Source organism: Sarcina sp. DSM 11001 (assembly GCF_900101015.1).
Taxonomy (GTDB): Bacteria; Bacillota; Clostridia; order Lachnospirales; family Lachnospiraceae; genus CAG-791.
In genome coordinates, this window is sequence record NZ_FNFZ01000009.1 from 1 (window position 1) to 57,671 (window position 57,671).

At 51.1% G+C, this 57,671-nt stretch carries 52 protein-coding genes (1 of these 52 running past the window's edge); 20 read left to right on the top strand and 32 right to left on the bottom strand.

What is annotated here, in order from left to right; all coding sequences use genetic code 11:
• Both tnpA and BLT02_RS05990 read right to left on the bottom strand, forming a co-directional pair.
• On the bottom strand, nucleotides 1–252 hold a 252-nt coding region (tnpA, locus tag BLT02_RS05985), incomplete at its 3' end, for an IS200/IS605 family transposase (protein ID WP_139187447.1).
• 137 nt (nucleotides 253–389) lie between these two features.
• A complete protein-coding gene (locus BLT02_RS05990) occupies nucleotides 390–935 on the bottom strand; it encodes a phosphatase PAP2 family protein (protein ID WP_347474910.1) in 546 nt (181 codons plus the stop codon).
• A 451-nt stretch (nucleotides 936–1,386) separates the two neighbouring features.
• On the opposite strand from BLT02_RS05990, the gene BLT02_RS05995 reads away from it, so the two are divergent.
• Nucleotides 1,387–2,322, top strand: coding sequence for an AEC family transporter (locus BLT02_RS05995; RefSeq protein WP_175453715.1), 936 nt, complete (start codon nucleotides 1,387–1,389; stop codon nucleotides 2,320–2,322).
• A 326-nt stretch (nucleotides 2,323–2,648) separates the two neighbouring features.
• Here BLT02_RS05995 and BLT02_RS06000 read toward each other — a convergent pair whose 3' ends face one another.
• The 3 genes from BLT02_RS06000 to trxA are packed head-to-tail and all read right to left on the bottom strand — an operon-like array spanning nucleotide 2,649 to nucleotide 4,602.
• Nucleotides 2,649–3,266, bottom strand: a complete 618-nt coding sequence (locus tag BLT02_RS06000) for a cytidylate kinase-like family protein (RefSeq protein ID WP_175453716.1) — start codon at nucleotides 3,264–3,266, stop codon at nucleotides 2,649–2,651.
• A 45-nt stretch (nucleotides 3,267–3,311) separates the two neighbouring features.
• Nucleotides 3,312–4,247, bottom strand: coding sequence for a thioredoxin-disulfide reductase (gene trxB / locus BLT02_RS06005; protein WP_092992565.1), 936 nt, complete (start codon nucleotides 4,245–4,247; stop codon nucleotides 3,312–3,314).
• Between the two features lie 37 nt (nucleotides 4,248–4,284).
• On the bottom strand, nucleotides 4,285–4,602 hold the full coding sequence (gene trxA, locus BLT02_RS06010; RefSeq protein WP_092992567.1) for a thioredoxin: 318 nt from the start codon (nucleotides 4,600–4,602) through the stop codon (nucleotides 4,285–4,287).
• A gap of 653 nt (nucleotides 4,603–5,255) precedes the next feature.
• Between trxA and BLT02_RS06015 the strand changes: the two genes are divergently transcribed.
• The 3 genes from BLT02_RS06015 to BLT02_RS06025 all read left to right on the top strand — a co-directional run bounded on the left by BLT02_RS06015 (nucleotide 5,256) and on the right by BLT02_RS06025 (nucleotide 9,297).
• Nucleotides 5,256–7,088, top strand: coding sequence for a Na/Pi cotransporter family protein (locus tag BLT02_RS06015; protein ID WP_139187449.1), 1,833 nt, complete (start codon nucleotides 5,256–5,258; stop codon nucleotides 7,086–7,088).
• Between the two features lie 197 nt (nucleotides 7,089–7,285).
• Entirely contained in the window at nucleotides 7,286–8,869 is a 1,584-nt protein-coding gene (locus BLT02_RS18200; RefSeq protein WP_092992571.1) for a segregation and condensation protein A, read from the top strand.
• 128 nt (nucleotides 8,870–8,997) lie between these two features.
• On the top strand, nucleotides 8,998–9,297 hold the full coding sequence (locus BLT02_RS06025; protein ID WP_092992573.1) for a glyoxalase: 300 nt from the start codon (nucleotides 8,998–9,000) through the stop codon (nucleotides 9,295–9,297).
• Here BLT02_RS06025 and udp read toward each other — a convergent pair whose 3' ends face one another.
• Nucleotides 9,298–10,083, bottom strand: coding sequence for a uridine phosphorylase (gene udp, locus BLT02_RS06030; protein ID WP_092992575.1), 786 nt, complete (start codon nucleotides 10,081–10,083; stop codon nucleotides 9,298–9,300).
• A 236-nt stretch (nucleotides 10,084–10,319) separates the two neighbouring features.
• On the opposite strand from udp, the gene BLT02_RS06035 reads away from it, so the two are divergent.
• Nucleotides 10,320–11,534: an ABC transporter substrate-binding protein gene (locus tag BLT02_RS06035; RefSeq protein ID WP_092992577.1), complete on the top strand. Its 1,215-nt coding sequence runs from the start codon at nucleotides 10,320–10,322 to the stop codon at nucleotides 11,532–11,534.
• 270 nt (nucleotides 11,535–11,804) lie between these two features.
• Here the strand turns inward: BLT02_RS06035 and BLT02_RS06040 are convergent, their stop codons facing one another.
• Together BLT02_RS06040 and BLT02_RS06045 are read right to left on the bottom strand one after the other, a co-directional pair.
• Nucleotides 11,805–13,646, bottom strand: a complete 1,842-nt coding sequence (locus BLT02_RS06040; protein ID WP_092992579.1) for an IS66 family transposase — start codon at nucleotides 13,644–13,646, stop codon at nucleotides 11,805–11,807.
• A gap of 25 nt (nucleotides 13,647–13,671) precedes the next feature.
• Nucleotides 13,672–14,055, bottom strand: a complete 384-nt coding sequence (locus BLT02_RS06045) for a hypothetical protein (RefSeq protein ID WP_092992581.1) — start codon at nucleotides 14,053–14,055, stop codon at nucleotides 13,672–13,674.
• A gap of 457 nt (nucleotides 14,056–14,512) precedes the next feature.
• Here BLT02_RS06045 and BLT02_RS06055 point away from each other — a divergent pair, with 457 nt between their 5' ends.
• Genes BLT02_RS06055 through BLT02_RS06065 form a run of 3 tightly spaced genes read left to right on the top strand, consistent with a single transcriptional unit; the run spans nucleotide 14,513 to nucleotide 17,745 of the window.
• Nucleotides 14,513–15,769, top strand: a complete 1,257-nt coding sequence (locus BLT02_RS06055; RefSeq protein ID WP_092992583.1) for a tyrosine-type recombinase/integrase — start codon at nucleotides 14,513–14,515, stop codon at nucleotides 15,767–15,769.
• Entirely contained in the window at nucleotides 15,750–16,721 is a 972-nt protein-coding gene (locus tag BLT02_RS06060; protein ID WP_092992585.1) for a tyrosine-type recombinase/integrase, read from the top strand. Before BLT02_RS06055 ends, BLT02_RS06060 begins: the two co-directional genes overlap by 20 nt.
• A complete protein-coding gene (locus BLT02_RS06065) occupies nucleotides 16,714–17,745 on the top strand; it encodes a tyrosine-type recombinase/integrase (protein ID WP_092992587.1) in 1,032 nt (343 codons plus the stop codon). Before BLT02_RS06060 ends, BLT02_RS06065 begins: the two co-directional genes overlap by 8 nt.
• Nucleotides 17,746–17,855: 110 nt before the next feature.
• Here BLT02_RS06065 and tnpB read toward each other — a convergent pair whose 3' ends face one another.
• Both tnpB and BLT02_RS06075 read right to left on the bottom strand, forming a co-directional pair.
• Nucleotides 17,856–18,038 carry an IS66 family insertion sequence element accessory protein TnpB gene (tnpB, locus tag BLT02_RS06070; protein ID WP_092992589.1) on the bottom strand — a complete coding sequence of 61 codons (183 nt, stop codon included), beginning with the start codon at nucleotides 18,036–18,038 and terminating at the stop codon, nucleotides 17,856–17,858.
• A complete protein-coding gene (locus tag BLT02_RS06075; protein WP_092992591.1) occupies nucleotides 18,031–18,426 on the bottom strand; it encodes an IS66 family insertion sequence element accessory protein TnpA in 396 nt (131 codons plus the stop codon). The genes tnpB and BLT02_RS06075 overlap by 8 nt, the downstream gene beginning before the upstream one ends.
• A gap of 469 nt (nucleotides 18,427–18,895) precedes the next feature.
• On the opposite strand from BLT02_RS06075, the gene BLT02_RS06080 reads away from it, so the two are divergent.
• From BLT02_RS06080 to BLT02_RS06100, 5 genes are all read left to right on the top strand, one after another.
• Complete coding sequence (locus tag BLT02_RS06080; protein ID WP_092992593.1) at nucleotides 18,896–19,771, top strand: branched-chain amino acid ABC transporter permease; 876 nt, start codon at nucleotides 18,896–18,898, stop codon at nucleotides 19,769–19,771.
• Between the two features lie 33 nt (nucleotides 19,772–19,804).
• Nucleotides 19,805–20,854 (top strand): branched-chain amino acid ABC transporter permease, encoded by a 1,050-nt coding sequence (locus BLT02_RS06085; RefSeq protein ID WP_092992595.1) that lies wholly within the window; start codon nucleotides 19,805–19,807, stop codon nucleotides 20,852–20,854.
• A 158-nt stretch (nucleotides 20,855–21,012) separates the two neighbouring features.
• Nucleotides 21,013–21,786 (top strand): ABC transporter ATP-binding protein, encoded by a 774-nt coding sequence (locus tag BLT02_RS06090; RefSeq protein WP_092992597.1) that lies wholly within the window; start codon nucleotides 21,013–21,015, stop codon nucleotides 21,784–21,786.
• A gap of 109 nt (nucleotides 21,787–21,895) precedes the next feature.
• On the top strand, nucleotides 21,896–22,606 hold the full coding sequence (locus BLT02_RS06095) for an ABC transporter ATP-binding protein (RefSeq protein ID WP_092992599.1): 711 nt from the start codon (nucleotides 21,896–21,898) through the stop codon (nucleotides 22,604–22,606).
• Between the two features lie 179 nt (nucleotides 22,607–22,785).
• Entirely contained in the window at nucleotides 22,786–23,466 is a 681-nt protein-coding gene (locus BLT02_RS06100; protein ID WP_092992601.1) for a CBS domain-containing protein, read from the top strand.
• Nucleotides 23,467–23,617: 151 nt separating this feature from the next.
• On the opposite strand, the gene BLT02_RS06105 is transcribed toward BLT02_RS06100, so the two are convergent.
• Nucleotides 23,618–25,021 carry a hypothetical protein gene (locus BLT02_RS06105; protein WP_092992603.1) on the bottom strand — a complete coding sequence of 468 codons (1,404 nt, stop codon included), beginning with the start codon at nucleotides 25,019–25,021 and terminating at the stop codon, nucleotides 23,618–23,620.
• Between the two features lie 521 nt (nucleotides 25,022–25,542).
• Between BLT02_RS06105 and BLT02_RS06110 the strand changes: the two genes are divergently transcribed.
• Together BLT02_RS06110 and BLT02_RS06115 are read left to right on the top strand one after the other, a co-directional pair.
• Nucleotides 25,543–26,739 (top strand): right-handed parallel beta-helix repeat-containing protein, encoded by a 1,197-nt coding sequence (locus tag BLT02_RS06110; RefSeq protein ID WP_175453717.1) that lies wholly within the window; start codon nucleotides 25,543–25,545, stop codon nucleotides 26,737–26,739.
• A gap of 217 nt (nucleotides 26,740–26,956) precedes the next feature.
• Entirely contained in the window at nucleotides 26,957–27,727 is a 771-nt protein-coding gene (locus BLT02_RS06115) for an alpha/beta hydrolase (RefSeq protein WP_092992607.1), read from the top strand.
• A gap of 333 nt (nucleotides 27,728–28,060) precedes the next feature.
• On the opposite strand, the gene BLT02_RS06120 is transcribed toward BLT02_RS06115, so the two are convergent.
• From BLT02_RS06120 to BLT02_RS06180, 13 genes are all read right to left on the bottom strand, one after another.
• Nucleotides 28,061–29,599, bottom strand: coding sequence for an asparagine synthetase B family protein (locus BLT02_RS06120; protein ID WP_092992609.1), 1,539 nt, complete (start codon nucleotides 29,597–29,599; stop codon nucleotides 28,061–28,063).
• A 66-nt stretch (nucleotides 29,600–29,665) separates the two neighbouring features.
• Nucleotides 29,666–30,073 carry an HIT family protein gene (locus BLT02_RS06125; protein WP_092992610.1) on the bottom strand — a complete coding sequence of 136 codons (408 nt, stop codon included), beginning with the start codon at nucleotides 30,071–30,073 and terminating at the stop codon, nucleotides 29,666–29,668.
• Between the two features lie 368 nt (nucleotides 30,074–30,441).
• Nucleotides 30,442–32,103: a DUF6382 domain-containing protein gene (locus BLT02_RS06130; RefSeq protein WP_092992612.1), complete on the bottom strand. Its 1,662-nt coding sequence runs from the start codon at nucleotides 32,101–32,103 to the stop codon at nucleotides 30,442–30,444.
• Nucleotides 32,104–32,308: 205 nt separating this feature from the next.
• Nucleotides 32,309–32,824 (bottom strand): TadE family protein, encoded by a 516-nt coding sequence (locus tag BLT02_RS06135; protein ID WP_092992614.1) that lies wholly within the window; start codon nucleotides 32,822–32,824, stop codon nucleotides 32,309–32,311.
• A gap of 57 nt (nucleotides 32,825–32,881) precedes the next feature.
• A complete protein-coding gene (locus BLT02_RS06140) occupies nucleotides 32,882–33,406 on the bottom strand; it encodes a hypothetical protein (protein ID WP_092992616.1) in 525 nt (174 codons plus the stop codon).
• A gap of 167 nt (nucleotides 33,407–33,573) precedes the next feature.
• Nucleotides 33,574–34,386, bottom strand: coding sequence for a TadE family protein (locus BLT02_RS06145; protein WP_139187453.1), 813 nt, complete (start codon nucleotides 34,384–34,386; stop codon nucleotides 33,574–33,576).
• 463 nt (nucleotides 34,387–34,849) lie between these two features.
• Entirely contained in the window at nucleotides 34,850–36,304 is a 1,455-nt protein-coding gene (locus tag BLT02_RS06150) for a DUF5702 domain-containing protein (protein ID WP_092992620.1), read from the bottom strand.
• A 241-nt stretch (nucleotides 36,305–36,545) separates the two neighbouring features.
• Nucleotides 36,546–36,749 (bottom strand): Flp1 family type IVb pilin, encoded by a 204-nt coding sequence (locus BLT02_RS06155; protein ID WP_092992622.1) that lies wholly within the window; start codon nucleotides 36,747–36,749, stop codon nucleotides 36,546–36,548.
• A gap of 18 nt (nucleotides 36,750–36,767) precedes the next feature.
• Nucleotides 36,768–38,396: an immunoglobulin-like domain-containing protein gene (locus BLT02_RS06160; RefSeq protein ID WP_092992624.1), complete on the bottom strand. Its 1,629-nt coding sequence runs from the start codon at nucleotides 38,394–38,396 to the stop codon at nucleotides 36,768–36,770.
• A gap of 192 nt (nucleotides 38,397–38,588) precedes the next feature.
• Entirely contained in the window at nucleotides 38,589–39,422 is an 834-nt protein-coding gene (locus BLT02_RS06165; protein ID WP_092992626.1) for a type II secretion system F family protein, read from the bottom strand.
• A gap of 64 nt (nucleotides 39,423–39,486) precedes the next feature.
• Nucleotides 39,487–40,602, bottom strand: a complete 1,116-nt coding sequence (locus tag BLT02_RS06170; protein WP_347474914.1) for a CpaF family protein — start codon at nucleotides 40,600–40,602, stop codon at nucleotides 39,487–39,489.
• A gap of 287 nt (nucleotides 40,603–40,889) precedes the next feature.
• Entirely contained in the window at nucleotides 40,890–41,936 is a 1,047-nt protein-coding gene (locus BLT02_RS06175; protein WP_092992628.1) for a P-loop NTPase family protein, read from the bottom strand.
• 35 nt (nucleotides 41,937–41,971) lie between these two features.
• Entirely contained in the window at nucleotides 41,972–42,400 is a 429-nt protein-coding gene (locus BLT02_RS06180; RefSeq protein WP_175453718.1) for a prepilin peptidase, read from the bottom strand.
• A 442-nt stretch (nucleotides 42,401–42,842) separates the two neighbouring features.
• Here BLT02_RS06180 and BLT02_RS06185 point away from each other — a divergent pair, with 442 nt between their 5' ends.
• Nucleotides 42,843–43,451: a DUF6553 family protein gene (locus BLT02_RS06185; protein ID WP_092992632.1), complete on the top strand. Its 609-nt coding sequence runs from the start codon at nucleotides 42,843–42,845 to the stop codon at nucleotides 43,449–43,451.
• Nucleotides 43,452–43,561: 110 nt separating this feature from the next.
• Here the strand turns inward: BLT02_RS06185 and BLT02_RS06190 are convergent, their stop codons facing one another.
• Nucleotides 43,562–44,905 (bottom strand): MATE family efflux transporter, encoded by a 1,344-nt coding sequence (locus BLT02_RS06190; RefSeq protein ID WP_092992634.1) that lies wholly within the window; start codon nucleotides 44,903–44,905, stop codon nucleotides 43,562–43,564.
• A 131-nt stretch (nucleotides 44,906–45,036) separates the two neighbouring features.
• On the opposite strand from BLT02_RS06190, the gene rd reads away from it, so the two are divergent.
• On the top strand, nucleotides 45,037–45,201 hold the full coding sequence (gene rd, locus BLT02_RS06195; RefSeq protein WP_092992636.1) for a rubredoxin: 165 nt from the start codon (nucleotides 45,037–45,039) through the stop codon (nucleotides 45,199–45,201).
• Nucleotides 45,202–45,439: 238 nt separating this feature from the next.
• On the opposite strand, the gene BLT02_RS06200 is transcribed toward rd, so the two are convergent.
• A complete protein-coding gene (locus BLT02_RS06200) occupies nucleotides 45,440–46,330 on the bottom strand; it encodes a DMT family transporter (RefSeq protein ID WP_092992638.1) in 891 nt (296 codons plus the stop codon).
• A gap of 581 nt (nucleotides 46,331–46,911) precedes the next feature.
• Here BLT02_RS06200 and BLT02_RS06205 point away from each other — a divergent pair.
• Nucleotides 46,912–48,279, top strand: a complete 1,368-nt coding sequence (locus BLT02_RS06205) for a hypothetical protein (RefSeq protein WP_092992640.1) — start codon at nucleotides 46,912–46,914, stop codon at nucleotides 48,277–48,279.
• A 338-nt stretch (nucleotides 48,280–48,617) separates the two neighbouring features.
• On the opposite strand, the gene deoC is transcribed toward BLT02_RS06205, so the two are convergent.
• From deoC to BLT02_RS06235, 5 genes are all read right to left on the bottom strand, one after another.
• A complete protein-coding gene (gene deoC / locus BLT02_RS06210; protein ID WP_092992642.1) occupies nucleotides 48,618–49,286 on the bottom strand; it encodes a deoxyribose-phosphate aldolase in 669 nt (222 codons plus the stop codon).
• A 171-nt stretch (nucleotides 49,287–49,457) separates the two neighbouring features.
• Nucleotides 49,458–49,976 (bottom strand): macro domain-containing protein, encoded by a 519-nt coding sequence (locus BLT02_RS06220; RefSeq protein WP_242869715.1) that lies wholly within the window; start codon nucleotides 49,974–49,976, stop codon nucleotides 49,458–49,460.
• Nucleotides 49,977–50,133: 157 nt separating this feature from the next.
• Nucleotides 50,134–50,556, bottom strand: a complete 423-nt coding sequence (locus tag BLT02_RS06225; protein ID WP_092992646.1) for a DUF6465 family protein — start codon at nucleotides 50,554–50,556, stop codon at nucleotides 50,134–50,136.
• Between the two features lie 313 nt (nucleotides 50,557–50,869).
• Nucleotides 50,870–51,652, bottom strand: coding sequence for a hypothetical protein (locus BLT02_RS06230; RefSeq protein WP_092992648.1), 783 nt, complete (start codon nucleotides 51,650–51,652; stop codon nucleotides 50,870–50,872).
• A gap of 131 nt (nucleotides 51,653–51,783) precedes the next feature.
• On the bottom strand, nucleotides 51,784–52,092 hold the full coding sequence (locus BLT02_RS06235; protein WP_092992650.1) for a DUF1292 domain-containing protein: 309 nt from the start codon (nucleotides 52,090–52,092) through the stop codon (nucleotides 51,784–51,786).
• 493 nt (nucleotides 52,093–52,585) lie between these two features.
• On the opposite strand from BLT02_RS06235, the gene BLT02_RS06240 reads away from it, so the two are divergent.
• Together BLT02_RS06240 and BLT02_RS06245 are read left to right on the top strand one after the other, a co-directional pair.
• Nucleotides 52,586–55,234 (top strand): hypothetical protein, encoded by a 2,649-nt coding sequence (locus BLT02_RS06240; RefSeq protein ID WP_139187455.1) that lies wholly within the window; start codon nucleotides 52,586–52,588, stop codon nucleotides 55,232–55,234.
• A 283-nt stretch (nucleotides 55,235–55,517) separates the two neighbouring features.
• Entirely contained in the window at nucleotides 55,518–56,654 is a 1,137-nt protein-coding gene (locus BLT02_RS06245; protein ID WP_175453719.1) for a Gfo/Idh/MocA family protein, read from the top strand.
• Between the two features lie 112 nt (nucleotides 56,655–56,766).
• Here BLT02_RS06245 and BLT02_RS06250 read toward each other — a convergent pair whose 3' ends face one another.
• Nucleotides 56,767–57,671: the 3' portion of an MATE family efflux transporter gene (locus BLT02_RS06250; protein ID WP_139187459.1), read on the bottom strand. Its footprint extends 526 nt past the window's final position; only the last 905 of its 1,431 coding nucleotides appear in the window; the start codon falls outside the window, past its right edge; it ends in the stop codon at nucleotides 56,767–56,769.

The window sequence follows — 57,671 nt, forward strand, 5'->3', positions numbered from 1 at the left end:
ACTCTTGCCTTTGAGGTAACCCATAAAGCTGGAGATACTGTATTTGGGTGGCAACTCGATGCAAAGGTGTACATGGTCAACGCAAACAGCCCCAGCGGTAATCTTGACCTTCTTGTATTCACACAGTGTCTTGATTATCTCCCGGACGTCTTGCTTGACTTTCCCATACATAACCTTTCTACGATATTTTGGAATAAAGACCACATGGTATTGGCATTTCCACCTCGTATGTGATAGACTTTGGTTGTCCATTTGGACCGCCTCCTTTGCTATATGATGTGGCTTGCGAGACCATCATCATTATAGCAAAGGAGGCTTTCTGCTGATCGTCACAACGCTACTGCTTATTCCATTCTCCCCAGCATAGCTGGGGGATTAGGACAGTTCATTTATGATGATTTTCTATTTATAATGAAACGATCGATCAGTACATCCGCAGCGATTCCGGTCAGAATCCCGATGAGTATTCCTGCGAGGACATCCGTCGGGAAGTGGACATACAAATACAGTCTTGAAAAAGCGATCAGGGCAGCCAGGATCAGGGCCGGAATCCCCCAGCGCCGGTTGTGGCGGAAAATGATGACGGCTGCAGTGAATCCCGCAACGGAATGTCCGGACGGGAATGAAAAGTCCCTGGGAATCCTGATCAGCATTTCCATCCCCTCGTTGATCCAGCAGGGCCGGGGCCGGGCAATTAACTTTTTCAACCCCACTGACCAGAGAAGAAATCCGCCTGCAAGCCCCGCAAGCATTTTCATCCCGCAGCGCCGCCGGGGTTTCCACAAAAGGAACAGAATTGCAAGCAGAATCCAGAACAAGCCGGCCTCGCCAAGAAAGGTGATCTTTGGCATGAGCCAGTCCAACCATGGTGTCCGCATATTCTGCTGTATCCAGTCAAGAATCTGAAAGTCGATCTGTTGTATAGCTTCAAACATAATACCCTTTTTTTCTCCTGTTCATCACATTAAGATATTCATTCCATGTCGAATGTTCTTTCGCGAGCGAAAAAATTCTGTTATCAGACAAACATAAGCATCATAAAAGACTTTGCCGGATTAATCAACATCTTTTTCTTTCCGATGCATGCAAGGTCTCTCCCCACGTCTTTCCTTGTCTGCAGACTCTCCTGACATGCACTCCTTTTGAAACCATAGCAGGCAAAACTTGAATCTACATTGAAAAGCGCAGAAAAACAGATCTTTTTCAGCAGATTCTATACGGCCTGGTCTGTACGTCTGGTATATATCCACTATTTTAATTGAAAACACACTGTTTCCTGTTGTATATTTACCCTGTTATATTTTTCCCCCTTATATTCACCCTGTAAGGTATCAATTGATGTGGCCTGCTGAAAATCCGGGGCCGCATTGTGAAAGGATCTGCTTAATGAATACAAGTCTGCTCCTGATGAATAAGCTGTTCTCCATGATGCTTATCGCGGCAGTCGGCTTTACAACAGTCCGCACCGGCCTTCTGGATGCAGAGGACAGCAAGCGGGTAGCGAAGCTTTCGCTTTACGCTCTGGGTCCCTGCCTGATCATCTCGGCTCTGCAGGTGGAGCTCACTCCGGAGCGGCTGCATGGCTACATCGCCGCCCTGGTCTTTTCCCTCCTGGTGCAGACTGGCTTTATCGGCCTGGGAAGCCTCCTCCGCAGGCTGGGTTTTATCAATGTCGTTGAGGAAATGTCCGTCATTTACACCAACTGCGGAAACCTCATTCTCCCGATCATCAGTATGACAATGGGACCGGAAATGGTATTTTACGGCAGTGCCTACCAGCTCACCTTCAACCTGCTGTTCTGGACACATTGTAACACACAGATGAGGGGCGACAGCAGAATCATCTGGAAAGATGTCCTCCGCAATCCCAATGTGATCGCCTTTCTGATCGGGATCTTCCTCCTGCTGACCGGGATCCCTCTTCCGGGCCCGGTCGGGACGGCCGTGGATATGATGGCAAGCGCGATCGGTGCCGTCTCCATGCTTGTGATCGGCATGTCGCTGGCCGGAGGAAGCCTGAAAGAGATCATGACTTTCCGGAGGGCTTATCCCATCCTATTGATCCGCCTGATCATCTTCCCGCTTCTCGCTTTAGGTGTCCTGTACGTCAGCGGTTTTCTACCGCGCCATCCGGAATTTATCCCTGTCCTGCGCATCTCTTTTCTGGCCATTGCCGCGCCTCCCGCGGCCAATGTGCCCCAGCTTGCCGCTCTCTATGACAGAGATCCGGTTCCTGCAGGCATTTACAATATGCTTGGCAATTTGTTCTGTATCCTCACCATACCGCTGATCGACCTGGCTTTTTCCACTTTGTTCCTGTAACGCCGGTCTAAAGTCAAGGATACTGCGCGATGCAGATCCAAGACTCGCTCGCAAGTCTTACACCCCGCGTGAGGTTTTCCCTTTTACGCGTGTATTCCATGTATGAAAACATGGGGATTTTTCTCGATGAAGAATATAATATTCCTCGATGAAGGATATAAATGAAGAATATAAATAGAAAGAGGCCTCTTTTTCCGCCGAGATCAGCGTTAAAGAGGTCTCTTTCGTTATGCTGTTGAATAGTCACATTATGCTATTGAATAATCACTGCCGTAAACCAGCTGCCCTGAACTCATCGGCGCCTGTCTCTGTTATGCAGGAGTCCGTCACCCGTTGCAGAGTTCCTTGTATTTCTTGATGATGTCTACAATGATGTAGGCAATATCGTTCTCAGATGTATCGTAATACAGGTCGTAGGATTCGGGCACCCCCCACTTTCTTCCGGTGTGCTTCTCATAATATGCCTTCCGGGAGCTGTCCTTGCGTTCTGTCAGCTCGGCACATTCTTCTTTTGAAAACCCCTGGAGGCGGCAGGTTCTGGCGATCCGTTGGGACAGAGGGGCAGCGATAAAAATGCTCAGCACTTTGTAGCCTGCTTTGCGCAGCGCTTCGTCCGCGCACCGCCCGACAAAAAGCGCCCCCTCTTTTTCCGCCAGCTGGCAGATCACTTCCTGCTGAAGCTGGAACACAGTTTCCTCCAGTGTATCCTCGACCTCCGCGTTCTTGTCAAAGGAAAAGGGATTCTGGATCATCTCGTCCATTTCGCGGATGTGCTCCACATGGAGATCGCCTCTCTGGGCAGCAAGCAGAATCAGTTCATTATCATAATAAGACAAGCCGAGACGGTTTGCGAGATACTCGCCGATTTTGTGTCCTCCGCTGCCAAACTGTCTGCCGATCGTAATCATGACCTTCTCCATCTTGTCCTCCTTTTCAGCTGTCATAAGGCGCATTTTTCTTTACTGAGGTTTCGGGTCTGGCTCACTGCTTTAATCATTTTCCAGCAGATAGCGCTGCACACTTGTCACGGCATTGGCCCCGTCCGCGACGGCGGTGACTACCTGACGGAGCTGTTTGGCGCGCACATCCCCCGCGGCAAATACGCCGGGGATACTGGTCTCGCAGTCTTCGCCGGCTACAATATAACCGCCGGCATTGGTCTTGATCCCGGTCCCGACAAAGCCGGAGCGGGGTGTGATCCCGACTGCAATGAAGACACCGTCAGTGTCGATCACGCGCTCGGAGCCATCGTTTTTATTGACTGCAGTGACAGAAGAAACCTTACCTTTGTTCCCGGACTCCGGACTGCCCTCATTGATGGACTTGAGGTTGGAATCCCAGACCATTTCAACGTTGGGCAGGGCAAACAGAGCCGTCTGCAGCGTCTTCACGGCGCGGAGCTCGTCACGGCGGTGCACCACATAGACTTTCTCACAGCCCCGGGCAAGGAAAATGGCATCTTCAACGGCAACATCTCCGCCGCCTACGACAACTGTGGTCTTTCCCCGGTAAAAAGCGCCGTCACAAGTGGCGCAGTAGGACACGCCCCGGCCCGCCAGGGCTTCTTCTCCCGGGACCCCCAGATGACTGTGGGCGGCGCCGGAGGCGATGATGACCGCTCTGGCTTCAAAGGTACCCTCGTCCGTTATGACCTTTTTGATCTTTCCTTCGAGATCCAGACCTTCCACAGAGGCATTGATCACCTCCGCGCCGAGCTTCTCCGCGTGATCCGCCATTCTCTGGGCGAGATCCATCCCCGACAGTCCCGGCAGTCCCGGATAATTATCGATCTCGTAGGTATCGATGATCTGTCCCCCGTTGACAAAATTCTCCTCGATCAGGATATAATCGAGTTCAGCCCGGGAAGCATAGATCGCGGCAGAAAGACCTGCAGGTCCCGCGCCGATAATGATCAGATCATGCATAATACACTCCTCTCAGATATGTTTCGGAACTGTTTCGTCACGCATTAGCCTCAAACTTCTGCTTCATAGCAGGCTTCGGCACTGCCCCGATCACTTCGTCGACGACCTGTCCGCCCTTGAAAAACTTCATGTTCGGGATGCTCATGACGCCATACTTCATAGCCAGCTCTGAATTCTCATCCACATTGATCTTGCCGACCTTGATCTTTCCCTCATATTCGTCCGCCAGCTTGTCGATCACAGGGGACATCATCTTGCAGGGACCGCACCAGTCCGCATAAAAATCAACAAATACAGGGATAGAACTGTTCAGAACCTCTGCCTCAAAATTTTCAGCTGTAAATGTGTAAACCATTTTTCACCAATCCTTTCTTGAATCGTAATCATTACATCTTAGTTGTGAATCATAATTGTTGAATCATAATTGTTGGATCGTAACCACTGCATCGTAATTGTGAATCGCAATTATTGGATTGAAATTGTTGCATCGTAAATGTTGAATCGTAACCGCTGCATCGTAACTATTGAATCGCGATTGTTGATAACATAAAACAGAGAGCATAAAACAAAAGCCAGATAATTCAACCGCCAATACTGTTGTCATTGTCTCTGACAGCGGGCCCCCTGCCGGTCTTTTGCAGACCGGACACAAAATCCCGCCGGTTATCTTAAACGCAATTAAATTGTTTACAATTTAATTATACATATCCGCCTCTGTTTGTCAACAACCGTTTTCCGGTCAGAGGCTTCCCTCCTGCACCGCTGTTATATTTCTTTATATATATTGTATCTTTTTTCTCTTCTGCGGTAAACAGGAAGTAGTCCGGAAAAATAACATGCGGGAATACCGGTTACTTTTATGACCGGCAAAGGCAGTTTAAAGTTTTTTATATAAATCGTTCCATATGGTTTACAAACCTGTTACAATATGGATATGTGTGAAAATTTCGCACGCGCCAAATCACTGTAAGATCGGAACTGTCGGTCATATATTCAGGAGGGAGAATTGTGGGAATATCAGACGTAATTGCTCTTTTATGCGGAGTTGCCATGTTTCTGTTCGGCATGTCTCTGATGGGAGACGGCCTCAAGAAGCTCTCCGGCGATAAGCTGGAACCTATCCTCTACAAGCTTTCCGGTACGCCCCTTCGCGGAGTGCTGCTGGGCACCGGGGTCACGGCAGTGATCCAGTCCTCGTCAGCCACCGCCGTCATGATCGTCGGCTTTGTCAGTGCAGGCATGATGAAAGTGGCACAGGGAATCAGTGTCATTCTGGGAGCGATCCTGGGAACAAGTATCACCGGCTGGGTGATCTGCCTTAGCTATCTCGATTCCGGGAGCGGACTCGCGGAGCTCCTTTCCACCGCAACACTGACAGGAATCGTTGCAGTGATCGGAATCCTGATGCGCATGACAGCAAAGAAGCCGTCCGGCCGCCATGTTGGGGACATCCTGATGGGATTCGTTGTCCTGATGAGAGGCATGAGCATGATGAGCGGCTCTGTGAGCGGCCTTGGCAGCGACCCCCGTTTTGTCTCCGCCCTCACTACCATGTCCAACCCTGTACTGGGTATTCTCATCGGAGCACTGTTCACAGCCGTCCTGCAGTCCGCCTCCGCAGGTGTTGGTATTTTGCAGGCCCTGTCCGTTACAGGCGCCATCCAGCTTGAACAGGCCGTTCCCATTCTCCTGGGAATTTCTATCGGTGCCGCAGCGCCTGTCATGCTCACAGCACTCGGCGCCAATACGAACGGCAAACGTGTGGCAGCCGTTTATCCGATCGCGACCATACTGGGTACCATCGTCGTCTCCGCTGTGTTTTACACCGCGAATGCGATCCTGCACTTCCCGTTTATGACCAACGTCATGAATCCTTTTTCCATAGCAGGTGTCAATTCCATCATACGTCTTTTCATGGTCATCCTGCTCTTTCCCTTCGTGAACCTCATTCACACTCTTGTCCAGAATCTGGTCAAAGAGAAAAAGGACGAAAATGAGATCCCCGCTGTCCATCTGGAAGAGATGCTGCTCAAACATCCTGCCATGGCTTTGGAGCAGTGCCGTATCACCATCAATGAAATGGCCACTCACACGCGGAGAAGCGTAATGCTTGCCCTGGAAATGGTCCGGCATCCTGAAATCGATCATATAGAAGAGATCAGGAAGCTGGAACAGGCGATGGACGATTATCAGGACGCACTCGGGACCTATCTCGTCAAGCTGACAGGACAGGAAATGACGATCGAACAGCAGGAATACGTCTCAAAATACCTGCACACCATCTCGGACCTTGAGCTCATTTCGGACCAGGCTCTGGTCATCGCCATCGGATGTGAGAAGGCCCGCGAAAAATTCGGAAGCTTTTCCGGCGACGCAGGCCACGAGCTGGAAGTCATGGCCTCCGCTGTGGAAAAGGCTGTCGATCTTGCCACACAGGCCTTTACAGACAACGATCTGAGTATTGCCGAGCGGATCGAGCCTCTTGAGGAGCTCATCGACAACCTCTGCGATACCATGAAGCTCAATCATGTGGACCGCCTGCAGAAAAAGGTCTGCACGATCGCCCAGGGCTTTGTCTTTAACGATATCATCAGCGGCTGTGAGCGTATATCCGACCACTGCTCCAATATCGCCATTGCCATGATCGTCCTGGGACATGATTCCTATGATATGCACGAATACCTCACAAACCTGCACGAGGAACGCAGCTCTGTCTATGAGCATTATTATGAGGAATACAAGAAGGAATTCGATATCAGCGTCGTGTCCTCCATAGACAGATCCGCCGCTCCTTTCGTCGAAGCATCCTCCACGGGATTCGGATACGCCCCCGTCGAATAAAGCGGATAAGATTTCGACACCGACAGGTTATTTCAGTCAATAGTTCAGTTTATAAAGGCCATGCTCACCGGAAACATGATCCGGCCGGCATGGCCTTTTGCAGCCCTGCCGGATTCATGCTATAATGCAGATTACTGTGTTGCACTCTGTACAAACTCTCTGCCCTCCCATGCACGGGAACGGCGCTGAACACTGTTATGCCCATATCTGTGAAGCTTCCGGTGTTTGAAGGCCCGCTGGACCTTCTCCTTCACCTGATTGAAAAAAACAAAATAGACATCTACGATATTCCGATCACAAAGATCACCGACCAGTACCTCGAGTATGTGCACCAGATGGACCGCGAGGACATGGACGTGACCAGCGAGTTCCTGGTCATGGCCGCGACCCTTCTGGATATCAAGAGCCGCATGCTTCTTCCCCGGGAAGTAGACAGTGAGACCGGCGAGGAAGAAGCCGATCCCCGTGAAGAGCTGGTCCAGCGGCTGCTGGAATACAAGATGTATAAATATCTCTCCGAAGAGCTTTCTGTCTGCCGGGAACAGGCCGGTGTGCGCTACTTCCGCTCGCGGAACCTGCCGCGGGAGGTTCGCACCTACCAGCCGCCCATTGACTACGGCCAGCTTTTGAAAGGAACCGATCTGAACAGCCTGCAGAAGGTATTCGGAGAGGTCCTGCGCAGAAAAAAAAGCAGGCGGGATCCAATCCGGGGCGGTTTCGGAAAGATCCGGCCCGAAGAGGTCAATATCGAATCCAAATCTCTCTATATCCGTGCTTACCTGAAAGTACATCCCCGCACGGATTTCAGAGCCCTTCTTGAGTCCCAGGAGAGCCGGGAAGAAGTCATTGTGACCTTTCTCATACTTCTGGAACTGATGAAAACGCAGAAAGTGCAGATCGTACAGGATTCCATCGGAGGAAAGATCCTGATCGAGACCGTCCCGTCCGACCGTACACCCGCCTCCGCTGAGGCTGCACCGGAGGAAACTGCGGATGTTGTCTTAACCGGGAGCCCTGAACAAGCTTCCCAGACAGACGAAGATGAAGACAGGCTGACGGCAGACAGCCCGCAGGCAGATGAAGATCGTCCGCTGAAAGAAGCTGCGCCAGAGGGCGGAGAGTTGTCTAAAGATGCTCCTGTTCAGGCAGATGAAGAACCGCTGCCGGAAGGTCCTGCTCAGGCAGACGAAGGAATAGAAAAGGAAAACCCTCCCCGTAATTCCAGCATGCCTCTCCTCGCGTTTCGTGATGCAAAAGTCATTGAAACCGCTGTTCCAATGCCCCTTCCGCCTTTAACACTGCCTGAGGAGATTAAAACACCTCTCTTCCAGGATGAAACCGTTTCTGACCTTCAGGAGACGGACTTCTCTGTCCTCCGGGATGAGGATTTCCTTCCCAACCTTCAGGAATCAGACCCGTCTGATCTTCAGGAAGAAGAGGCTCCTGTCCCTGCGGGGACAGATACTTCCCTTTTCCAGGATCAGAACACCTCCGGTCTTCAGGAAGGAGACGCTCCTGTCCCTGCGGGGGCAGAGGATTCCAGCCCTCAGGAGGCAGAAAACTGCCCGGATGACTGTTCCCCCGCCGCTTTCCTGCACTTTTCCGATCGTCTGTGGCACGGAAAGCTTCCGCGGTACAGTGGACTCGGCGGCCGCAGAGGCAGCGTTCCGGGAACCGCCCCCTCGTCTTCTTTCCGCGGCTTTGCGGGTTCCCGCCGGATGCGGTGTGAAGATCCTGCCTGGGAAGAAAAACGTCTTATGCGCAGATGGGGTCATCCGTGATGACCAGGATGGGCAAAAAACGACGCCCCGCGACAGGCAGGGCGTCGTACCTATAATAATCATTCAAGACTTGCTCGCGAGTCTTGCTCGCCGGATGCGGCAGCGAACGCAAGAGAAAGGATCTGTTCATGACACAGAAGAAAGACTCTCCAAAGGCCTCAAAAGGCTTCTCCCATCCCGATTATGACAGCAAAGTCCTGCAGTGCTTTCTGGATAAGCAGCTCCAGCTTTTTCCGGAAAAGGTAGCTTCCACTCCGGAGGAAGCGGCAGATTTTCTGGAAATGTGCTTCGCTGTTGTCGTCAGATCCAAAAGAGAAGTCCGGGCTTATTTTGAAGAAGCCGGCACAGATATAGAAGGAGAAGACCTCTTCTCCGCGGCGGAAGTCTTTGCTGTCGGCGACGGCAGATATCTGATCGTGGAAGGCTGATCATGTGGTCTTCTCTTTATCCCGGCGGATCAGGGAGCGCACGGCTTCAATGGCGACGCGGACAGCCAGATCCGTATCATGGACGACAGGGTTAGGGAGCCCCAGCTTCTCCCTCTCCTGATTGGCTACGACCAGCAGGCAGGTTCCCGCCCGGGCGTGGAGCTTTGCGGCGACTATATACATGGCGGCGGATTCCATCTCCGATGCCAGGCATCCCAGCATTTTCCAGGCTTCCCATTTGCGGGTCAGTTCATAACCAACGGGCATTTTTTCCGGCTCGTGCTGTCCAAAAAAAGAATCCTTGCACTGGACAACACCCGTGTGGCAGGGCGCTTCCAGCTTTTCCGCTGCCTGAACCAATGCATTGACCACTTCCAGCGAAGGGACCGAAGGGTATTCGATCGGGGCATATTCCCGGCTCGTCCCTTCCATACGAACGGCGCCGGTCGCGATGACGATATCCCCGCTCCTGACCTCCGTCTGCATTCCTCCGCATGTCCCGACTCTGACAAAAGTATCTGCTCCGCAGAGGCTCAGTTCCTCCATCGCGATAGATGTTGAAGGACCCCCGATCCCGGTCGAAGTGACACTGACCTTTTCCCCGTCCAGAAATCCCGTATAGGTCACATACTCCCTGCTGTCGGCGATCAATTGCGCATCCTGAAAATACTTTGCGATCTTTATGCACCGCTTGGGGTCTCCCGGCATGAGGACATACCGTCCGACATCCCCTTTTCCCACCTGAGTGTGGTACTGCTTTGACTGATCTTCCGAATAATTCTTCATTTTCTACCCCCTTTTTTATCTGACTGCCCGTGATATCACTTTTGACCTTAGTATCATTATATCAGATATCCGCGTATTCAAACTCAAAATACTGCAGATCAGTAACGTCTTAACAGCCCGTTACAGTCCAGACCGTCCCCTCCTTTGTCTTTTTAATATTGTAAAGTATAAAAATTAGCATTATAATATGCGATGATATTTTACAAGCCTATTTATCATACAGGAGGTAACATGTTATGAAAAAGTTCTGGAAAACCACTCTGGCAGTTGCCATGTCTGCATTCATGGCAGCTTCCCTGGCAGCCTGCGGCGGCAGCAGCAGTTCCAGCAGCGCACCGGCGAATACCGAATCTGAAGCTCCCTCCGGAGCCATCAAAATCGGCGGATCCGGTCCTCTGACAGGTCCCGCAGCAGTTTACGGCAACGCTGTAAAGACAGCAGCCGAGATGGCTGTTGAGGAAGTCAACGCCAAGGGCGGTGTACAGTTCGAGCTTCAGTTTGAAGATGACAAGCACGATGCTGAAGAGGCAGCGACAGCATTCGGTACCCTGATGGACGGCAAGATGCAGATCTCCCTCGCGACGGTCACCTCCGCCCCCGGCGCTGCAGTTGCTCCTCTTTATCAGGAAAATCAGATCTTTGCCATCACTCCTTCCGGATCCAGCCCTTCCGTTATCTATGCGGACGGCGAGGGACAGACAGGCGCATACGGAAACGTTTTCCAGATGTGCTTCTCCGATCCTAACCAGGGTTCCGGAAGCGCGACCTACATCGCAGCCCATCCCGACCTCGGCACCAAGGTCGCTGTCATCTATAAGAACGATGATCCCTATTCCAAGGGCATCTTCGACACCTTCAAAGCCCAGTCCGCAACAGAAGGCCTCGAGATCGTTTATGAAGGCACCTTCAAGGGTGAAGAGAGCGACTTCAACGTACAGCTGAAGGATGCACAGTCTGCAGGGGCTGATCTCCTCTTCCTGCCCATCTACTACACCCCTGCTTCCCAGATCCTGACCCAGGCCAATACAATGGGTTACAAGCCCACTATCTTCGGTGTGGACGGCATGGATGGAATCCTCGGCGTGGAAGGCTTTGACACTTCCCTTGCAGAAGGTGTCTACCTGCTCACTCCCTTCGTTGCCAATGCAGAGGATGAGCTGACCAAGACTTTCGTGGAAAATTACAAGGCAAAAGCAGGCGAAGTCCCGAACCAGTTCGCGGCAGATGCTTATGACTGCGTCTATGCCATGGCACAGGCCTGCGAGGCTGCCGGCATCACCGCTGACATGAGCAACGACGAGATCTGCACAAAGATGGTCGAGCAGTTCACTTCAATGACTTTCAACGGCCTCACCGGCTCAGACATGACCTGGAATGAGAACGGCGAAGTCACCAAGGCCCCCAAGGCTATGATCATCGAAAACGGCGAGTATGTCCCTGCTGCAGAATAATCAAGAATAATCAATCAGAAACAGAAATAGAACCTTTGCTGCAAAACCGCAGCTCCCGAAAAACTCCCGGATCGTTCACGGTCCGGGAGTTTTATCCTTGTGTTTCACCATTGCGTTCCATTAGTAAGCGTCAAATAGTTAGTGTCTAGATTTTCCTGTCAGAGATGATCTTGTAGATCATTTCTGACAGATTGTATCGCCACATTCAATATCTACAAAAAATGTCATCATTTTTTGTAGACTCCGCAAAAGCCTTCACTTGATGGCGGATCAGGATGCCCGTCTTTTTCTACGTTTTGGCGTAAGCGGCTTCTCCTGATCCTCACCAACTGATCTGGCGGCGATCAGACGGATCTGTGCCTCTTCGTATTTCCGGTACCTATCACACCAGGGCACCATGTCCTCCAGAAAGCTGCGGCCTTCCTCCTCCATGTGCTTAGGCATTTCTTCCAGAAGGTACTTCAGGTAGTAGTAAGGATTGGCGCCATTGGCTTTTGCTGTCTCGATAAGGGAATACACGATGACCGTGGCTTCGGCTCCGTCCGGTGTGTTGCAGAACAGCCAGTTGCGGCGCCCCACGCACAGATTTTTGAAGCTGCGTTCACAGAATCCGTTATCGATGGGGATATGCGGGTCTTCAAGAAACTGCCGGAGATAAGGCTCCTGGTTGACCGAGTAGCTGACAGCGTCCCTGAATGTGGCGGAGAGTGCGGGATCCTTGAGATCGAAACTGTGTATAAAGTCGAAGTATGCGTCCACTTTCGGGCGTACGTCAGACTGGCGGCGCAGATGCCGTTCATCCGGAGACTGTTCTTTCAGCGGGTTTTCCTGCATATAGATCTCTGCGATCAGCTGTATCGCCTTAGTTTCAGGAAGGCTGTTCACAGCCTCTTCAGTCATCCCGCTGATATCGACGACCTGAAGGGCATTTGCAAACCGCCGTCTCGCATGCATGAAGCAGCCACTGATGATGACCGATCCATCCATCTCCTTTTCATAGGTATGATACGAAGTATACGCATCGCATGAGATGAAGCGTTTCCCCTGGTCCTTGGAATAGTAGGAACGGAGATGGTCCGTGTGGCGGGTCATCTCATAGCAGTAGATGAAGATCTTCCTTTCTTCCGACAGCTCGCTTGTGACATGTGCCCAGATGTAGCTTACAGTCCCTGCGCTCCGGCCGTCCCGGATGACGGTAAGGGTCGTTTCATCGCACTGATGGTATGGCTGGTTTTTATTCAAGGCTGACAGAAAGTCATATACCGGTGCCAGAAGGTCCAGGCTGAGATTTACGCACCAGTTGGACATGGTCTGCCTGGATATGATCACCCCTTCTCTGGCCATGTCCTGTGACTGCCGGTAGAAAGGGAGAGAGAGGCAGAACTTATTATAGAAGATCTCAGCGAGCAGGGACGGGGACACATAGCTGTTCCAGAGCAGCACGTTCCGGTGGGGGACAGACTTCATCATGTGTTCCAGCCCGATGGAAATGACCGGGGCATAGGCTTCCCTGACATAACGAACGGTCCTCTGGCTCTCTATGGTCCGGCGGCACCGCCAGAACGCAATGCGCCAATTTCCCTCGCCATAGGTCTCATTGAGTTCCTCAATGTTCAGTTCAAACTCTTTCACGTGCGGAAGACTGGAAAAGTTTGCAGAACGGGTGCCCTTCTTTTTACCGGTCCCATGCTTTCTGCCAGTACAGGAAGGGCCGTCATGTGCATCCTCTTTCCCATCTCCTCCGGATCCGTCCTTTTTCTCGTCGGATGCGTCTTCATCCAGCGGGTCATCCGGACTGCCCTGGAGACATGATCTCAGGATATCATCTGCCTTCTCAGTGCTGCGTCCGAAGACATCCTTTGTCCTGAGTGTGGACTTTGCAGTCAGGCGCTCGTTTTCCTCCTTCAGGAAACGGTTTTCTGATTCCAGCCCCCGGACGGTATCCTGCATCTGGCTGAACTGGAGCGACATCTCCGTGATCCCGCGCGATGTTTCGTCCAGACGGATCTGCGCAGCGCGCAGTTCCCCCATGAGGCGGCAGGCAGTCTCTATGAGCTCTTCGCGGCTTTTTGTCTGCAGTTCCTCACGGAACAGGATCTCATCAGCAGTCACGGCGGCACCCTCCCTTACAGCACGATCAGTCCTGTGCCGGGCTCTCGTCCGCACAGAGCATCTGTACTTTGTGGATGATCCTCTGGAGCCTGCCGTTCTGTTCCCTTAGGGAACGGATCTCGGCATTCTGGCTGCTGATAACGGCTTCCTTTTCCAGGATGCGCTGCTGCAGGTCGCTGATCTGTGCTGTCAGGGCAGACAGGGCCTGGTCCTGCCGGACATCCTGGTCCGGATCCTTTTTCTTCCTTCCGCGCTTTCCGGTCGGGATGATCTCCCCGGTCTCCGGATCGAGTTTCCCGATCACCCGGCGCTTTGAGCGGGACTGCCCCTTTTCCGCGTCCCAGTAACTCGTTGACTCATAAACATAAGTAGTATCTGTATCCTTGTGGTACTGTTTGATGATCGCCATAATTCACCTCCATGTGACATTTTAACTATCTCTATTATATCACTTATTGGAGAATTATGCAATAACAAAGTGACATTTATTTTAAAAAATATGTCACACCCCGGGGAAATGGTCCCGGAGATCCGCGCCCTTGTCACTTGCGTTTTCTGCCGGACTTTCCCGTTTTGGGACCGCGTCTTACAGTTCCTTCCAATGTAAACCCGCTCATCAGGAGGCGGTACTGCTCCGGCGTTATGTCACGTGCTTCAGCGGAATCCCTTGGCCACTGGAAACGGCCGTCAAAGGAAAGGCGTTTATAAATGAGTACAAAACCGTCACCTTCCCATAAAAGTTATTCCGATGTTTTAGTTATTCCGACCTATTGGCTGTAAATACAAGATATTTTAGAGAATCGGTTGAAAAATATCGGAATAAGTAATTCCCTATCTGTATCAATTAAATACAGGAGGGACAACCTATGAAAGCAACAAACAACTATCCTGAGTGGGATACAATCGCAGAAAACTTGAAGGCAGGGCTTGGTTATTCAGAAGCCACACTAAAAAGGACAAGATATACTTATCAAGTTTTCAAACGGGATTTCTGTGATGATTATAACGGAGGTGATGCAGAAAACATAATAAGACATGGAATCGAGCGGACAGGCAATGCTTTTGAAACAGGAAGCATTTCAAAGGACAAACTCCTTCGGATCAGGAGATTGGCATTCCGTATGCTTCAGTTTATTGAAAACGGACATATCACCTGGGAACGTGCGCCATTATTCGGACAACCGCACGGAAGCACTGAAAATGAAGCTTTACTGGCTGCCTATGTTTCAACTGAAAAAAGTGAGAGCAGGCATGCGGAGTCTATAATTAAGCGTGATGAGAACATCATAAGACAATATATCCTTTATGCGGAAGAGAACGGGATCAGCATCCTTAAGGCTGATGCATGTAACCTCATTGCTTTTTTATCACACATGAAAAAACTCCGGCCGGCTGGAATAAAAAGCACAGCGTCAGCGCTAAAGCATTTTTATCTGTACCTGATCGAAAGCGGAAAAGTACAGCCCGGCATACTTGCTGCAATAAAAGCATGGGATACGCCACATAAAAGAATATACGGGATCTTTTCAGACGCTGATAAGCGAAAACTGGCGGCGGCTCCAGACAGAAGTTCAGATGTCGGAAAACGTGACAAGGCTGTCATAATGCTGGCAATTGACTGCGGTTTAAGAAGTTCTGATATATGCAACCTGAAGCTGACGGATATTGACTGGCGTACGGCTTCACTGAATATCATTCAGAAAAAAACAGGCACCCAGATATCAGTTCCATTCTCATATGAGAGCGGAGACGCCCTGGCTGATTATATCCTGAACGCCAGGGGGCCTTCACCGTTGCCCTATGTGTTTTTAAAAAAGTCATATTTTGACAGTGCTATGACATCTGCCCTTCTGTGCCAGCGGCTTAAAAAGCTTATGGAAAAAGCCGGAATAACCCGTCCTGCATCGGAGAAAATCAACATGCATACTTTCCGGAGAAGCCTGGGAACTTCACTGGTAGATTCTGGGGAAAACCTTGAAATGGTAGCACAGATCCTGGGCCATAAGGACAAGGAGGCAACGAAAGGGTACATCTCTGTTTCAGAACGAATGCTTCGGCTTTGTGCCCTCCCTATGCCTGAGTTGAACGAAAGGGAGGAGCACCATGATCAGAATGAAGTTTGAGAGCGCCCTCCGGCAGAAAGAAGAAGCATTCATTAAGTTTAAAAAGGACTTTGGCCATGTGTATGATTCCCAGACATATCATTTACTGGATTTTGACAGGTTCTGTCTTGCGGAGTATCCGGAAGAAGACTCACTGACAGAAGACATGGTAATGAGATGGTCTGTCATCAAAGATACTGAAACTTCAAACGGGTACATTTCAAGGATAACAACAGTACGCCAGTTCGGCAAATACCTTGCTATGATGGGAGAAGATGCTTTTATTCTTCCCGAAGGGCTGAAGGGCGGAGATATGCCACTCATGCCATACATATTTTCCAGTGAATCTCTTAGGGATTTTTTCCTGTATACGGATACGATGGACCGGTATTACCAGTCAACGGTCCGGCACATAGTAGCCCCTGTCATGTTCAGGTACATGTACTGCTGTGGACTGCGTCCTATCGAAGCAAGACGCATGGACCGGGAAGACGTAAACCTTAAAACAGGAAGAATATTTGTAAGAGAATCTAAATATAACAAGGAAAGGGTTATTTACGCGCCGGATGAACTGCTGTCTCTTACGCGAGACTATCTTGGTAAGATAGCAGCTGTTTTTCCTGGAAGTGCTGCACTGTTTGTGGACAGGAAGGGGGGGCGACTTTCTAAAGACGCACACCAATACCTTTTTGAGCATTGTCGCGATGGTTCAGGGATAAAGGAGTCCGGCACAAAAAGGCCAAACATGTACAGCTTTCGTCATTCCTTTGCAACCCATCGTATATACCAGTGGCATAAGGACGGCAAAGATATCAGTTCACTTCTCCCCGGATTAAGTGCATATATGGGGCATACAAGGTACCAGCATACCCTGTATTACCTTCATTTTCTGCCGGAACTTTTCTCTGATATGGCGGGGTTCGATCTTGAGCAGTTCTCAGAAATCATACCGGGGGTGACTGGTGATGACTGATGAAAGCAGGAAAATGTTTGAAAAGATACGGGCATTCCTGACCGTATACATGCCAAAACAGCGTGGATTGAGCAGCTATACAATAAAGTCCTACAAACAATGTATAAACCAGTTTCTGACTTATATTACACAAAAAAAGAAGGTCCGATATGATGAAATATCATTCAGGAATTGGGATGCTTCTACAATAAGCGACTATCTTGTCTACCTTGAAAATGAAAGGAATGTGTCGGCTTCTACCAGGAACCAGCGCCTGTTTGCAATACGTTCATTCCTGAAATATGCCAGGATATCCAATCCGGAGCTGATGGCATTGTCAATGGAAGCATCCGGGATCTTGACCGCAAAAGAAGCCGGGGAGCCGGTTGCGTTTCTGAGTGAGAAGGCTATGGAGGTCCTTCTCCGGCAGCCGGATGACAGCACCAGGATCGGACTCAGGGATATGTGTTTTATGGTTACCATGTATGATACTGCCGCAAGGGACTGCGAAATGCTGAACCTCCGTCTGAATTCACTGGACCTTAATGAAGGATGTCCAAAAGTAAGGCTTGAAGGAAAAGGCAATAAAGTCAGGCAGGTGCTGCTCATGAAGAAGACTGCCAGTCATTTAAAAAGATACATCAGCGTATTCCACTCCGAGGATACAAAGAAAGAAGACTGGCTGTTTTATACAGTTGCACACGGAATACGGAACAAAATGTCTGATGACAACGTAGCGAGGTTTTTGAAAAAATATACAGCCATGGCAAAAGCGGAATGTGAAGAAGTACCAGCCAAAGTAACACCACATCAATTTCGCCATTCCCGTGCGATGCACTTGTATCGCCATGGAATGCCGCTTCAGCTTTTGGCTGAGTATATGGGACATGCATCAGTTATATCAACTCGGATTTACGCATATGCGGATACAGAAATGAAACGAGCTGCAATTGAAAAATGCCAGGGAAGAAATGCTGCAGCAACAGATCTTCCTGAATGGAAGAATAATGATGAGCTTATCAAAAAACTGTATGGCCTTGCGTAAATAACTTATTCCGATAGAATCGAGATCATAACATGATTCATATATGTTTTTCTTGATTCTGTCGGAATAACTAAAACATCGGAATAACTTTTATAATTCCGATGTCGGAATTACAGCAGTCCTTTAAATCTGTCGGCCCGTGTGCCGCAGAAGAGGAAAAGCGTACCTTCTTCCATGGGGTCCAGTCCGTAGTGAAGGCTGACGATGGACTTCAGTCCATCGATCCCCTTGCGAAGGTCGGTCCGGCCGCACCGGAGTATGATCTTTTTGATACCGGAAGCTTCCTTAAGCATTTCTCACGGCCCTCAGGACTGTGGAAAGAGTGGATTCACTTACCCCTTCTGTGACAAAGATCCTGCAGTCACTGCATTGAAGGACAAGACCTTTTCCCGTCTGGCGGTAAGCTGAAGAGTCTGCCATATCTCTGACTGACTGGAGATCCACCTCTACAAACCTGTTATCAGGCAGGGATCCGGAGAGACTTACTGAGAGCTCCTGTTTCTCGGACAGGTGATGCCCAGTGCTTTCAGTCTGCCAGATACGATGCTGCCAGTAGTAGAGTTTACGTTCGGAGATCCCGTTAGCCTTACACCAGGCACGTTTGCTCATGCCGCTTGTGTTGGCTTCGGCCAGGATCTTTTTCCACTCCGCAAGGCGGAATTCCTTCGTTTTCTTTAACATCTCCCTGCCTCCATTGATAGAATCATTAGTCAATTGATTCTATCAAAGACAGGGTTCTCGAAACAGACAACAACTATTTGACGCTTACTTCCATTATTCTGTTTCTCATTCTGTTTCTCATTCTGTTTTCCATTCTGTTTCTCATCCTGTTTCTCCGTCTGTGTTTTCCATTCTGTTTCTCATCCTGTTTCTCCGTCTGTGTTTTCTATTCTGTCTCATCATTTTTGTTTCACCAATGTGATTTACCATAATTATCACTATTTTTTTGTTTATCGTTTTTCCATAGAGGAAATACGTGCTATAATAGTCCCTAATCGGGTTTATACAGGCCTTTTTTTCTGAGCATTTTTGTACATTCTGTTTCTTTTTTACAGGAAATCTGTACTTTTTTGCAAAAATCTTGTACTGTTTCCGGAAAACAAGCCTGATGACCTTATTATAAAATCTGAAAGAGGGGAACTGATCAACAATGAGATTTCTGTCCAATCTGGTAACCGGCCTGGGGCTCGGAAGCGTATACGCAATCATTGCCCTTGGATACACAATGGTCTATGGCATTGCCAAGATGCTGAATTTCGCTCACGGTGATGTCATCATGGTAGGCGCCTACATCGCCTTCTTCGCACTGAACCGCTTCAGCCTCCCGCTGATTCCCGGAATTCTGGTGGCTGTTCTGGGATGTACGGTTCTCGGAGTCGTCATAGAGCGGCTCGCCTACAAGCCTCTGCGGCAGGCGTCCAGCCTTGCCGTCCTGATCACTGCGATCGGCGTAAGTTATTTTCTGCAGAACGGAGCCCAGCTTCTGTGGAGCGCTTCCCCCAAGATGTTCCCTGCGATCATCTCCTCCGGTGCGCTGAAGATCGGGAATCTGTCCATCGCTTATCTGACCCTGGTCACGATCGCAACCTGCATCGTTGTCATGATCTGCCTGACGCTCTTCATCAACAGAACCAAAACGGGAAGCGCCATGAGAGCCTGTTCCGAGGATAAAGATGCCGCGAGACTGATGGGCATCAATGTGAACGGCATCATCTCCCTCACCTTTGCCATCGGCTCGGGTCTTGCCGCTGTGGCGGCTGTACTCCTGTGCGCCAACTACCCTACTGTCACTCCTACGCTCGGATCCATGCCCGGCATCAAGGCCTTCACGGCCGCTGTCTTCGGCGGGATCGGTTCTATTCCCGGAGCCCTGCTGGGCGGACTGCTGCTGGGGATCATCGAGATCCTCTCCAAAGCCTATATTTCCACACAGTTGTCCGATGTCATCGTCTTCGGCGTGCTGATCGTCATCCTTCTGGTGAAGCCCGCCGGGCTTCTCGGCAAGAAGATCAACGAAAAGGTTTAAGGCCCCGGACGGGCAGACAGGGAGTTTAATATTATGAAAAATAGTAAAGGAATCTTCGGCTATCTTCTGGACAGCAGACATCGCAGCAGAACGATCTCCTATACAATGGTGATCGCCGCATATATCATTCTGGAGGTGCTCCTCCATTCAGGAAGTCTTTCTAATCTGTTTCAGGGCCTGCTGGTCCCCGCCACCTGTTATCTGGTCGCGGCGATCGGCCTTAACCTCAACGTCGGCGTTTCCGGCGAACTTAATCTGGGACAGGCGGGATTCATGGCAGTCGGTGCCTTTTCCGGTGTCTGTGTCTCCGGCCTGCTGGCAGGAACCCTTCCGGCCATCCCCCGTCTGATCCTTGCGATCATCGTGGGCATGCTGCTCACCGCGGGAGTAGGCTTCCTCATCGGTATCCCGGTCCTGAAGCTCCAGGGCGACTACCTCGCCATCGTCACACTGGCTTTCGGCCAGATCGTAATGAATCTGATCATGAACCTGTACGTCGCCTTTGACAGCACGGGGATCAAGGTCAGCTTTGTGGAGAGCAGATTTGATCTTGAACCGGGCGGGAAATTTCTGATCAACGGCCCCATGGGCGCCACCGGAACAGAGAGGATCGCCACCTTCACGGCCGGCACCATTCTCGTCCTCTTTGCCCTGGTCGTCGTCTACAACCTGATCTACTCCAGGAACGGCCGCGCGATCATGGCTGCCCGCGACAACAGGATCGCCGCGGAATCGATCGGCATCAACATCGCCAACACCAAAATGATGGCCTTTGTGATCTCCGCTGCCCTCGCAGGCGCTGCGGGCGCGCTCTACGGCCTCAACTATTCCACCATGGTCGCCAGCAAATTCGACTATAATACATCGATCCTGATCCTGGTCTATGTCGTCCTCGGCGGACTCGGCAATATTAACGGCACACTGATCTCGACCGTTGTGCTCTTCCTGCTGCCTCAGCTTCTGCGCGGACTGCAGGATTACCGCATGCTGATCTATGCCGTGATCCTCATCGTGATCATGCTTGTCACAAATAATAATGTGCTGAAAACAAAAATGGGATCCCTGCGCAGGAAAAAGGCATAAATTGTCTGCGGATGACTTGACTTGTTGATCCGCGTTCTGCAGCCGGCAAAAGAGTATTCCATTTTAAAACAGGCACGTTTATGAAGCAGCCGCCCACACTGGCAGCTGCATGTTCAGAAATAAGGGCTGTAAACGGTTCTTATAGATGAGAGGTAGTTATGAACACTAATGAGACCCCCATTCTGGAAGTCAAAGAGCTGGGAATCGATTTCGGCGGCCTGACGGCCGTCAATGATCTCGATCTCGCTATTTACAATAAAGAAATCGTAGGACTGATCGGTCCCAACGGCGCAGGCAAGACGACCGTCTTTAACCTGCTCACCAAAGTATATAAACCCACCAGAGGCACGATCTTTTTTGACGGAAAAGACACCGCTGGAAAGACTGTTGTGGATATCAACAAGGCCGGCATCGCCAGGACATTTCAGAATATCCGACTTTTTAACAATCTGACAGTTCTTGACAATGTCAAAACAGCTTACCACAACAACATCCGCTATTCGCCTGTTGAAGCTGTCTTCCGCCTGCCCGGCTACTATGCCAAAGAGCGCGAGATCGAAGGTAAGTCCCGTGAGTTACTGGAGATCATGGAGCTGGGAGACTTTGCGGATGTGACCGCCGGAAATCTCCCCTACGGTGCCCAGAGGCGTCTTGAGATCGCACGCGCAATGGCAACCGAGCCCAAACTTCTCCTCCTGGATGAACCCGCAGCGGGCATGAACCCCCAGGAGACCGATGACCTGATGCGGATGATCCGTTTTGTGCGTGACCATTTCGAGATCGCCGTCCTCCTCATCGAGCACGACATGCAGCTGGTCATGGGAATCTGCGAACGCATCTACGTGCTCAACTACGGCATGCTGCTGGCCCAGGGCCTTCCGGCTGAGATCCAGGCAAATCCGGAAGTCATCAAGGCCTATCTGGGCGACTGATACTCAGGAACTGTCGCTTATGTTGTTTGCAGACATCTTATTTGCGGCCAATAGCAATTATAACGATTATCCACTTACACCCCTGTGCAGCAGGCAGGTGGCATGAGGTATAAATATGCTGAAAGTTGAAAATCTGAAAGTCCGGTACGGCATGATCGAGGCGATCAAGGGCATCTCCTTTGAGGTGCGCGACGGAGAGATCGTAACTCTGATCGGTGCCAACGGCGCCGGGAAAACCACGACCATGCACGCCATTTCCGGCCTGATCAAGGCCGCGGAGGGCAGCATCACCCTCGACGGACAGGAACTTACAAAGATACCTGCCCACAAGATCGTGGGCATGGGACTCGCCCAGGTCCCGGAGGGAAGACGCGTTTTTGCCCAGCAGACCGTTGAAGAAAACCTGATCCTCGGTGCTTATCTGCGGCGGGATCAGGGAGAAATAGCAAAAGACATGGAGGATGTCTATCAGACCTTCCCCCGCCTCGGCGAGCGCCGCACACAGACAGCCGGCACACTTTCCGGCGGCGAACAGCAGATGCTCGCTATGGGAAGGGCTCTCATGGCCAAGCCTTCCATCCTGCTCCTGGATGAGCCTTCCATGGGCCTCTCTCCTCTCCTCGTTTCAGAAATCTTCCAGATCATCGAGGAGATCAATAAAAAAGGAACCACTATCCTGCTTGTCGAGCAGAACGCAAAACGCGCCCTTTCAATCGCAAACAGGGCTTATGTCCTCGAGACCGGCCGCATCACACTCGATGGCACCGGCGAAGGACTTGCCCGGGACGAACGCGTCCGCAAAGCTTATCTGGGCGGGTAAGAAAACAGCATTACCATTTTCCATTTTCAGACAACCCGGCCATAATGTGGTTATAGCAGAAGCAGGCGGCCATAACAAAACAAGCAGCTATGTCATATCAGGCGGCCACAGCGGGGGCTGAACACAGCTAGTGTGCCGTCACACTAGAAATATAAAAGACTAATTACAAGGAGGGCAAGATGTACGTTAAAGACCATATGACCAGAGAACCCGTCACTATTACGAAGGACGTCAAAATCTCCAAGGCCGTGGACATCATGTCCAAGGGACACTTTCACCGGCTCCCGATCGTCGACGACAGCGGAAAGCTCGTCGGCCTCGTTACCGGCGGTCTGGTCACAGAAAAGAGCGGCGCAAACGCGACGTCCCTGTCCATTTATGAGCTCAACTATCTCCTGAGCAAGACCAAGGTCGAAGATATCATGCTCACGGATGTCAAAACGATCAAAGAAAATGTCTTTATCGAAGAAGCCGCGCAGAAAATGATAGACGAAGGGATCTCCGTCCTTCCCGTCATAGATGACGAAAACCACGTTGTTGGAATCATCACCGAAAAAGATATCTTCCAGGCATTCACCGACGTACTGGGTTATAAACACCAGGGCACGCGCTTTGTTTTCCAGTGTGACGACACTCCCGGATTTTTCGTAGGAATCGCCAGACTGCTCGCTGAAAACGATGCCAATATGGAAGCCTTCGCCGTTTACCACACCAAGGAGCGCGGTACTGAATGCGTCGTCAAGGCAACCGGAGCCATTTCCGTCGAGAACATGGTCAGCATCCTGAAGGATGCCGGTTACAAACTTAACGATGTCACACAGACCACCAAGTTTGGAACGACCAAGACATTCGATTTATAATTTCTGGCAAGCATAAGAATATGCAGAGTATTAACTGGCTTCCCGAAAGCCAGGAACAGAAATAAAAAATTCATGGGATTAAAAACGGATGAACTGCCTCCCGCAGTTCATCCGTTTTTCGTTTCCATTTTTTCCCTGTTTTTATTCGTTCCTACTCGTCTGTTGCAAGCAGTTCCTCCCGGATCTTCTCGATCAGTTCCTTCTGCTCTACGGCATCCAGATATTTTGACGCCCGGATGACACAGGTCTTTTCCACATCAAAGGCGCCTGGATCCATCAGGCTCCCCTCAAAAAATCTGAGATACTCTATTCTTGCCTGTGCATCTTCTTCTGTGGGAAAGATCTCGACAGCGCCGCCGCCAACTGTACCGATCATAACCACATCGATCACTTCTTTCGGCTTTTGTTCTTTTTCCTCACTTATCTCAGAGGCGGCCGTCTCTGAAGCTGCGGCATTCTCCGCAGTAGTTCCTGCAGAAGTTCCGCCCTCCGCAGTGTCCTCAGATGTGGTCCCGGAAGCCGGGCTGCTCTCCAGTTCTCCGGAAGCCCCGGCCGCTGCGGCGCTTTCCACTGAAGTTCCAGCTGCTGCGGCACTGTCTGCTGCGGTTCCGACTTCTGCGGCACTGTCTGCTGCGGTTCCGGCCTCTGAAGAACTGTCTGCTGCAGTTCCGGCTTCTGCAGAACTTTCCGCTGTAGTTCCGGCTTCTGCCGCGTTTTCAACCGATGTTCCGCCTTCCGCAGCGTTTTCCCGGGCAGTGTCGGCTTCTGCCGGGTCTTCGTCTGAAGCGCCTGCCGCTTCCTCGTCCTCGTCTTCGTCCGGAGCTTTCTTAAACGCTTCTTCCGGAAGGAGCTCACGGTCCACACGTTCATCAAGGAAATATACACAGCCGGTATAGCCGCCTTTTTCGCCGAGAAGACCATTGGGATCCTGTTCTTTTGTCACAGCTCCTGTCTCAACAACGGTACTGATCCTTTTGAGACGTCCGCTCACAAAGTCATCGGGCGGAGCCGTAACATTTGCCAGCTTCTGCACACTGTTTTCATAACTCTTCTGTGCATCCTGTACCGCTTTGATCTGCTCAGAATAATCGGGCACAGCAGGGATCTCCGGTATCTTTGTCATGGCTTCCTCAACACCGGTTGCCGCTACATCGGCCTCCATTTTCTGGATTTCAAGATCACTTTTGTTGAAACTGCTCTGCAGCTCCCGCATTTCAAACGGATCGAACTGAACGGGAGCCTCCACCAGCCTGCCTTCTGCAGTTTTTATGGCTTTCTGCAGCTTTTCCAGAGTCCTGGGTTCATAGGCTTTTTTATTCTGATCTGCTAAAGAACCTGCTTCGTTCAGAACCCCCTGCAATTCTTCATTCGCAGCAGCGATACTGGAAGCGGCTGCATTATATTTTTCTATTTTTTCATTATAGGAACGGGCAAGTTCATTATACGCGTCGATAGAGCCGGAGGCCGCAGTCCGGGCAGTGTGTATATTATAATAAAACACAGCCAGCACCACCGCTGCGATCACTGCCGCTATTACAATTGCTTTTTTAACCATCTGACACTCCTTCCCGGGGGAAACAATTCAAGACTCGCTCTTATTCTATTTTATCTGCTATCTTCATTCCTGTACATAGGCGCTTGTCACTTTTCAGACTGATTCGAAATTGTTACCGTACAGACCCCTTCGAAATTCGAGGCGTTTTTCCGCCGCCGGCTGGGCATAATATTGCTTAAGCTGGCATAGTATTGTGTAAATATGGTAGAATAGACTATATAAAACTATCCCTGCCTTTTAAGAGCAGGCAGAAAAAACGTTACGGCAGACAGAAATAATGCAAACATGTTTTATATTCTATGAGGAGGCATATGGTTAGAAATAAGATTTGGGCTCGGCCCGGCCACTCCGTAGAACACAGCATGCGCATGCAGAAAAGGCGGTTCTGCAGAGGGTTTTCTGTTATTCTTGTATTTTTGCTGATACTTTCTGTACCTTTTCAGGCGATATCCGCGGCATTTTTATCTCTCCTGCCCTTCGGGACTTCTGGAACCGCAGGTACGATCTCCGGACCGGGCCTGTTGCCGCCGCTGAGCCTGGAGGCAGAAGCTTCCGTCCCCTGGAAACATGAGTACCATCTCAGGGGCGACGAAGAATTCCAGGCGCATGCGCGCCGGATCATCGAAACAGGCGTTACAGCCCCTTCTACCGAAGGCGAGGTCTATTACGCAGGACCTTCAGACGATGTCCAGGGAATAATCAACCAGCTCGGCCCGGGCGACACTCTGTATCTGCGGGAAGGTGTTTACAGCCGCAAGATCCGCTTATACGGCGGAGTACAGGGCCGGCCGGACGCCTATATCACCATTGCGGCAATGCCGGGAGAAGAAGTCATTTTTGACGGATCCGGCCTTAGCGGCCATGATCAGGACCAGGACGGTCCTTCTATGTTCTGGCTGTATGGCTGCGGCTATGTCCAGCTGACCGGATTTGAAGTCCGCGACGCGCATGGCAGGGATGCCAGCGCCATTCTTCTTGAGCCAGGCACCCATCATGTTGTCGTCAGCGACCTGTACATCCATAATATCTCCACACCCAGTCCCCGCAGCGAAGACCACTGCGCAAATGCCATACTTGTCATGGGAAGAAGCGGGAACACTATTTCCAATGTCCTGCTGTTCCGCAATACGATCCGGAACTGCGAAACCGGCTGGTCCGAGGCGATCGCGGTTTCTTCCAACGCCGCGGAGATCAATGTTGTCGGCAATGTCCTTGATGACACAGGCAACATTGCCATCTGTTTTTCCGGCAACTATGGAAATGCGCCTTCCTCTGTCGACTATCCCCGGGGCGGGCTCGTTTTCGGGAACGTCATCACCGACTGCCACTGTGTATATGATACCGGCTTCGCCATTTATGCGGACGGCGCCCAGAACATAGATTTTGTCGGCAATACTGTGAGAGACTGCGACGGAGGGATAGAGGCCGGCGCGGAAGAAGGCGGGCACAATACCCGCAATATCCTGATCGCCAATAACCTGCTCACAGGGTGCGCGGAAGCAGCGATCGGTCTGGGCACACCGGGAGGCGGCGGACATGTGAGCAACGTGACCGTTTACGGAAACCGTTACCGCCATGTCGGATGGCTCAGCGGAGGCGCCTCCATCCTGCGGTTCGGTGCGGGAGGTGTAAATTCCTATGATAACTCCTACATTGATGATGACAGTCAGATGGACCGGCCTTTCTTCCCGATCATCAAACATCCCGCTGTGCACTGAAGATGACACGTAAAAGGCATTACTGAAAATGTCATCGCTGGAAAAGCCATTATTGAAAATAGCATCACCGGAAATGTCATCACTGGAAAACTATCACTGAAAACGGCATCATCCAAAACAGCACTGCTGAAAAAAGGCATTCTCAAACAGCATTACTGCCGTAAACAGCATAACAAATCAGACATAATATTCAGACAAAATAACAAGGAATCTTAAAATGGTCATAAAGAAAGATGTGCTCTTTACCCCTGCGAACAAGACCCGCGGCCTTCATATTTACCTGCCTGACAACTACAATGAGACAAATGAACGCTATCCGGTCATGTATTTTTTTGACGGACACAACCTGTTCTTTGACGAGGACGCCACTTACGGAAAAAGCTGGGGGCTGAAGGACTTTCTGGATGGATGGGGCAAAGACATCATTATCGTCGGCCTCGAATGCGGGCATGAGGGAAATGAACGGCTGGTGGAATTCTGCCCCTATACTTTCCACGGCAGATTCTGGGGCGGCACCTTAAACGGCACCGGACATAAGACCCTGCAGTGGATGGTCTCCACCCTCAAGCCGATGATCGACCTTGAGTACCGGACCTGGCCGCACAGAGAGGCTACAGGGATTGCCGGTTCCAGCATGGGCGGTCTGATGGCCCTGTGCGGGGCGGTCTGCTACAATGACTGTTTCTCAAAGGCAGCCTGCGTCTCCAGTACAGTCTCTCCCTGTATGGCTTCTGTGCGCCGTGATATCCGCAGCAGCTCCATTCAGGAGGATACCCGCATCTATCTTTCCTTCGGAACAGAAGAAGCTTTTCTTCCGGATCCCTCGGATCCCATGAAAAGTCTCACTGCCATTCATAACCTCACTGTTCAGAAGGATCTGATCGAACGCGGTGTAAGGACAGATCTGTACTGTCAGATCGGAGGCGGTCACAATGAGGCCAGCTGGGAATTGCAGATTCCCCGTTTTATGGACTTTTTATGGCGATAAGAGGACAGGATAATCCGGTACGGCCAGGAGGCTCCGGAATGCTCAGGATTATCCTGAACTATACATGAGAACCTTCCGTGATCCCAACGTCGAATGATAACGACGCCGCAGGGGAAACGGGATAGTGATTTTAGTTCTACTTACAAGTTCTACTTACGCTGCTTTTGATCGAGACGGAGCACTCACATCAATACCTGAACACACCTTGACACCTATATACATAAACTATACATAAACAGCGGGGGAAATCCCCCGCTGTTTATGCATCTGCGTCAAAACGCAAAAAATTGTTATAGTGCACGTATTGAATTCAGCCCGTAAAAGACCGGCATCTCAGGAAAAGTACTCATCATACCAGACGAGGAAGGTATAGATCGTCCATACCTTTCTCCACAGGTCGGAATTTCCTCCCGTGTATTCGTCAAAGATCGCCTGGACCTCCTCCAGCCGGAAGAATCTGGCACAGGACTCACTCTGAAGCCGTCTTCTGACATCACTGTTGTAGCGTTCGTCCGCCAGCCAGATGCGGATCGGGACAACAAAGCCCAGCTTTTTGCGGAAAGCGATCTCTTCCGGGAGGACCTTTGCGGCTGCTGTCCTGAAGGCCACCTTATTCTGCTCCTCGTTGACCTTGAAGCGGGAAGGCATACGGGAAGCGATGTCAAAGATCCTGCGGTCTGTCAGCGGCATACGGATCTCCAGTCCCGCCGCGGTGCTCATCTTGTCCACATTGAGGTAGATATCTCCCTCAAGCCAGATCTGAATATCCACATCCGACATTTTTGCAAGAGGATCCAGCCCTTCTGTCTCTTCGTAAATATCCTTTACAAGATTGATTGGAAGATTTTCCGGATCATAGCGAAGAAGAAGCCTCTTTTTTTCATCCTCCTTCATAATATTCGTATTGCCTACGTAGAAGGTCCTGAGGTTATCTCCATAGCGCTCCGCATTGCGATACATGTTGTAACCGCCGAAAAACTCGTCTGCTCCTTCTCCGGAATAGCAGAGCTTCGTATGTTTTGCTGTCTCACGGCAGGCAATGGCAAAAGCGATCGCTGAAGCGTCGCCGAGAGGCTGCTCCATATTTTTCATGACATAGGGTACGATCTCAAAATAGTCCTCAGGAGTGACTCTGCAGCGGCAGCTGCTCCGTCCCAGATAATCCGCTGTCTGCTTCGCAAGGCCGGACTCGTCAAAGCGCGCTTCATCATAGCCGCAAGAATCCGTCACCTGCACATCCGACATGGCAAGGACATACGAGGAATCCACCCCGCCGGAAAGGAAAGATTCTGCTTTTTCATCCGGATCTTTCACTTCCTCCATGACAGCCTGAAGCGTCGTGTGGATCTCATCGGCCCATTCTTCGAGGCTGCGGCTTTCATCCGGCGCAAAAACAGGAGTAAAATAGCGGGTAATGGAAAGTCCGCCTTCCTTCCAGACCAGATATCGTCCCGGCAGAAGCTTTTTGATCCCTTTAAAGAACGTATCCTCCCCGGCCCCGTAGGTCAGGCTCAGATAAATCTGCAGCATCCTCTCGTTTAGTTCTTTGCGGAAACCCGGCTGCGAGAGAATGTCCCTGATCATTGTCCCGTAAAGAAAGTCTCCTTCCTCTGTAATACAATAATAAAAGGGCTTTGTCCCGAACGGATCGCGGAGGCAGAAAAGCTCCTGTGCCTCTTCATCCCAGAGCGCAAAGGCAAACATGCCGTGCAGGTGCGTCCCCATGTCATGGCCCCATGTGCGGTAAGCGCATTGCAGGATCCGGTCTTCCCGCTCTTTTCGTGTAAGCGCCTCTGCATTTTCTATCTGTAATTCGCTGCACAGAGCTTTCCAGTTTCTGATATGTCCCCTGTATGCTCTAATCTCAACCATTCTTTTTCCTTCTTTTTTATTGACTGATATCTTCTTTTATATTTACTAATATTAAGTAAAAATCCCTTACTCCATTGCCTTAACGATCGCATCCAGCTCAGCGTCGGACGGTTTCCCGGGTTTCCAGAGAATGCGCTGACCGTCGCTCTTATACCTCGGGATCACGTGCAGATGAAAATGAGGCACTGTCTGGCCTGCCGTTTCTCCATTATTCTGTACGAGATTTGCTCCATCACAATGCAGCCTCTCCTTCATCCGGATGGCCATCTGCTGCCCGATCTTCATCGCCCCTGCCGCCCAGTCCGCGGGAATCTCATACACATCCGCAAAATGCTCTTTAGGCAGCACAAGCGCATGACCTTTTGTCGCAGGTCCAAGGTCAAGGATCACACGGTACCTGTCATCCTCGTACAATGTCCTGGAAGGGATCTCTCCGTTCGCGATCTTACAGAAAATGCAATTATTGTCTTTCATTCCTATCCTCCATGTAGAAATCCCAGGTGTAAAACCGGGATAAAATGCAAGGCCTTTTACCAGGGTTTTGCGCATAAAGCACGCGAAACCCCGAAGCCGGTCAATGAACAGCCAGCAGCTGCAAGTTCCTTCTATTACAGGCTGCAGCCATTGCAATTTTATCATTGGCAGAAAAACACGTCAATCATGCGGTTTCTCATTCCAAAGTGCCGGCTCCAGAGTACCAGCACCGGATTGTCATTTCCAGAGTCCCGGCCCCAGAGTGCCAGCACCGGATTGTCATTTCCAGAGTCCCGGCTCCAGAACAGCCAGTTCCAGAAGAACCGGTTCCAAAGCAGTCGGTTCCAGTATATCGCACCGGTCCACGATTACCGGTATACAAACTGCATTCTGCCAAGGAGGACGTGGTCTCCTTCCTGCAGGGCGCGGCACTCATTTGGCAGAAGGCGCTCTCCGTTCAGCCATGTCCCGTTCGTACTGTTGAGATCACGGATCGTCATTCTGCCCTCCCGGTCAAGTGCAAAACGGGCATGCATACGGCTCACACTGCTGTCATCCAGGACCTGGTCGACATATTCTCCTATTTTTCCCACAACGCAGGGCAGATCCTCCAGACTGATCTTCTCCCCCCTGCACGTCCCGATCCCATATAGACCGCAGGGCTTTTTCTCTTCCGGCCGGAGCAGGCAGGTCTCGCCAAAAGCCGCCGGTTCACGGGGAGGCAGAAGTCCTTCGTTCCCTCCCGGCCTTTCCACTTCCCCTTGTAAAACGTCCGCAAGCATCCTCCCGCGAGCGGTAGGGTTCTGCGTTTTTTCATCGTAATAACACAGACTGTCTGCATCCCTCCATGTCAGGTCGTCACCTGAAAAGACAGTTTCTTCGTAATCTGTTTTTATGTCTGCAGCCTGTATCTTTTTTCTCCGTTCCTGAATGAGACCGACAGCCCCAAGGATCCCTCCGGCTGCAGCCAGAACGCCTCCAAATGCCCTGCTCAGGATCATCTCCCTCTCCTGCAGCGGACAGAATCGATCCAGAAGGAGCAATGCGGAACCTGCCAGAATAAGGATAAGGGCAGAGATATACCTTATCTTCCTGTTTCTTTTTCCCCGCCCTCCTGACGGCTGCTTTGTCCTTCTTTCCATCTTGTTTCCGACTGCAGCCTGCTCTTGTTCCAGTTCCGGAATCTCCCGCTCCCGGCTATATTCAAAATAATCACTTTCATTCTTATCTGCTTCCCGCGCTGTGCCTGTTTTCCGTGCCTTTCTTGCCCCGTTGGGGGAAGTCTCATGGCAGGTACTGTTCTTTAAACTGTCTTTTCTTTCTATTGACCCGGTATCCTTTCGAACCTGCCTGCCGCTGTCCCGGTAATCCCACGTAGTCTCAGGCAGTATTCCTTCGTGATTCATATCCGGCAATGACGCCCCACTTCTTTTTTCCGCAAAAACGGGAACCTGAGCATGAACTGATCCGCGGCTCTCCACAGGGTGGATACCCAGCTCCTCCAGTATATCCTCCCTCAGTCTGAATCCGGGCTTTTCTGCCATCATACAGAGGCGGTAGGACAGCGCCGCTGCCCGTTTGTCCCTTCCGTCCACTCTGTCAGACAAAAACGTGAAAAGGGGTTCCCATCCCCCTTCCTGAATTTCGCCGGGATAATAGACAAAGCTGCATTCCTGTTCCCGGAAATCCGCATAAATGCATTCCGGATCTGTGATGATGTGAGATCCGTCCAGAAGATACTCCGTGAGGGTTTTTTCCACACGGAAAATATCCTCCAGGATCCGCTGCAGGTCTGAACAGCGGAGAGTCCGCCGGTCATAAAGATCAGAGAGGCTCTGCCTGGAAGTAATGTCATAATACAGATACTCTTTGTTATCGATGGAACGCCCGCTGCAAGGCAGCAGTCCCCGGATCTGGTTGGCTGCCAGCATCTTGTACTGATAATTGTTCTTTACTTCCTGCGGGCATGCCAGCACCAGATAATTGTGAGTGGCATCACTGTAATATGTTTTTTCCTCATTTAACCCCATGACACGCTCCTCCACTATACACTTATAAAAACACTCATAAAAACATTTATAAAAATACTTATAAAATACATTTTCGACGATAAGGTTTGACAACTCAGCAGCCGGCAGCACAGGTCTGCAGTGTCCGGGATGGCGGTTTTAACGACAACTATGATCGAGGCGTCATGTTGTCCTCCCGAATCTGGTCATTCAGTGCCTGTGATCGTCAGTCCTTATTATGGGACAGGGCCTCCTTTGAAAGGTTCATGATCCTCCTTACTTTTCGATAAGCTTTCGGCGGGTCTGTGCGGCGGGCCTGTCCCTGGGCACTCAGGGCCCAATCTGTCTCCATAGGGAAGAAGGATCCCGCTCCCGGAAGAGGAACATCCATCCGGGCCTGGCCGGTCACACGGATCATCCCTCCTGAGGAAGCTGATCCATCAAAGCCGGAGAGCATAAACAGTTTATTTCCGGTCTGATTATGAATCTCCCCCGTACTGCTTCTGTCGGCTGTTCCTTTTTCCAGACTCTGACGGTAACTGAGTATATAAAAATCCTGTGTCATAACGCATCTGTCATATAAATAAAAAGACATATAGATGATCATCACAAACAGAAACAGGACGATCGGCACGATCACGGCAGCTTCCACCGTAAAATAGGCGTCTGCTTCTTTTCTTCTTCCCTTATCTCCATGGGGTTCAATCCCATGGTTTTCTTTTCTCACAAGTAAGTTCAACATTTCTCCGCCTTCCACAGCATCCTGTTTATTTCTTCTGCTATTTAAATCTTCGGCTGTTTACCATTTCACCCGGCACAATCGGCTCAGAAGAACTATGGCCCAGGCTGCCTCCGCAAATACAAGAAAAGGCAATCTGGTCTTTCTGTCCGCTTTTCTCATACAAATCAGGACGATTCCGCATAAGGAGGCGAGAAAGAGCGAGACTGCCAGCAGGATCCAAACTGTGCGGGCATCTGTAAAAGCGCCGACGATGAGGAAGCAGATCCCGTCTCCCGCTCCCGCTGAGCCTTTTGCCGCTGCCGCCAGGATCAGGAGAAGGCATCCCGGCGCCAGACAAGTAAGCCGGAAAAGAATGCCGGATAATAATTCCCGGGGAAGTACGTTTCCGGCTTCATTCATAAAAGCACCTGCCTTTGCAAGGTCCACCATCAGGGCCAGGGTCCCCATACAGGCAGACCACCTGAGGCTGATCCTGCGCTGCTTCATATCCTGTACTGCACAGACAGACAGATAAATCGTCACCGCCGTAAGACTGGCCGGCCAGCCGGATATAAAGGATATAAAACTGAATGCTCCCGCCATTTCCCACCTTTTTACTTCTCTTTTCCTGCTGCAGTGTGGATCCCCGAAACGTCGAAGCCTTCTAACTCCTTCAGAAGTGATCCTGACCTTTGCGACCGGGTCCCATATGTTTTGTCGCACTGTCCATCACTGTCCATAAATCACTTTTGAAAATGTTTACATAAAATTCAATGACTTCCCCCGCATTTCGGACAGGGCCTCAGGTGCGCCTGTGCTTCCTCCGCTGTTTCCTCATGGGTCGTACGCGTGATTCTGGAACAGTCGGGAGAACTGTGATACCTGTTTCCGTCCGGAGTGATATATACTTTCCCACTCGGAGAGGGGTGGCAGTATTCACACGGATGATAGATCGAGCCGTCATTTGCGCGCAGATGTCCCAGGTCAGAGGCATCCGCTTCATGAACATGCGGTTTTAAATAGACACAGTCCGGATCCGTGTGATACACAACGCCATTCTCCGCGACAATATACCTTTTATTTTCTTCGGCAGTCTGACCTTCACCGGGCTGACCGCCTTCCCCGCTCCCAATCGCATAGCCCGTCCATGCATGACCGTAATACGTACTCCGGATGGAAAAATCCGGACCTGAAAGCACTGGAATGAAGGGTCTCGTCCTGTAATCCGCATTGATCTCGACAATATCATTGCCGGACAGAACACGGGAATTCAGATAGGAGATCCCTCCGCTCCCGCCCCGGAGACAGGTACTGTTCATGTAGCCGCTGCCCAGTTGATCCCTCACTTCTCCTGACACATAAGCCAGAGAAAGGATATCACCTGCAGCCTGCGGGATCTGGATTCCTTCCTCTCCGCTTCCCGCCGCATACTCCCGATACCAGGCATATTCACAGATCTTGTCTCCTGTCTGCTGAAGCGCCGCGGTGACACTGCTCTGCAGGCGGATGACATCGAGCAGAAAAAGGACATTAAAAATGAAAAACAGAAACAAAGGCAGCACGATGGAGGCTTCCACTGTCATCCCTGCATTTAAAGACTTCCCTTCACGTTTCCGGATTTTCCCTCCATGTAAGAATCTGTTTTCCTCTAAAATGCAGTCTGCATTCCGGAACCTGCCTGAATCTGAAGTCCTGTTTTCATGAGAACACAGCCGTGCCTCTCCGGAGAAAAGAGAGATGCCTTTTTTTCTTTTTTTCCGGAAAAACCTCTTCAGGTCTAACCTGTCAAATCCGCCTGTTCTGGCAGGATCGTCTGATCCGGCTGCCCTGCCCTCTGGAGATCCTTTTGCCCGGAGAGACTTTCTGATCGGGATCTTTTCCTCAGGCTTCGTTAAAAAAGGCATCGCTCTTCCCTCCGTTTCCGGTTTCATCTGCTTTTAAATGCTGTTCAGGACTCGCGCGGGCATCCTCATGACCGGACATCATCCCGACACAAGTGCCAGGTTCAATACTCGTGCGCGGGCATCCTCGCGGAGCGTTTATTCTTTAGTCATATCCCTCGCACTTTGTCAGTTCAAATTCATATCCGAACCTGCTCCCCACAGACGCCTTCATGGAAAAAGCATCGAGGCACCAGTCCATCCGGAAACCGCTGTTTCCTTCTGTCATGCGTATGTCCATCTCCATGATGTCCATAGTACGCAGGCTCTTGACAGAGCTGCCCTCCAGGAACAGCAGTCCCTGCAGATATTCTGTGTACAAAAGACCCTTTCCGCCGCCTTTACCTCCTCCGCCGACCGAAGCCTCCGGAAAGAGAAGGCCTGAAAGAGAGGTGTTCCATGACTCTGCATCCTTAAACAGAGGGATCCGGCCGCCGTCAAAGAGAATCCTCAGATCCCGGACAGACTCCAGGTAGGCCCAGGCAAAAAGCAGCACGGTCTTAAAGAGTTCTTTCAGTTCAGGGTTTAAAAGGACCAGCGAGAGGACGGCCGCAACTGCTTCCGCCTGAGCCATCCGGCCGGAATCTGTGAAAAGATATGCGCAGTTGGCGGCCTCCCGGATCAGGAGCAGTTTTTCTGCGACCTTCTCCAGATTCTCCCGGTCACTCTCCTTTCCCTCCAGGATGTATTCCAGCTGATATTTCAGTCTCCCTTTTTCGGACAAAGCGGTATAGCATCCGCATTTTTCGCCGAGATAAAGATCAAACAGGGCTTCATCCGCCCGTGGATAACCATGGGAGTTGGCCGGCTTCAGGGCATCGCCGTAGTGGATCCCGCGTCCGGAAAGAAGATTTCCTCCGGAGGAGGCTGTGGAAATCCCGGAGGTATCACCAAATACCTGACTAAGGATCGGAAGCAGGCGAAACCGGTCCATTTCTTCAATCGCATCCTGCGCAGTATCATCTCCTTCTTCCTCTGCCTCCTGCCGTTCCTCACGGGTATGGTTTTTCTGCGCCTCTTCTCTGCCCCTGCGGATCCCCTCGCGCAGTTCATCTTTTGCTTCTTTCCGTTCCTGTTCCCAGACAGAAGCATCCTCCAGAAGCCCCTTCCAGGTTTCTGTACTTGTGAGGATTTCCGCGAGGACATGTCCCGCGGGATCAGCGGACATATAGGCATAAACCTGCTCCCGAAGCGCACATGCACTGCCATCCGCCGCATACCTTGTGCCATCCACGGTCAGTTCCCTTAGATGTGTCCCTGTAAAATCCCCGTTTGCCCCAAACACTGTGGATACCGATGTGTCCAGGTTTTTTTCCATATAATTCTGCAGATGCTGCCGCACATTCTCTGTTGACGCATTCCCTGTCCCGTAAGAGGCATCGATAAAATACAGATCGTACTGCCTGAGCAGCTCTCTGTGAAATTCTCCCAGGACTGACCGGACCGCTATATTGCCGGCACACTCTGTTTTCATCCGTATGGCATTGATCCTTGCTCCCTCGACCAGGACCAGGATCAGAGACAACAGGACAGTCACGGAAAGAGCCAGGAAGACGGTCATATATCCTCCTGCGGTATGATATCGGCACGTCTTCCTGCTGCTTTTCATGTGCTTTATCCTTTATCCTTTCTGTCTGTCAGGATCCGCTGCCGGGCAGACATTCTATCAGACCATCTATGCAGATAATCCATGCAGAGAGTCTATGAAAATATTCTCTGCAGACAATCCATGCAGGCCGTCTGTGAAAATATTCTCTGCAGGCACCTCTGCTTTCTGCCTGTATCCTGCAGGAATCCTTGTTTCAGGCCGGCAGGTCCGGGATCTTGTACCATCCGATGATCTTGTTGCTGTCTGAATTGATCTTTTTAAAAATCTTATTGACCAGATCATTGATCTGCTTTTTAAAAACTATGACCAGGCCGATCAGGACCACGATGATCAGAATGATCTCAACCGTTCCCATACCTGATTCATCTTTCCAGAAATCCTGTACAATTTTTTTCATAAATTTCTCTCCTCTTCCTTACATGGAAAAGCCGAAATAAGCAGGTACGATAATGATCAGCATCGTGATCCCCAGCATGATCATCATCGGAAGCAGGAGTTTCGTCCCCGCCTCTTCCCCCAGTTCACGTGCAAGGTTTTTTCGTTCTTCAAACGAGTTTTCCGCTTCTTCCTGCAGGATCTCCAGAAGAGTGTCATTTCCTCTCCGGAGGTTCTGCACAAGAAGGCTGCATAATTTGGTATACTGCCTTGAGCGGCACCTCCTTCCGAAATGCATGTAGGCTTCCGTCTCCGGTATACCGCTGTTCAGTTCATTGCATACCAGGAGGATCTCCTCTTGCAGATAGCGTCCGCTGCTATCTTTTTCAGATTTCTTTCCCTGCTCCCCGTTCCCGGACCGGCTGCTGCTGTATTCGGACGCGCATTTGAAAAAGATATTGCGCACGCTCATCCCCGCCCCGAGATAAAGGACGATCCTGCTGATCAGCCGGGGATAATCGACCGCCAGCTGGCGGCTCCTTGACAGTGTTTCTTCACCGAGGCGGGAATCCATCATGTACCATGCCGCAAAACAGGCTGCCGCCGCCATAGCCAGTACACCTGCACTGGTATCCTCAACCTGTTCCTTCCAGGAAAGGAGGATTCCCTGGGCAGCAGCGGGAAAATGGAAGCTGTCTTCTGTTGCGCTTTCTTTCTCCGCATCCTCCAGGGCTCTGCTGATTCCTTCCCGGAGCTTCTCCTGTTCGTCCCTGACAGGTGCCCGGACAGTAAAATCCATTTTCTTTTCAAAGCGGTAATCCGCATAGGTCAGGACGGCTGTCAGAACAACCTTTTCCTCCTGCTCCTCCGCATATTCGCTGTTAAAGACAGATCCGTCCGTATCCATGACGGCATAGCGGCTGCTCTCCCAGCTCAGGACAAAAGGATCTGTCGGGTCTGCCGACTGCATGCTGAGAGATTTCCGTATGTTGTCCGGACTCTCGTTGTCCCCCAGGATACTCCGGGGAAAGCGGTCGAGGATCTCCTGTGCATGGACGGCTGCTTCCTGCCGCGTAAACTTCCGCGCGTGGATCGTCAGTGAATAGGTTCCATACTCTGTCTCAGAAAGGCCTTCTTCCGTCCTGCCCCGTTCCGCATCCTCCTGCCCGGAGTTTGCTTTTTCACCGTCATCCTCCTCACGGGAATAAGCTCTGACACTGATCCTCTGATCTCCGCCTCCCGTCGCGTTTCGCCTCACGCTTCCATCCTCCTGCATCACCCCCGAATACAGGGCACTGAAGTGCAGGGCGGCTGAGGCAATGACCCCGGCCAGCAGGACCAGCAGGACACGCTCTATCTGGAGAAGCCTGTATCGTATCTCCTGGCGCCGGGCTTCCATGGATGGATAAAGGATGGAAAGATTTCTCCTGACGCCTTCTTCTCCCGGAATAAACAGATCTTTTCCAATCTTTTTTCGCCTGCCCCTGTATTCATGGATTTTTCTATAGAGGAAGACCGCCATGCGGTGGACAGGCATGAGGATGGGAGGGTCTCTCGCGTAGGGAGGCACCTCCTCATGAAAGGAGACGGCTGCAAGGATCAAAACAATAAGTATGAGTGCAATATAAAAGCCCGAATAGACCGTCGCAAAAATGAGTTCCCTGTTCACTTTGTCTGTTCCTTTCTCTCGTATTCATGATCCTGGTCCCGGGATTCTGGTCCCGGGATTCTGGTCCCGGAAGTCCGTTTTTATTCTTCCTGATCTGCGTTCCCGTTTTCATGATCCTGTTCTCATGATCCTGTTTTCATGATCCTGTTTTCATAATTCCGCTTCCATGATCCTGATCTCACGATTTGCTGCTCATAGTTCAATCGCCATGATCCGGTCTGACAGAAGGACAGCGGCCAGATATGCCAGGAGGCATACGGTCATAAACAAAATGCCGGCCGGATTGTGGTACAACACAGCAAAGAATCCCTTCGTTGTCAGACTCAGGTAAAAAATGATGAAAAAAGGAACAGCATTCATGATCTTCTGTTCATACTTTCTGCTGCTCAGCATAAGGTCGATCTCCGTGTCGATCTCCATCCTCTCCTGAATGAGGGTGGCCGTCCTGCCAATGATTTCTGGAAGATTCCCGCCGCTCTTCCTGGCAATAGAAAAGACCTCAGCAAACTCGCTGATCTCCTCGACCTGCCAGCGGGACGCAAACTCATGGAGAAGCTTCTCCAGGGAAATGCGGTTTTCCAGTCCCTTCTCTATTTTTCTCATCTCAAGGGTGATCATCGCCTTTTCACCAAACTGGAAAGCCATTTCCTTCCTGCACTCGGAGAAGGCATTTTCTGCTGAATATCCGGCTTTCAGTGCCGTTATGATGGCAGTGAGCGCCTCCCTGAACTGGCCTGCAAGCTCTTTCTGTTCCCTCTGGCGCTTTTCTCTGCTCCTGCGTCGGTAATACGGGATCAGAAGGGGAGAAAGGAAGCCTGCTGCAAGGGGTGTGTCATAAAAGAGATAAGCAATGGCTCCCACAAGAAGCGCTCCTTCCAGCAGGAACTGCGGGTTTTCGGGGAGATGGAGAGACCGGCGCACAGATTTTCCACTGCCCTCCTGTGTTTTTTTATCTGCCGTTTTCACATCCGGTTTCTGAGATGTTCTCATTCCGTTTTTCATATCATTTTTTATTTCTTTTCCCATTGCATTTCCATGTTTGCGGCTATGACCGCCCGTTTTGCAAAAAAAGCGAGTGACCGGAAATGATTCAGCTCCAGGGGCAGTGGATACCCGCCATGGCGAGCTTGTCCACAGAGGTCAGAGTTCCTGTCTGCTCCCAGCAGCCTGTGATCCTCCCGTCCTTCTCCCCCTGTTCACGAAACCGGAAGAGAGGTTTTGTCAGGATGCTGCCTTCCTCTATTCCAGTGATCTCACAGATTTCCAGAAGCTTTCGGCTTCTGTCCCTGAGCCTGCCCAGGTGGACGATCAGATCGATCGCCGAAGCCAGCTGGCCCCGGATCGCGGGCAGCGGCAGGTCCATGCCCATCAGGATCATAGTCTCCAGACGGGACAGCATGTCCGGAGCGCTGTTGGCATGTCCCGTCGAGAGTGATCCGTCATGCCCCGTGTTCATAGCCTGGACCATATCGATCGCCTCGCTCCCTCTTACTTCTCCTACAATTACCCTGTCAGGCCTCATGCGCAGGGCGGACCGGATCAGATCGCGGATGCTGATCGGGCGGCAGCCCTCGACGTTCGCGTTTCTCGCCTCCAGCCGTACGATGTTTTCTATGTGCCGGATCTGCAGTTCAGCGGAGTCCTCGATCGTGATGACCCGTTCCGATGCCGGAATATATTCTGAAAGGGCATTCAGGAATGTGGTCTTGCCGGAGCCGGTTCCTCCGCTGATAAAGATGTTGTAGCCGGCCCTGACTACGCAGTCCAGAAAGGAGGCGATTTCTTCGGAGAGAGAACCGAAAGCCAGCAGATCCTCCATCCGGATCGGCTTTTCGGGAAAACGCCGGATGGTGACGATCGGGCCGTTCAGGGCTACAGGAGGCAGGACGACATTGACGCGGTCTCCGTTTGCCAGCCTTGCATCCACGATTGGAGAGGATTCATTGACTACCCGGTTGCAGGCAGACACGATCTGCTGGATAACGTCCTCAAGCTTCTCCCTGGATACAAAAGACCTGTCCGTCCTGGTGATCTTCCCTGCGCGTTCAATAAAAATACAGTCGGGCCCGTTGATCATGATTTCTGTGACCGACGGGTCCTCGACCAGCTCCTGGAGGACGTCCAGCCTGCGGATCGCATTGAAGAGCTCCTGCCGCATTCTCTTCATGTCCTGGAGGGGCAGATCCTGCTCCCGTTTTGCCCGCACGATCTCCTCATCAATCAGGCCCAGTACTTCACCGTCCTCGACACTCCTGGAAAAATCGATTCCTCTGAGAATGGCATCATGGATCCCGTCTCTGATCTGTGTATAGCTGTATCCCACCGTCTCACCACCTGTTTTTATTATTATTTTTATTATTGTTTCTATTATCGTTTTTATTATTACGCAGACAGAATTCCTTTCTTCAGCGGCTGCAGGGAAACACTGTCAGAGTAATGCGATCACCCGTTTCCCCCTTCAGCAGCCGCAGAAACACTGCGAAAGCGATGCGATCACCCGTCTTCCCTGAGCAGATGCTCCCGGATCCAGGCCGCCAGTTCCCCCTTGGTCAGATTCTCCAGGCTTGAAGGCAGCTCCCTGAACACGGGGAACCTCCACTCTTCTGTCCGCATGCGCACGTCCTCGTAATCCATCCTCCTGAGCAGGTCTTCGTACTGCAGATAGCGGGCCCGGGAAAAGGGATCATCCCGTACAATGGTATAGACCGTATCGCAGGTTCTCAGCAGGTCCAGAAGGCCGTCTGTGTGCTCTGTAAGGTCAAGCAGCAGATATTCGTACTCTGTCACTTTTTCAATCGTCCGGAACAGGCTGCTCCACTGCTCCTTCCTGATCGCCCTGAGCTCGATAAAGGATTTCATGGGCGGCAGAAAATGCAGTCCTCCCACTTCCTCCGTCATCATTTCCAACTGGCCGGCAAGCTTTTCCCTGGCACATTCGTTGTAATAAATGAGATCGCTCACACTCCCCTCAAACTCCCTGGAGAGCATCTTTTCCAGACCGGAAAAGGCTTCAAAATTCATATACAGGACCCGGCGGCGGGCGGCGAGGATCTGTCCGAGCGTCAGCGTGAAAGTCGTCTGCAGGCACCGGCTCACCGGGGAATAAACCCCTATCCGGATCATGGGGCTGCCATGCCGGAGTGAGGACACGACCGGGGTCTCTCCCGCAGCACTCATCGTCCGGATGCAGGCGGCAATATTGGTAATCGACTGATATTTGCTGATATTCTCCGGTTTCTCCATCCATTCATCGCTCTCATTGAGCAAAAGGAGATTCTCGAAACCCGCATTTTTTACTGCCTCATCATACTGTGACTGAGCGATGACGATCAGACGGAAAAGGTTGATCCCTGGATCCTCCATCAGCTTCTGCGCGCTTGTATACTGCCTGATCTCACAGGGAAAAGCCGCTTCCCCGCGCAGGTATTCCACCAGACGGCCCGCATAGGACAGATCACTGTCACAGACTGCGACCACGGGGACTGTCCGGTCTGTCTTCACATCCTGTTTCAGTCCAGCCTGCCTCATCACTTCACTCATCTCCTCATTTATCTCCTCGTTCGTTCATTTGTTTTTTAAAAAATCCCTGTCAGGTGCATCAGGACGCTGGCTGCCACCGGAACCGCGAAGTGGACCGTATGAACTCTGCCCCGGGTCCACAAAAGCCGGGCCGCCCCATAGGCGGCGCCGATCGCGAATGCGCCGGCAAAACACAACAGGTATTCCTCCGATGGCAGAAAACCGGATACTGCCGCCAGAAGCTTGATATCTCCTGCGCCCAGTCCTTTCATACTGTAAAAAGGAAACAGGACAATGACCGTAAACACTGCCGCGCAAAGCACGTCCAGGATCCCTTCCGCTCCTCCCCTCCGGGCGCTCAGGGCCAGACCCAGCAGGAGTCCGGGGACAGTTACAGCATTATAGACCCTCCCTTTCCAGAGGTCCGTGAGCGCGGAGATTCCCACAAGAAGGACCAGTATAATGGTTCCTGTATCTGTATTCACAAAATCCCCTCCTCCCTTTCCATAATTTGATATGTCGTATAATTATTTATTCATCACTCCGCCAGGTGGGTTGATTATACGGTTTCTCCTTCGGGAAGGCAATACACTTTTTGTGATTTTTTCAATTTCATCACTTTGACGAATGTCGGCGGATTTTTTATCCACAATCCTGTTTTTCAGCAGACACTTATGCCGTTTTTATGTGTCAAAAGCAGGAGTTATCCACATAGTTATCCACATTAAACAGAATCTGGCAGTATACAGGAAGCCCGGCAATGAATTTTCCATTTATGACATTGACTTTATATTTTTGTCATGGGATACTTTGTAGAACAAAAGCTGTCCAGGCTCTGGAATTGTGAACAGCCTGGCAAAGCTGATATTCAGACGTACAGCAGACAAATAGAAAGAAAAATAAAACAGAAAAAGGAATTCAAGAGATATGGCTACAGAACTGCATCCTCTGCTTCAGGAGTATTACGAGGAGACCGATCCGGATAAAAGGAGGAAATGTCTCGAAAAATATGAATCAGACCCTGCCGCGGCTTCCGATCCTGCCTGTCAGTACCGCAGGGATTTATATGAAGCCAGATTTACCGACCCGAAAAAGCCCGGCCGGATCGTAGACCGCTTCCTCTGGAACCTCATGTCTTTTTCTGTCATACAAAAGACCCCGGGGCTTTTTCCGAAGCACCACAAAAAAGAGGTCCTCTCGGCAATGCGCAATATGCAGCTGGATGAGCGGCCCCTCAATGAACCTGTCTGCGAAGACGCTCTGTACAGGGAGCTCCGGAACGCGGTCCGCCGCTTCTTTTCCACATGCAGCGACAGTTCCTATGCAGGCGGCTTTTTCGGCCTGATCCCCGCCAAGCCGGAAAAGCGCAATGCCCAGTGCTGCATCGACATCTGGTCCTTCTCCTGCGGAATCTCCCGCCTGCTCGGCCTGGAACAGGAAATGGCACTTTTGTGCCGGGCTGCCAATGACGAATACTGTGCCCTGGTGCCGGGTACAGTTTCTCTGGAGGAAGCCTATAAGATCAATAACAAATGACCGCAGGGCACTGACACTGCGGACGAAAAAGAGCCTGGCTGTTCTTTCAGCCAGGCTCTTAACATTTCCTGTTGTTCTTTAACGTAATATCTTTCCACGGGATATCCCGTTCACGTCAGGCTCCATGTTTTTCTGCCGATCCGGTAAAGAGCGATGCAGATCGCTACAGACAGAAGGGAGCCGAGAGGGGCCGCCAGTCCCATGGGATAGAGGGTGGCGGGGAAGTACACGGCCGCGGCCCACGCTCCGGGGATCCGCAGCGTGAGAATGGAAATAATATTGTGCAAAAAAGAGTAGCCGGATTTTCCATATGCGCTGAAAAAGCCGCTGAAGCAGAAGTGAATACCTGCGAAGATGCAGTCCACCGAATAGGTGCGCAGATACTGGCCTCCCAGGCGGACCACCGTATTGATATTATCCCCCTGTCTGACAAAAAGAGACACGATCCGCGGGGCAAGCGGCTGGCACAGGACAAAAATGACCGTTCCGAAACAGGCACAGATCATGCAGCCGTAGCGCAGTACCGCCCTGCTCCTCTCGTGCCTGCCTGCGCCCGCATTCTGCGCGGAGAGGGCAGAGACCGTCGAGAGCATGGCGCCCGGCACCAGGAAGAGAAAGCTGATAACCTTTTCCACGATCCCTACTGCGGCGGAAACTTCAACCCCCCTGCTGTTGGCGATCATTGTGATGACCAGGAAAGAGACCTGGATCAGACCTTCCTGCAGCGCAATGGGCACGCCGGTCCCCAGGATCTTGCCGGCTGCCTCCCCATTGATCCTGCCGCTTTTGCCCAGCACTTCTCCATGCGTTTTTTTCAGCGCAGCCAGCCCTATGACTACGGAGATCCCCTGGCTGGCCACAGTGGCAGCGGCGGCGCCTGCCGCCCCCATCCCGAAGGGCCCCACCAACAACCAGTCAAGTCCCACATTGATGATCCCTGCCGCAGCCACATAATACATCGGCCGGCGGGTGTCGCCCAGGCCCCGGAAGATGGCTGAGACAACATTATAGGCTGTAATAAATACAACGCCCGCAAAGCAGATACGCATATAAGCCTCTGCCGCCGGAACCGCCTCCTCAGGGACTTTTAAGAGCTGTATGATCTGTCTCGAGAACACCAGAAGCACTGCTGTGAGGACAGCAGACAGGACTGCAAATACTGCCAGCGTAGTCCTTACTGCATTGGACACCCCTCTGCGGTTTCCTGATCCGACGCAGCGGCCGATCAGCACCGTCGAGCCCATGGCAAAACCTGCGATCACCACCGTGAGCATGTGCATCAGCTGGCTCCCCACTGAAACTGCCGAGACCTGGGCCGGCCCGTTGAACTGCCCGACAATGAACAGATCCGCCATCCCGTAAAATGTCTGCAGAAAGCAGGTGATCAGATAAGGGATCGAAAATGCCAGCATTCCCTTCAAAATATTTCCCTGCGTAAAATTCCTCTCCTGCATGCTTTCCCTCTTGTAGAATTTGTTTTGACACTGCCCCGCACATTTGATAATGTACATATGGGAAACATTTTATCACCGGTATTTCAAAATTCAAATATCAATTCAAATCATCAATTAATGGAGGAATAGACATGGCAAAATATGTATGTGATGTTTGCGGATATGTTTACGACGAGGCTCTCGGCGATCCTGACAGCGGCATCGAGCCCGGCACAAAGTTTGAGGATCTCCCGGACGATTTCGAGTGTCCTATGTGCAGTGTGGGCAAAGAGGAATTCTCCCTCGAAGAGGAATAATGATCCACTGGCAGGCTGAGTGCTTTTTTCCGGACTATAATTTTTTACAAAAATTCCTGTCTTCGATTCCTGTAAAAATCACTCCGGAAAACACTTACATTATTCCCGAAAACACTTAAAACAAAAATAAAAAAGGATGGGAAAGCATCAGTCTGCTGTCCCATCCTTTTTTATTCTCCGGCGCGTAAAACTCGCGGGCGAGGCTTGAATCTTCATCGCGCCTGTCTTGAATACGATATCAATTACTGTTTCTCAGTCCCTGCTGCGCTTCCCTCATCATCAGATACCATTTGGAAAAAGCAGTCCCGATAATGATCACATATCCGATGAAGCTCCAGACATCCGGGATCTCCCCAAACAGTAAAAATCCGAACGCAGCTGCGTAAACGACCTGGGAATAGTCAAAGACAGAAATATCCCGCGCCGGAGCATGCTGGTAGGCAGCCGTGATGGAAAGCTGACCGCCCGCGGCGGAGCAGCCCGCCAGCAGCAGGCAGATAAGCTGCCTCGAGGTCATGGGCTGATAATTCATGATCAGGTTGGGCAGCAGGACCAGTGTCGAAAATGAAGAAAAAAAGGTGACGACCAGGGGGCCGCGCACTCCCTGCAGACCAAGCTTACGCACAAAAGTATAGGCTGTTCCTGCAGCAAAACCGCCAAAAATACCGACCAGGGCAGGTATGGAGATAATGCCGGTGGATGGCTTGGCCACAAAAGCAGCACCAATAAAGGCCAGCAGGACACTCAGCCATTCGATCCGGTTCGGAATCTCTTTTAAAATAAAAACTGACATCAGGATCGCAAAGAAAGGGGAGAGTTTGTTGAGCATATTTGCGTCAGCGATCCCCAGATGATCCACTGCCCAGAAATTAGCCAGAATCCCCGCAGTTCCGAAAATACTCCTCATAAACAGGCTGGACAGGCTTTCTTTCCTGATGGCAATCTTCTCTCCTGAGCGGACCAGAAGGACCGCCGCTACAAACGCTGCCACAATATTTCTGAAAAAAGCCTTCTGCATCGTCGGCACATTCCCGGACAGACGCACGAAGACAGACATCATCGAAAAGAAAAAGGCAGCCAGCAGGATAAACAGGATACCTTTCCCCCGGCTGCTGTTTTTTTGCCGCATATTTACCTCCTGAACTCAGGTGCGCGGAAAAACCACAAAGCCTTCCGCACTGATTCTGCTGCGCAGACAAATCATAAAAAACTCTGTGCACTGATTCTGATCCCCTGATAAATCTCAAAACCGGTCCACAGACTCACTCAAGTTTAGTCTCCTGTCCGGTCTTCGTCAAGGCTCCCCGGAATGCTCTTGTTTTTTGCCTCGGAAAACACACTACAGTACACGCCCTATCGAGGGCGTGTACTGCAGCTTGCGAAAATCCCATTCCAAATCGCTTCGCGATGGGATTTTCGCCGTAAAACTCGGGTTTTTCGCGAAAAAGCCGCGAAAAACGCCTCGAGTTTCGAGCCGGTCTGTACTGTAACGAAAATACTTCGTATTATCTCGAGCTTCGAGCCGGTCTGTATTGTAACTTTTTGAACAGTTTTTCATATTTTTCTCACACAATAAGGTTTGCATGCTGTTCAGGATAACTGTACAATATTTTTCAGACAGGGCATCTCTGCCGTGTTTAAATTCTAATAAAATCTTACTACTGTATACTGAAAGATGTTGCTATAGCAGTTTAAGGAGGTTTTAAAGTTATGAAAAGAAAATCTGTCATCACTATCGCGGTTTCAGCTGCGCTGATCCTCTCTCTCGCCGCCTGCGGTCCCACAGACCAGGCAGGCCAGGCTCCCGCGGAATCTCCCGCTTCCTCCGAAGTCTCTGAGGACGCCGGAGCACCGGAACCCGCAGAAGCTCCCGCAGAGACTCCTACAGAAACTCCCACAGAAGTTCCCGCAGAAACTCCCGCAGAGGCGGATACAGCTTCCATGGGCAAGAGCAGCGTCTCAGCTGTCACCGCAGAGCCATCCGTGGAAGCATCCGCGGAGGCTGACACTGCTGAAACGGGCACAAGCGCCGCCACAGCAGCTCCCGCAGAAGCACCTGCGGAGGCAGATACAGGTTCCATGAGCACTGCGGTACCTGCAGATGCCGGAGCGGACATTGTAGCTCCTGCCGGAGAAGCGGGAGAAGATGCAGTCGCCGCTGACACCGCTTCTGCCGCTTCCTCCGAAGCTGCAGGGACAGACGGAACAGAAATGGCAGCTGCCGCGGCAGAGATTGCCGCATCTGACGCAGAGGCTTTTGATACGAAAATGCTCTCCGTCCAGGGACTGCATATTCCTGTCCCGGCAGTTTACAGCGACCAGCTGGTCATTCAGAAACCAGAAGGCAGAGACGACGGCATCTTCCTGACTGTTTCGGAGAAAGCTTCCATCGACGCTGCTTCTGATGACGACGGCTCCAATGAGGGTGCCGGCTGGCTTTTCAGTCTCGCAAAGATCAGTGAAGAGACTCTGCGTCAGCTGCTCTGCCAGGATATGTCGGGGATGGAAGTCTTCGCTTACGATACCGACGGCAATTATTATACCTACAACCACCCCACAGATGTCCGTTACATGCGCGAAAGTGTCGAGCAGATGACAGCGGATCAGGACAAATGGTCCGCTCTCTGCGAGTGGGCAGGATCCGTCCCTGAAAGAGTAGTCCTGCAGAACCCCGGTCTGACCCCGGTGAAACGCACAAACACAAACCTTGACATTATTCTCGCCCGCATCGCCTACGCAGGAGATGTGAAATATACGATCAGCACTACCGCCCACGGCCCCATGGAACCTGCAGATGTCGATCCCGCCCCCTATCTGAACCGTCTGGTCAACGGAGTTACCTTCCAGTACGCCTATGATGAGGAAGAACCTGACGGAGAATATGTTGTTCTCGATCTCCCCGGGGAGGGAGTCCGCTATGACTTCTTCCTGGCGGAAGGAAAGGAAAACTATGTCAGAGAAGTCCACGGTGAAGACTACAGCATTCTCTACAAAGCCGTTTTTGAAGACGGAAACTCCAAAGCCAGCGCCATTATGAACGAATGGTACGAAGCACTTGTGAAAAAATCCGGAAAGTAATCTGCCAATGTTGATCACCGGACAGCAGTCACAAATCACTTATTGACCGGTCTCAAGATGAAATCACCTGTCAGCCGGCCTCGAGACGTCTGCTCTTTTGATGAAATGAAATAATTCAGAGAGACCGACAGCGGTCCCGGGACGGAATTCCGGGACCGCTGTTTTGTTCACTCGCTCATATTCAATTCTTAGATTCCCTGTTTAAATATTCGGTTCTCGTATATTCAGTCTATACATGGTCAGTTTCTATATATCCCGTTCATGTTTACTCTGTTCATGTATTTACTGGCCTCTCCAAAACTCGCTCGCGAGTCTTGGGCAACGGATGCGGGTTCAGGTCAGTTATTCATTTCTTCCATAATGGCGATACCGGAGGAAGTCCCGATCCTGTCAGCCCCCGCTTCGATCATAGCCTTTGCGGCCTCCCAGCTGGAGACGCCCCCCGCCGCCTTGACCTTCACGTCAGGTCCACAGTTTTCTTTCATGAGCCTGACATCATCCACAAGAGCGCCTCCGGTGCCGAAGCCGGTACTCGTCTTGATAAAATCCGGTTTTACGCGGGAAGCGATCCTGGACAGTTCTACGATCTCCTCTTGTTCCAGATAGCAGTTTTCAAAAATGACCTTCACGCAGGAGCCTGTTTTTCTCGCTACTGCAGTGAGCTGTGTCATCTCCTCTTCAATATAGGCCCAGTCGTGCATCTTTGCGCGTCCGACATTGATGACATAGTCAAATTCCCGACAGCCGTCCTTTACCGCATTTTCCGCTTCCGCAGCCTTCATTGCGATCGTAGTCTGCCCCAGGGGAAAGCCGATCGTCGCGGCTGTCAGGATATCAGTCCCTTCAAGCTCTTTGGCACAGAAAGCGACGGGACAGGAGTTGACGCAGACAGAATAAAACCCGTATTTTTTAGCTTCATCACAGAGCTTCCTGAGATCATCCTCCGTGGCATAAGCTTTGAGGTTTGTGTGATCAATCATTTTTGCGACCTGTTTTGCTGTGTACATTCTTTTCCCCCTTTTCCTGGTTCAGGCATTTTTCCGGATTCGTTCTTTCTCTTGCTGGTTCGGACATTCTTTCCTGATCCGTTCTTTCTTTTTCCGGTTCAGGCATTTTTCCGGATCCGTTCTTTCTTTTGCTGGTTCGTAAAATCTTTCCTGTGTTATTTCTTCCGGTTTTTATCTGCACTTCTGAAGGACTGCTTCCCCGATCTCTATGATTTTGTTATCCAGCACAGCAAAGATAATATCAGGGCCGTTTTCGGGGTGCCTGTCCAGGAAATCTCTGCAGGCACAAATCGCTCTCTCCCATGCTGCCTCCACAGGATATCCGAAAATACCGGCTGAGATCAGAGGAAAAGCGATCGACCTGCAGCCATTGGAAAGAGCCAGTTCGAGAGAGCTGTAATATGCCCCGTACAGCAGCTCCGGCTCCCCGTGCTTACCGCCGCCCCAGACCGGTCCTACAGCATGAATGATGTACTTTGCCTTCAGATTAAATCCGGGTGTAATGACTGCGGATCCTGTATCGCAATGGCCGATCCGGCTGCAGGCTTCCTGCAGCTTCTGATGGCCTGCTTCGCTGAAAATAACGCCGCAGACACCTCCGCCTGCCCACAATCCTTCATTGGCCGCGTTCACGATCGCATCGACCTCCATGCGGGTAATACTTCCTTTTCTGATCTCTATTTTCCCCACAGCAGACACCTCCAAAATCTTCAGAATATTTGTTTGCCTTCATTTCTGCCCTTATAATATCAATATTATACACTACTCACTGATCAACAGTAAAACAAAAAGGGGACGGCGCAGTGGTGCCTTCCCCTCAGTGTAAATATCTTGTATTCAGATGTTCTCAGAACAGATCCACATCACCGGTAACGTCACCGTTGACCACATAATAAGCCTTTCCTTCTTCAGCTTTTACATAGATATCAAGAGATGTGATCTCGATCCCCTCTGCGGCAGCCTGAACCTTAGCCACTACATCGTCATAGGAAATCGTCTGATCTGCCATATTCTGGATCATGACTGTAGGAACAACCGCCTTTTTGCGGGGCTTCCTGGTAACGGTCTCTTTGATCTTTTCGACAGTGTCTGCAACTTCTTTCTTAACGCGGGTCTTGCGGACAGTTTTCTTTGCAGGAGCTTCTTCAGCTGTCTCTGCTTTTTTTCTGCGGGTGCGTTTCGGTTTCTCAACAGCCTGCTCTACAGCAGCACCGGTCTCATCGATCTTTGTCTCAACTGCGGTTACTTCTTCTGTTTTCTTTCTCGGCATTTTCCATACTCCTTAAAAAATATTACCTTTCTCATGCGTTCGGCCAGTTAATTGTCCCGGAATTTCTTTCTCAGGATTCTTTCCACAGGATTCTCTTCCAGGAATTTCTTTCTCAGGATTCTCTTCCCGGGTTCCGTCTTCCGTCAGAATATTCCGGGTCTCCCACTGGTCCTCGCGCGGCCATGAAATGCTGTACAGTTCTGCTTTTTTACATGGCTGAATCACGCAAAATAATTTAGAATAATTGTCTGAAAATGTCAAGTATCCGGCAAAAAATTCAAAACTCGCCCGCGGAAACCTTTTGAAGCAAAAACTACATACCTTTCAGGAACCGTGTACGTTCCGCTGTAAAGGCCGCGACCTTTTTCCATAGGGAACGGAGTTGTTTTTTATGGGCGCACAGCTTTTCGGTACAGCGGTCGCAGGAAAGATATTTATTTGTCTTTTCTGAAAATCGCTCCGGATGTCTGTAAAATGTGATCTCCCAGCGGAACAGAAGCGCCAGTGAAAGAACAAGCAGGCTGAGCGCGTATGGACTGCGGACAAAAGCCAGAGGGGTAAAGATCATCGCGTAATCCCAGTTATACATCCGGCAGCTGCTGCAGCATTTGTTTTTCATAAACCACGACTGGAAGGGACAGAAAAACAGGATGCAGATCATGTCGCAGATCGAATAAAAGCAGCACAAAAGAAGCATGATCCCGTCGTCAAACAGTCCTGCCGTATACAGAAGCCAGAAGATCATATTGAAGCTGATCCAAATCAGCGCAATGAGCATTGTTGCATTGTTATCGGGAATCTGTATATCTGTACTGCCTGACCTGATATAGTTTTTCGCAAACTGTTTCTGGCTCCCGGGACTCTCAAGGCGAAAAGGGAAAAAGCGCAGGATCATCTCGATGACAAAAACACCCCAGATCACCAGAACGATAGCAGGTCTCTTTTCCAGGGCATGCGTCATGAGATCGTCGTGTCTTATCCTTCCCAGAATATAGAGTACCAGCGCTGTAAAGAAAAGGATCGACCGGTAGGTCAGACGGACGTAATGCAGTATACTTACCGGCGTCAGCCTGCCGCTTCTGTGCTCTGTGTCCATTTCTGATTCCCCTGTCTGCCTGAACCGGCAGTTGCTTTTTGTTCATGCCGGGATTAAGGAGCTGAAACTTAATAACTTCCGAAAGACGCATAGGTTTTCGGAAGTTATCTGTGAATATTTACGAACAGTTCTTAAGCCTTCTCCTCGGCTTTCATTTTTTCCAGGAACTGGCCGAACACTTCCCTGAGTATTTCCTCACTCTCCACGCCCACATAGGATTCCATCTCGGGGTCTGACTCATCCTTCTCGACCTTCAGAATGACGATGGCGTCTTCCACTTCCCCGGTCCCCTGTGTATCGATCTGCCGGAGGACGGCATACTGCCCGGTTGCGTGCTGGATCAGATCCATGTACTCAAACTTGATGTTGTTGCCCATCTCGTCTTTCAGAAAAATGACCTTGCAGGTAAACGCCTCCATGGGCGAAAATTCCTTTTCCATTTTTACAAAATCTCCTTTTGGTTTTTATATGATCTGTTTATTATACGGTTTATCTATGGTTCCGGTTTCTCCTCCCTCTGTCATGAAAGGAATCAACGGAATCCATGAACACAAGTATACATAAAAAGGCGGACCTTGTCCACCCACCGCCTCTCCCTGAGTCTTATATCACCGGGTCTTATTGTACTTCTTAATATTACTTCAGCTGCTGCTTCAGCCTCTGCAGCTGACTTGAGTATCCCTTAAATATACGAAAATAAAACGACTTAAATACAGGGCTTAAATATCTCCGGGACAGCCGTAAAATCATGGCAAAATTCATCCGATAATATGGTATTATTATAAGCGGATACTTCTTTCCGTGCGCGGCACAGAGGAACAGAGCGCCGCGATCCGGTTAGAGTATTTTCTTCACAAATAGAATACCGTATTTTACGGGTTCTGGAGCTATTCAATGGGTCAGTTTTTAGTTTAACCGCAAAAAGGAGGGATCATGAAAAGACCATCATTGTTATGCACAGCTATTGTAATACTTTGCATGACGGTAACAGCCTGTTCCTCTCAGGACAGCAGCCCTGCTAAAAGCACTTCAAAAGACAGTGCCGTAACGGAAAGCGTTGACCAGGAGACTGCACAGAACGAAGCTGAAGCAGATTCCGCAGTGGAGGCGGATACTGCGGAGAACAGCGCTTCGGAGGACAACGCTTCGGAAGTCAAATCCGGCGAAGGGTCCTTCAGAACTTTGTCAAGAGGTTTTTATGAAAACAGCCGCGGCTGGACGGTCCGGTTTGAACCTTCATTGTTTTCCGTGGAGGAAAACGGGGATGATGTAAAATTCATTTACACCGGAGAATCTGTAGGAGAAAACCTGGTCGAGATCCGCTACGTTCCGGGTGGAGATCCTCAGGAAGTACTTGAGGAAGAGCTGAAGAAGCTGGAGGAAATGGTCGCAGAGTCCGATGGCGAAGACGACGAGGATGAAGACGGGGAGAATGCGGCATCAGATGACACCTCTGAAGGAATCGCTGCGGAAGGTCTGACAGCCGCCGCTGCGGAAATCGCCGCGGAAGCTCTGACAGACAGCGCCGCGGAAATCGCTGCGGAAGGTCTGACAGACGACGCCGCGGAAATCGCCGCGGAAGAAGAACCGGAAGAAGAGGAAGAAGAGGGCGATATCTCCATCGAGCGGGATGAGGGATATTTTATTGATGATACCTGGTGTTATACTGCCACGGTCGATTACTCCGATGACGAGCGCGATGTGACAGAAGTTTTTCAGTCAGCGGAGTACAACGACGGCGTCCTGATCACAAAACTTAAACAGGGCGTAACGGATGAAAATATTCTCGAGGGATTTATGGGCGATGCCCTGTGGGATCTGGTGGAGACACTTTCCGCCTACCAGTATGAACCACAGAAGCAGTTTGCAAATGTTCCCGGTACTTATACCAGAGAGAGCGGCAGTGAAGACGCTGTGGACACGATCATCCTGAGGCCCGATCACCTGGGTTCAATCACCTTCCAGGACAGGATCCCTGTCTATTGGGGCAGCACTGCCCTGACAGAAAAAAATGCGGAGCGCTCGTATGAGTACACTCTGGATGGAGATACCCTGGTCCTCCATTATGACGGAGAAGACCTCACATTCAAAAAATCGGAGGACCAGACAGCGGAAGAAAATCCCTACACTGATCCGGATTACGTGGATGAATTGAATAAAGAGATCAACACTCTTTACAATGACGGCCCCGGCAAGATCGGTCGTGTGCACAAGATGCAGGCCTTTATTATGGAACTCGCCCTCCACGCAAAAGCACAGGATCCCAATTTTAAGGTGATCGTCCAGAATGCCGCGATCCTGGGATATAAAGACGGAAAAATCGAAAACGGCGAGCATCATTTCATGAAGGATCTTGTCGACGGATACAGTGTGGAAGGAGTTGTGGGAAAGGGCACGTCTCTTGAACCCGGCTATTTCCAGGAGCCCTACGTCGACCAGGCTAAGAGAGGAAAATTTGTCTCCGATACCACTGCCGTCCGCACGGAAGAACAGCTGAAAAACTATCTTACCCGCGCAGACGCCTGGGGCATCACCCCCTTCCCCAAAGTCGGAGGGGAACTGGCTCAGGAGCTTTTCCCCGGATGGCGCTGGGCGGACAACGGAGACTATTTCTGGGTAGAAGATCCGGATACTCTGGGAATTTCCGACCGCATCGACGGAAAGCGTGATGTGCTGAATCTTTCAGACGCGAAAAATTTCCTCTATAACATCAACGGGCGCCCCTATGACAACTGGGCAGACTGGGACAAAGAAGAAGAAAGCTTCGAGAAGGGAGACGGCGACAGGACCAGAATCACTGATTCCTACGCCTGCGGACTTCTGGTCCCCTCCGAAGACGGCAAATACACCCCTGTCGGCGAGGAAGACGATGAGACCATCGCCGATGCGATCGAAGAATATGGCGAGTCCTGGGACTGGTGGTGGAGAAAAGAAGGTCTTGACGAGAGCAAAGGCCGTGAAGCCTGGCTGGAAGCTCTCCGGAATTCCGACTACGACGTGATCTATATTGATTCCTTCTACAATCACAGGGCCCGCCCCGAAAACCAGACTCCCCTTACAAAGGAAGAGGTCGAGAGCCTGAAGACCAAACCGGACGGTGGAAGGCGTCAGGTCATCTCCTATCTGGCGATCGGTACTGCAGAGCAGAACCGCTGGTATTGCCAGGATGACTGGGTCTGGATCGATCCGAAGAACAAGAATTCCACTTACAGCATGAAGTGCGGAAAGGTCAAGGATAGAGGCAATGACACCCTCTATATCCCGTTTGTTGACACTGCTGCCGCAAAGGAATCCGGAAATCTGACAGAGCCTCCCGTGTGGCTGGCTTTCGACTATGGCGATGAATATCCGGAGGAAGCTGTCGTGCAGTGGTGGCATGAAGACTGGCGCAATATCATCATAAACGGCGGCGGCCAATACGCGCATAAAACAACCGGAGACACCACGTCTTCGATCGACAGGATCCTGGCGCAGGGCTTTGACGGCGTCTATCTGGACAACGCGGATTCCTGTGTCAATCCCGAGTGGGATGCTTTTGAAGCATACTGGATCGACCGCGGAGGCATTCCTGTGTCTGACTGATCCACCCGGATTCCTTCCGGATTGTTGAAAAAAGGTAAAGAAAACAGTACCTGCCCGTGTTTCATCTTGCGGGCAGGTACTGTTTTTTTAACCGGCCTTTTCAGCGCGGACAGTGCATAAATTGTTTCATGAATAAACATATGGTACAATATATCCTGATGGCAGGGCTGCGGCTTTCCAGTTCCAAGTGACTCTCCTCTCTACAGAACCCGAGGGACTGCAGCCAGGCAATTCCCGCAGAAGATTCAAAACAGTTCTTTTTAACATGACAGGAGAATGGCTCATGAAAAAAACAAGCTTTGGAATGGTCGGCGGCGGTCTCGGATCCTTCATTGGTGATGTGCACCGCCACGGGGCAATGATCGACGATCTCGCCGCCCTCAGAGCAGGATGCTTTTCCCGGAGCCGGGAAAAAAGCCTGGAAACAGCCAGGGCCTGGGATATCCCGGAAGACCGCGTCTACGGTACTTTTCAGGAAATGGCTGACCGGGAGTCCGCCCGCGATGACGGAATCGATTTTGTCACAGTCGCCACGCCGAACTCCAGCCATTATGAAATCGCAAAGTATTTTCTGGAAAAAAATATCCACGTCATGTGTGACAAGCCTGTTACGATGACGGTGGAGCAGGCGGAGGACCTGAAGCGGATCGCTGAAGAAAGAAAGCTTCTTTTTGCGGTGTCTTATGCCTACACTGGTTATCCGGTGATCCGGCAGGCGCGGCGCATGATCGAAGACGGGATCATCGGCAGGATGCTCTATGTCCGCGCGGGACACCCCGAGGACTGGGTCATCTCCTCTGTCCCTGAAGAGCCTGCAGGAAACCTCCCCTGGCGCTTTGATCCGAACGTGGCAGGTGAATCCCTGTGCTGCGCGGATCTGGGCACGCATGCGGAACAGCTGATCGAGCAGTTTACCGGTCTGACGATCCGGCGGGTGCTGGCGAAATTCAACACATGGCCGGCCTATCTGCCCCTGGAGACCAATGTGACCGCCCTCCTGGATCTGGGAGACGGCATCACGGGAGAACTCTGGGCTTCCCAGATCGCCATTGGAAAAGAATGCAGCCCCTATATCTATGTCGTCGGAACAAAGGGAGCTCTGGAATGGAACCATGAGAAACCGGACATTCTGAAATATACGGAGCTCAACGGTCCCACACAGCTGCTTTCAGCCGGCAGGGATTATATGGGAGCCGAAAGCAGATCCATTACCCGGGTAGCCGCCGGCCATCATGAGGGATATTTCGAAGTCTTCGGCAACATCTACCGTCCCTTCTGCGAAAACCTGCTCGCGCTGAAAGAAGGAAAAGCCTACGAAGGACTCTCTTATCCCACCATCAGAGAGGGACTGAACGGCATGAAATTCATCCATGCCTGCGTGGAAAGCGAAAAGCGCGGGAATATCTGGATCGACCTGTAATTTCAAAACCCGCCATCCATGAAATGAACCATGGGACAGTTCCCCGGTCCGCCTGGCCCGACAGGGGCGGACTGTCGACGGTCAGAGAACCAGCCAATTTACACCTGTGTTTTTACGCCTGCCGGCTCTCCCGCCGGATCACGCCGGTCAGGAGCAGGACAGACACCGCCATCATGATCAGCTCGGTGAGGGGCTGCGCCCAGAGCATTCCGCCAAAGCCGAAAACGCGGTTGAGGAGGAGAAGGAGGGGGACATAGAGAAAGAGCTGGCGCACCAGGGTGATCCCGAAGGCGAACTGGGGCTTGCCCATGGCCTGGAAAGACATGCGGCACATGGAGACCGCACCGACAAAGGGCAGGATGAACATGATCGTGCGCAGGACCCGGCAGCCGGTCGCTATGACTTCCGACGAGTCGGTGAACAGGCCGATGAGCTGCGGGGCGAAGATCCCGCAGACAGCCATGACGCAGAGCTCTGTCCCGCTGGTCACAAGAATGCCTGCCTTAAGGACGTCGAGCATCCGCCTGTGGTTCCGGGCGCCGTAGTTGTATCCCATAATGGGCTGTGTTCCTGCGGCAAAGCCCTGATAAATATAGCTGCCCAGCGACAGGATCTTCTGGGCCACCCCCATGGCGGCGACAGTCAGTTCTCCGTAGCTGACGGCAAGATTGTTGTTGACAATGAAAGCTGCCGAGGTCAGCAGGGTTTCCAGAGAAGCCGGGACGCCTACCCAGAAGATCTCCCGCAGGATCTCCGCAGTCGGCAGCAAATAGTCCGCGCGCGGGGAGAGCAGCGTTTTTTTCCTCAGATAGAAGCTGCAGGAGACCGCCATGCCCGCTGCGTTGCCCAGGATCGTAGCGATCGCTGCGCCGCGGATCCTGAGTCCCAGAAGAAAAATGAAGACAGGATCCAGGACGATATTGACGATCGTACCGATGATCATACCGGCTATCGAATATTGAACAGAGCCTTCGCTGCGCAGGAGCTGTCCGAAGGTATAGTTTCCCATGGTAAACA

Coding starts and splice junctions, on each gene's coding strand:
- BLT02_RS05990 (WP_347474910.1), bottom strand. CDS start 935: ATGTTTGAAGCTATACAACAGATCGACTTTCAGATTCTTGACTGGATA.
- BLT02_RS05995 (WP_175453715.1), top strand. CDS start 1,387: ATGAATACAAGTCTGCTCCTGATGAATAAGCTGTTCTCCATGATGCTT.
- BLT02_RS06000 (WP_175453716.1), bottom strand. CDS start 3,266: ATGACAGCTGAAAAGGAGGACAAGATGGAGAAGGTCATGATTACGATC.
- trxB (WP_092992565.1), bottom strand. CDS start 4,247: ATGCATGATCTGATCATTATCGGCGCGGGACCTGCAGGTCTTTCTGCC.
- trxA (WP_092992567.1), bottom strand. CDS start 4,602: ATGGTTTACACATTTACAGCTGAAAATTTTGAGGCAGAGGTTCTGAAC.
- BLT02_RS18200 (WP_092992571.1), top strand. CDS start 7,286: ATGCCCATATCTGTGAAGCTTCCGGTGTTTGAAGGCCCGCTGGACCTT.
- BLT02_RS06025 (WP_092992573.1), top strand. CDS start 8,998: ATGACACAGAAGAAAGACTCTCCAAAGGCCTCAAAAGGCTTCTCCCAT.
- udp (WP_092992575.1), bottom strand. CDS start 10,083: ATGAAGAATTATTCGGAAGATCAGTCAAAGCAGTACCACACTCAGGTG.
- BLT02_RS06035 (WP_092992577.1), top strand. CDS start 10,320: ATGAAAAAGTTCTGGAAAACCACTCTGGCAGTTGCCATGTCTGCATTC.
- BLT02_RS06045 (WP_092992581.1), bottom strand. CDS start 14,055: ATGGCGATCATCAAACAGTACCACAAGGATACAGATACTACTTATGTT.
- BLT02_RS06055 (WP_092992583.1), top strand. CDS start 14,513: ATGAAAGCAACAAACAACTATCCTGAGTGGGATACAATCGCAGAAAAC.
- BLT02_RS06060 (WP_092992585.1), top strand. CDS start 15,750: ATGATCAGAATGAAGTTTGAGAGCGCCCTCCGGCAGAAAGAAGAAGCA.
- BLT02_RS06065 (WP_092992587.1), top strand. CDS start 16,714: ATGACTGATGAAAGCAGGAAAATGTTTGAAAAGATACGGGCATTCCTG.
- tnpB (WP_092992589.1), bottom strand. CDS start 18,038: ATGCTTAAGGAAGCTTCCGGTATCAAAAAGATCATACTCCGGTGCGGC.
- BLT02_RS06075 (WP_092992591.1), bottom strand. CDS start 18,426: ATGTTAAAGAAAACGAAGGAATTCCGCCTTGCGGAGTGGAAAAAGATC.
- BLT02_RS06080 (WP_092992593.1), top strand. CDS start 18,896: ATGAGATTTCTGTCCAATCTGGTAACCGGCCTGGGGCTCGGAAGCGTA.
- BLT02_RS06085 (WP_092992595.1), top strand. CDS start 19,805: ATGAAAAATAGTAAAGGAATCTTCGGCTATCTTCTGGACAGCAGACAT.
- BLT02_RS06090 (WP_092992597.1), top strand. CDS start 21,013: ATGAACACTAATGAGACCCCCATTCTGGAAGTCAAAGAGCTGGGAATC.
- BLT02_RS06100 (WP_092992601.1), top strand. CDS start 22,786: ATGTACGTTAAAGACCATATGACCAGAGAACCCGTCACTATTACGAAG.
- BLT02_RS06105 (WP_092992603.1), bottom strand. CDS start 25,021: ATGGTTAAAAAAGCAATTGTAATAGCGGCAGTGATCGCAGCGGTGGTG.
- BLT02_RS06115 (WP_092992607.1), top strand. CDS start 26,957: ATGGTCATAAAGAAAGATGTGCTCTTTACCCCTGCGAACAAGACCCGC.
- BLT02_RS06120 (WP_092992609.1), bottom strand. CDS start 29,599: ATGGTTGAGATTAGAGCATACAGGGGACATATCAGAAACTGGAAAGCT.
- BLT02_RS06125 (WP_092992610.1), bottom strand. CDS start 30,073: ATGAAAGACAATAATTGCATTTTCTGTAAGATCGCGAACGGAGAGATC.
- BLT02_RS06130 (WP_092992612.1), bottom strand. CDS start 32,103: ATGGGGTTAAATGAGGAAAAAACATATTACAGTGATGCCACTCACAAT.
- BLT02_RS06135 (WP_092992614.1), bottom strand. CDS start 32,824: ATGTTGAACTTACTTGTGAGAAAAGAAAACCATGGGATTGAACCCCAT.
- BLT02_RS06140 (WP_092992616.1), bottom strand. CDS start 33,406: ATGGCGGGAGCATTCAGTTTTATATCCTTTATATCCGGCTGGCCGGCC.
- BLT02_RS06145 (WP_139187453.1), bottom strand. CDS start 34,386: ATGACAGTGGAAGCCTCCATCGTGCTGCCTTTGTTTCTGTTTTTCATT.
- BLT02_RS06150 (WP_092992620.1), bottom strand. CDS start 36,304: ATGACCGTCTTCCTGGCTCTTTCCGTGACTGTCCTGTTGTCTCTGATC.
- BLT02_RS06155 (WP_092992622.1), bottom strand. CDS start 36,749: ATGAAAAAAATTGTACAGGATTTCTGGAAAGATGAATCAGGTATGGGA.
- BLT02_RS06165 (WP_092992626.1), bottom strand. CDS start 39,422: ATGGGAAAAGAAATAAAAAATGATATGAAAAACGGAATGAGAACATCT.
- BLT02_RS06175 (WP_092992628.1), bottom strand. CDS start 41,936: ATGAGTGAAGTGATGAGGCAGGCTGGACTGAAACAGGATGTGAAGACA.
- BLT02_RS06185 (WP_092992632.1), top strand. CDS start 42,843: ATGGCTACAGAACTGCATCCTCTGCTTCAGGAGTATTACGAGGAGACC.
- BLT02_RS06190 (WP_092992634.1), bottom strand. CDS start 44,905: ATGCAGGAGAGGAATTTTACGCAGGGAAATATTTTGAAGGGAATGCTG.
- rd (WP_092992636.1), top strand. CDS start 45,037: ATGGCAAAATATGTATGTGATGTTTGCGGATATGTTTACGACGAGGCT.
- BLT02_RS06200 (WP_092992638.1), bottom strand. CDS start 46,330: ATGCGGCAAAAAAACAGCAGCCGGGGGAAAGGTATCCTGTTTATCCTG.
- BLT02_RS06205 (WP_092992640.1), top strand. CDS start 46,912: ATGAAAAGAAAATCTGTCATCACTATCGCGGTTTCAGCTGCGCTGATC.
- deoC (WP_092992642.1), bottom strand. CDS start 49,286: ATGTACACAGCAAAACAGGTCGCAAAAATGATTGATCACACAAACCTC.
- BLT02_RS06225 (WP_092992646.1), bottom strand. CDS start 50,556: ATGCCGAGAAAGAAAACAGAAGAAGTAACCGCAGTTGAGACAAAGATC.
- BLT02_RS06230 (WP_092992648.1), bottom strand. CDS start 51,652: ATGGACACAGAGCACAGAAGCGGCAGGCTGACGCCGGTAAGTATACTG.
- BLT02_RS06235 (WP_092992650.1), bottom strand. CDS start 52,092: ATGGAAAAGGAATTTTCGCCCATGGAGGCGTTTACCTGCAAGGTCATT.
- BLT02_RS06240 (WP_139187455.1), top strand. CDS start 52,586: ATGAAAAGACCATCATTGTTATGCACAGCTATTGTAATACTTTGCATG.
- BLT02_RS06245 (WP_175453719.1), top strand. CDS start 55,518: ATGAAAAAAACAAGCTTTGGAATGGTCGGCGGCGGTCTCGGATCCTTC.